At 38.0% G+C, this 57,518-nt stretch carries 63 protein-coding genes (1 of these 63 running past the window's edge); 50 read left to right on the top strand and 13 right to left on the bottom strand.

The window, feature by feature from the left end:
- On the bottom strand, positions 1-68 hold the 5' portion of the coding sequence (mraY, locus tag G6W41_RS04450) for a phospho-N-acetylmuramoyl-pentapeptide-transferase (protein ID WP_002941305.1). 997 nt of this gene lie to the left of the window's left edge; 68 of the gene's 1,065 nt are visible here — the first part of the coding sequence; its start codon is at positions 66-68; the stop codon falls past the left edge of the window.
- A 79-nt stretch (positions 69-147) separates the two neighbouring features.
- Here mraY and gpmI point away from each other — a divergent pair, with 79 nt between their 5' ends.
- From gpmI to G6W41_RS04415, 7 genes are all read left to right on the top strand, one after another.
- The gene (gene gpmI, locus G6W41_RS04445) at positions 148-1,611 is read left to right on the top strand and encodes a 2,3-bisphosphoglycerate-independent phosphoglycerate mutase (protein ID WP_194170746.1); all 1,464 of its coding nucleotides are present in this window, start codon (positions 148-150) and stop codon (positions 1,609-1,611) included.
- A 36-nt stretch (positions 1,612-1,647) separates the two neighbouring features.
- Positions 1,648-2,391: a 3-oxoacyl-ACP reductase FabG gene (fabG, locus tag G6W41_RS04440; RefSeq protein WP_194170745.1), complete on the top strand. Its 744-nt coding sequence runs from the start codon at positions 1,648-1,650 to the stop codon at positions 2,389-2,391.
- A gap of 86 nt (positions 2,392-2,477) precedes the next feature.
- Complete coding sequence (gene acpP, locus G6W41_RS04435) at positions 2,478-2,711, top strand: acyl carrier protein (RefSeq protein WP_002941395.1); 234 nt, start codon at positions 2,478-2,480, stop codon at positions 2,709-2,711.
- 34 nt (positions 2,712-2,745) lie between these two features.
- Complete coding sequence (locus tag G6W41_RS04430) at positions 2,746-3,957, top strand: beta-ketoacyl-ACP synthase II (protein ID WP_194170744.1); 1,212 nt, start codon at positions 2,746-2,748, stop codon at positions 3,955-3,957.
- Between the two features lies 1 nt (position 3,958).
- Positions 3,959-4,894 carry an acetyl-CoA carboxylase carboxyl transferase subunit alpha gene (gene accA, locus G6W41_RS04425; RefSeq protein WP_194170743.1) on the top strand — a complete coding sequence of 312 codons (936 nt, stop codon included), beginning with the start codon at positions 3,959-3,961 and terminating at the stop codon, positions 4,892-4,894.
- 203 nt (positions 4,895-5,097) lie between these two features.
- Entirely contained in the window at positions 5,098-5,952 is an 855-nt protein-coding gene (locus G6W41_RS10120) for a CbrC family protein (RefSeq protein ID WP_194170742.1), read from the top strand.
- A gap of 11 nt (positions 5,953-5,963) precedes the next feature.
- Positions 5,964-6,806, top strand: coding sequence for a YwqG family protein (locus G6W41_RS04415; protein ID WP_194170741.1), 843 nt, complete (start codon positions 5,964-5,966; stop codon positions 6,804-6,806).
- A 679-nt stretch (positions 6,807-7,485) separates the two neighbouring features.
- Here G6W41_RS04415 and G6W41_RS04410 read toward each other — a convergent pair.
- From G6W41_RS04410 to G6W41_RS10115, 4 genes are all read right to left on the bottom strand, one after another.
- Entirely contained in the window at positions 7,486-7,902 is a 417-nt protein-coding gene (locus G6W41_RS04410) for a cyclophilin-like fold protein (RefSeq protein WP_194170740.1), read from the bottom strand.
- Positions 7,903-7,919: 17 nt separating this feature from the next.
- Positions 7,920-9,068 carry an iron-containing alcohol dehydrogenase gene (locus G6W41_RS04405; RefSeq protein ID WP_194170739.1) on the bottom strand — a complete coding sequence of 383 codons (1,149 nt, stop codon included), beginning with the start codon at positions 9,066-9,068 and terminating at the stop codon, positions 7,920-7,922.
- Between the two features lie 45 nt (positions 9,069-9,113).
- Positions 9,114-10,001 carry an alpha/beta hydrolase gene (locus G6W41_RS04400; RefSeq protein ID WP_430733015.1) on the bottom strand — a complete coding sequence of 296 codons (888 nt, stop codon included), beginning with the start codon at positions 9,999-10,001 and terminating at the stop codon, positions 9,114-9,116.
- A 72-nt stretch (positions 10,002-10,073) separates the two neighbouring features.
- Positions 10,074-10,244, bottom strand: coding sequence for a hypothetical protein (locus G6W41_RS10115; RefSeq protein ID WP_242039900.1), 171 nt, complete (start codon positions 10,242-10,244; stop codon positions 10,074-10,076).
- Between the two features lie 114 nt (positions 10,245-10,358).
- On the opposite strand from G6W41_RS10115, the gene G6W41_RS04395 reads away from it, so the two are divergent.
- The 31 genes from G6W41_RS04395 (at position 10,359) to G6W41_RS04245 (ending at position 39,088) form a co-directional block, all read left to right on the top strand.
- Positions 10,359-11,267 (top strand): AraC family transcriptional regulator, encoded by a 909-nt coding sequence (locus tag G6W41_RS04395; RefSeq protein ID WP_194170738.1) that lies wholly within the window; start codon positions 10,359-10,361, stop codon positions 11,265-11,267.
- A gap of 102 nt (positions 11,268-11,369) precedes the next feature.
- Positions 11,370-11,984 (top strand): riboflavin synthase, encoded by a 615-nt coding sequence (locus G6W41_RS04390; RefSeq protein ID WP_194170737.1) that lies wholly within the window; start codon positions 11,370-11,372, stop codon positions 11,982-11,984.
- A 10-nt stretch (positions 11,985-11,994) separates the two neighbouring features.
- Positions 11,995-12,714: a polyphenol oxidase family protein gene (locus tag G6W41_RS04385; protein ID WP_194170736.1), complete on the top strand. Its 720-nt coding sequence runs from the start codon at positions 11,995-11,997 to the stop codon at positions 12,712-12,714.
- The gene (locus G6W41_RS04380) at positions 12,704-12,913 is read left to right on the top strand and encodes an acetyltransferase (protein ID WP_194170735.1); all 210 of its coding nucleotides are present in this window, start codon (positions 12,704-12,706) and stop codon (positions 12,911-12,913) included. The genes G6W41_RS04385 and G6W41_RS04380 overlap by 11 nt, the downstream gene beginning before the upstream one ends.
- 10 nt (positions 12,914-12,923) lie before the next feature.
- The gene (gene iadA, locus G6W41_RS04375; RefSeq protein WP_194170734.1) at positions 12,924-14,063 is read left to right on the top strand and encodes a beta-aspartyl-peptidase; all 1,140 of its coding nucleotides are present in this window, start codon (positions 12,924-12,926) and stop codon (positions 14,061-14,063) included.
- Positions 14,064-14,253: 190 nt separating this feature from the next.
- The gene (gene rpsB / locus G6W41_RS04370) at positions 14,254-15,042 is read left to right on the top strand and encodes a 30S ribosomal protein S2 (protein WP_002941277.1); all 789 of its coding nucleotides are present in this window, start codon (positions 14,254-14,256) and stop codon (positions 15,040-15,042) included.
- Positions 15,042-16,106, top strand: a complete 1,065-nt coding sequence (gene tsf / locus G6W41_RS04365) for a translation elongation factor Ts (protein WP_194170733.1) — start codon at positions 15,042-15,044, stop codon at positions 16,104-16,106. Before rpsB ends, tsf begins: the two co-directional genes overlap by 1 nt.
- Entirely contained in the window at positions 16,106-16,750 is a 645-nt protein-coding gene (locus G6W41_RS04360) for an ABC transporter ATP-binding protein (protein WP_002941236.1), read from the top strand. The genes tsf and G6W41_RS04360 overlap by 1 nt, the downstream gene beginning before the upstream one ends.
- A gap of 90 nt (positions 16,751-16,840) precedes the next feature.
- A complete protein-coding gene (gene fliR / locus G6W41_RS04355) occupies positions 16,841-17,602 on the top strand; it encodes a flagellar biosynthetic protein FliR (protein WP_107964795.1) in 762 nt (253 codons plus the stop codon).
- Positions 17,603-17,658: 56 nt separating this feature from the next.
- The gene (locus G6W41_RS04350; protein ID WP_194170732.1) at positions 17,659-19,215 is read left to right on the top strand and encodes a Highly acidic protein; all 1,557 of its coding nucleotides are present in this window, start codon (positions 17,659-17,661) and stop codon (positions 19,213-19,215) included.
- Positions 19,216-19,827 (top strand): guanylate kinase, encoded by a 612-nt coding sequence (gene gmk, locus G6W41_RS04345; RefSeq protein ID WP_009294763.1) that lies wholly within the window; start codon positions 19,216-19,218, stop codon positions 19,825-19,827.
- Positions 19,828-19,878: 51 nt separating this feature from the next.
- Positions 19,879-20,100 (top strand): twin-arginine translocase TatA/TatE family subunit, encoded by a 222-nt coding sequence (tatA, locus tag G6W41_RS04340; RefSeq protein WP_002941241.1) that lies wholly within the window; start codon positions 19,879-19,881, stop codon positions 20,098-20,100.
- A gap of 9 nt (positions 20,101-20,109) precedes the next feature.
- Positions 20,110-21,693 carry an arginine--tRNA ligase gene (gene argS, locus G6W41_RS04335; RefSeq protein ID WP_194170731.1) on the top strand — a complete coding sequence of 528 codons (1,584 nt, stop codon included), beginning with the start codon at positions 20,110-20,112 and terminating at the stop codon, positions 21,691-21,693.
- A 5-nt stretch (positions 21,694-21,698) separates the two neighbouring features.
- The gene (locus G6W41_RS04330; RefSeq protein ID WP_194170730.1) at positions 21,699-22,775 is read left to right on the top strand and encodes an iron-containing alcohol dehydrogenase family protein; all 1,077 of its coding nucleotides are present in this window, start codon (positions 21,699-21,701) and stop codon (positions 22,773-22,775) included.
- The gene (locus tag G6W41_RS04325; protein WP_021088026.1) at positions 22,775-23,410 is read left to right on the top strand and encodes a class I SAM-dependent DNA methyltransferase; all 636 of its coding nucleotides are present in this window, start codon (positions 22,775-22,777) and stop codon (positions 23,408-23,410) included. The genes G6W41_RS04330 and G6W41_RS04325 overlap by 1 nt, the downstream gene beginning before the upstream one ends.
- Before the next feature lie 74 nt (positions 23,411-23,484).
- Positions 23,485-24,666 (top strand): DegT/DnrJ/EryC1/StrS family aminotransferase, encoded by a 1,182-nt coding sequence (locus tag G6W41_RS04320; RefSeq protein WP_021088010.1) that lies wholly within the window; start codon positions 23,485-23,487, stop codon positions 24,664-24,666.
- The gene (locus G6W41_RS04315) at positions 24,666-26,234 is read left to right on the top strand and encodes a cytidylyltransferase domain-containing protein (RefSeq protein ID WP_194170729.1); all 1,569 of its coding nucleotides are present in this window, start codon (positions 24,666-24,668) and stop codon (positions 26,232-26,234) included. The genes G6W41_RS04320 and G6W41_RS04315 overlap by 1 nt, the downstream gene beginning before the upstream one ends.
- Entirely contained in the window at positions 26,231-26,905 is a 675-nt protein-coding gene (locus G6W41_RS04310; protein WP_194170728.1) for a cytidylyltransferase domain-containing protein, read from the top strand. Before G6W41_RS04315 ends, G6W41_RS04310 begins: the two co-directional genes overlap by 4 nt.
- A 1-nt stretch (position 26,906) precedes the next feature.
- Positions 26,907-27,965, top strand: coding sequence for an N-acetylneuraminate synthase family protein (locus G6W41_RS04305; RefSeq protein ID WP_194170727.1), 1,059 nt, complete (start codon positions 26,907-26,909; stop codon positions 27,963-27,965).
- Between the two features lies 1 nt (position 27,966).
- Positions 27,967-28,932 carry a radical SAM/SPASM domain-containing protein gene (locus G6W41_RS04300; protein ID WP_021087998.1) on the top strand — a complete coding sequence of 322 codons (966 nt, stop codon included), beginning with the start codon at positions 27,967-27,969 and terminating at the stop codon, positions 28,930-28,932.
- Positions 28,929-29,474, top strand: coding sequence for an acyltransferase (locus G6W41_RS04295; RefSeq protein ID WP_194170726.1), 546 nt, complete (start codon positions 28,929-28,931; stop codon positions 29,472-29,474). The genes G6W41_RS04300 and G6W41_RS04295 overlap by 4 nt, the downstream gene beginning before the upstream one ends.
- Complete coding sequence (locus G6W41_RS04290) at positions 29,464-31,236, top strand: LIC12162 family transferase (protein WP_194170725.1); 1,773 nt, start codon at positions 29,464-29,466, stop codon at positions 31,234-31,236. The genes G6W41_RS04295 and G6W41_RS04290 overlap by 11 nt, the downstream gene beginning before the upstream one ends.
- Positions 31,218-32,729, top strand: coding sequence for a lipopolysaccharide biosynthesis protein (locus G6W41_RS04285; protein ID WP_194170724.1), 1,512 nt, complete (start codon positions 31,218-31,220; stop codon positions 32,727-32,729). The genes G6W41_RS04290 and G6W41_RS04285 overlap by 19 nt, the downstream gene beginning before the upstream one ends.
- A gap of 5 nt (positions 32,730-32,734) precedes the next feature.
- The gene (locus tag G6W41_RS04280; RefSeq protein ID WP_194170723.1) at positions 32,735-33,367 is read left to right on the top strand and encodes a class I SAM-dependent methyltransferase; all 633 of its coding nucleotides are present in this window, start codon (positions 32,735-32,737) and stop codon (positions 33,365-33,367) included.
- Entirely contained in the window at positions 33,357-34,088 is a 732-nt protein-coding gene (locus G6W41_RS04275) for a LicD family protein (protein WP_194170722.1), read from the top strand. Before G6W41_RS04280 ends, G6W41_RS04275 begins: the two co-directional genes overlap by 11 nt.
- A 19-nt stretch (positions 34,089-34,107) precedes the next feature.
- Positions 34,108-34,884, top strand: a complete 777-nt coding sequence (gene rfbF / locus G6W41_RS04270; RefSeq protein WP_194170721.1) for a glucose-1-phosphate cytidylyltransferase — start codon at positions 34,108-34,110, stop codon at positions 34,882-34,884.
- A gap of 3 nt (positions 34,885-34,887) precedes the next feature.
- The gene (rfbG, locus tag G6W41_RS04265) at positions 34,888-35,979 is read left to right on the top strand and encodes a CDP-glucose 4,6-dehydratase (protein ID WP_194170720.1); all 1,092 of its coding nucleotides are present in this window, start codon (positions 34,888-34,890) and stop codon (positions 35,977-35,979) included.
- Positions 35,967-36,374, top strand: a complete 408-nt coding sequence (locus G6W41_RS04260; RefSeq protein ID WP_196779809.1) for a WxcM-like domain-containing protein — start codon at positions 35,967-35,969, stop codon at positions 36,372-36,374. Before rfbG ends, G6W41_RS04260 begins: the two co-directional genes overlap by 13 nt.
- Before the next feature lie 9 nt (positions 36,375-36,383).
- Positions 36,384-37,100 (top strand): hypothetical protein, encoded by a 717-nt coding sequence (locus G6W41_RS04255; protein ID WP_194170719.1) that lies wholly within the window; start codon positions 36,384-36,386, stop codon positions 37,098-37,100.
- A complete protein-coding gene (locus G6W41_RS04250; protein WP_194170718.1) occupies positions 37,087-38,199 on the top strand; it encodes a DegT/DnrJ/EryC1/StrS family aminotransferase in 1,113 nt (370 codons plus the stop codon). The genes G6W41_RS04255 and G6W41_RS04250 overlap by 14 nt, the downstream gene beginning before the upstream one ends.
- Positions 38,189-39,088, top strand: coding sequence for a glycosyltransferase family 2 protein (locus G6W41_RS04245; protein WP_194170717.1), 900 nt, complete (start codon positions 38,189-38,191; stop codon positions 39,086-39,088). Before G6W41_RS04250 ends, G6W41_RS04245 begins: the two co-directional genes overlap by 11 nt.
- A 48-nt stretch (positions 39,089-39,136) precedes the next feature.
- Here the strand turns inward: G6W41_RS04245 and G6W41_RS04240 are convergent, their stop codons facing one another.
- The gene (locus G6W41_RS04240; protein WP_242039899.1) at positions 39,137-39,673 is read right to left on the bottom strand and encodes a hypothetical protein; all 537 of its coding nucleotides are present in this window, start codon (positions 39,671-39,673) and stop codon (positions 39,137-39,139) included.
- A 103-nt stretch (positions 39,674-39,776) separates the two neighbouring features.
- On the opposite strand from G6W41_RS04240, the gene G6W41_RS04235 reads away from it, so the two are divergent.
- A complete protein-coding gene (locus G6W41_RS04235) occupies positions 39,777-40,760 on the top strand; it encodes a YeiH family protein (protein WP_194170716.1) in 984 nt (327 codons plus the stop codon).
- On the opposite strand, the gene nadD is transcribed toward G6W41_RS04235, so the two are convergent.
- Entirely contained in the window at positions 40,744-41,625 is an 882-nt protein-coding gene (nadD, locus tag G6W41_RS04230; RefSeq protein WP_194170715.1) for a nicotinate (nicotinamide) nucleotide adenylyltransferase, read from the bottom strand. The two genes, G6W41_RS04235 and nadD, sit on opposite strands and share 17 nt — an antisense overlap.
- A 79-nt stretch (positions 41,626-41,704) precedes the next feature.
- On the opposite strand from nadD, the gene gap reads away from it, so the two are divergent.
- The 8 genes from gap (at position 41,705) to G6W41_RS04190 (ending at position 50,175) form a co-directional block, all read left to right on the top strand.
- The gene (gap, locus tag G6W41_RS04225) at positions 41,705-42,703 is read left to right on the top strand and encodes a type I glyceraldehyde-3-phosphate dehydrogenase (RefSeq protein ID WP_021083664.1); all 999 of its coding nucleotides are present in this window, start codon (positions 41,705-41,707) and stop codon (positions 42,701-42,703) included.
- Between the two features lie 16 nt (positions 42,704-42,719).
- Positions 42,720-43,919: a phosphoglycerate kinase gene (locus tag G6W41_RS04220; RefSeq protein ID WP_194170714.1), complete on the top strand. Its 1,200-nt coding sequence runs from the start codon at positions 42,720-42,722 to the stop codon at positions 43,917-43,919.
- A 3-nt stretch (positions 43,920-43,922) separates the two neighbouring features.
- The gene (locus G6W41_RS04215; RefSeq protein WP_194170713.1) at positions 43,923-44,603 is read left to right on the top strand and encodes a triose-phosphate isomerase; all 681 of its coding nucleotides are present in this window, start codon (positions 43,923-43,925) and stop codon (positions 44,601-44,603) included.
- A 167-nt stretch (positions 44,604-44,770) separates the two neighbouring features.
- The gene (gene fabI / locus G6W41_RS04210) at positions 44,771-45,589 is read left to right on the top strand and encodes an enoyl-ACP reductase FabI (RefSeq protein ID WP_009294739.1); all 819 of its coding nucleotides are present in this window, start codon (positions 44,771-44,773) and stop codon (positions 45,587-45,589) included.
- A 78-nt stretch (positions 45,590-45,667) separates the two neighbouring features.
- Complete coding sequence (locus tag G6W41_RS04205; protein WP_194170712.1) at positions 45,668-46,336, top strand: DUF2625 family protein; 669 nt, start codon at positions 45,668-45,670, stop codon at positions 46,334-46,336.
- A 621-nt stretch (positions 46,337-46,957) separates the two neighbouring features.
- On the top strand, positions 46,958-47,980 hold the full coding sequence (locus G6W41_RS04200) for an NADH:flavin oxidoreductase/NADH oxidase (protein WP_194170711.1): 1,023 nt from the start codon (positions 46,958-46,960) through the stop codon (positions 47,978-47,980).
- Positions 47,981-48,110: 130 nt separating this feature from the next.
- A complete protein-coding gene (locus tag G6W41_RS04195; RefSeq protein WP_194170710.1) occupies positions 48,111-49,457 on the top strand; it encodes an FAD-dependent oxidoreductase in 1,347 nt (448 codons plus the stop codon).
- 40 nt (positions 49,458-49,497) lie between these two features.
- Entirely contained in the window at positions 49,498-50,175 is a 678-nt protein-coding gene (locus G6W41_RS04190; protein WP_194170709.1) for a DUF4272 domain-containing protein, read from the top strand.
- A gap of 34 nt (positions 50,176-50,209) precedes the next feature.
- Here the strand turns inward: G6W41_RS04190 and G6W41_RS04185 are convergent, their stop codons facing one another.
- The 6 genes from G6W41_RS04185 to G6W41_RS04160 form a co-directional block, all read right to left on the bottom strand.
- Positions 50,210-51,028: an energy transducer TonB gene (locus G6W41_RS04185; RefSeq protein WP_242039898.1), complete on the bottom strand. Its 819-nt coding sequence runs from the start codon at positions 51,026-51,028 to the stop codon at positions 50,210-50,212.
- Positions 51,003-51,386: a TonB system transport protein ExbD gene (gene exbD / locus G6W41_RS04180; RefSeq protein ID WP_002939576.1), complete on the bottom strand. Its 384-nt coding sequence runs from the start codon at positions 51,384-51,386 to the stop codon at positions 51,003-51,005. Before exbD ends, G6W41_RS04185 begins: the two co-directional genes overlap by 26 nt.
- Positions 51,373-51,801 (bottom strand): TonB-system energizer ExbB, encoded by a 429-nt coding sequence (exbB, locus tag G6W41_RS04175; RefSeq protein ID WP_194170708.1) that lies wholly within the window; start codon positions 51,799-51,801, stop codon positions 51,373-51,375. Before exbB ends, exbD begins: the two co-directional genes overlap by 14 nt.
- A 218-nt stretch (positions 51,802-52,019) precedes the next feature.
- Positions 52,020-52,676 carry a cysteine hydrolase family protein gene (locus tag G6W41_RS04170; protein WP_194170707.1) on the bottom strand — a complete coding sequence of 219 codons (657 nt, stop codon included), beginning with the start codon at positions 52,674-52,676 and terminating at the stop codon, positions 52,020-52,022.
- Positions 52,676-53,662: a sensor histidine kinase gene (locus tag G6W41_RS04165; protein ID WP_149715905.1), complete on the bottom strand. Its 987-nt coding sequence runs from the start codon at positions 53,660-53,662 to the stop codon at positions 52,676-52,678. The genes G6W41_RS04170 and G6W41_RS04165 overlap by 1 nt, the downstream gene beginning before the upstream one ends.
- Positions 53,659-54,492, bottom strand: a complete 834-nt coding sequence (locus G6W41_RS04160; protein WP_194170706.1) for a DUF234 domain-containing protein — start codon at positions 54,490-54,492, stop codon at positions 53,659-53,661. Before G6W41_RS04160 ends, G6W41_RS04165 begins: the two co-directional genes overlap by 4 nt.
- A gap of 110 nt (positions 54,493-54,602) precedes the next feature.
- Between G6W41_RS04160 and G6W41_RS04155 the strand changes: the two genes are divergently transcribed.
- Genes G6W41_RS04155 through thiE form a run of 3 tightly spaced genes read left to right on the top strand, consistent with a single transcriptional unit; the run spans position 54,603 to position 57,283 of the window.
- Positions 54,603-55,931, top strand: coding sequence for an aminotransferase class V-fold PLP-dependent enzyme (locus G6W41_RS04155; RefSeq protein ID WP_194170705.1), 1,329 nt, complete (start codon positions 54,603-54,605; stop codon positions 55,929-55,931).
- The gene (gene thiD, locus G6W41_RS04150) at positions 55,924-56,676 is read left to right on the top strand and encodes a bifunctional hydroxymethylpyrimidine kinase/phosphomethylpyrimidine kinase (protein ID WP_430733014.1); all 753 of its coding nucleotides are present in this window, start codon (positions 55,924-55,926) and stop codon (positions 56,674-56,676) included. The genes G6W41_RS04155 and thiD overlap by 8 nt, the downstream gene beginning before the upstream one ends.
- Positions 56,669-57,283: a thiamine phosphate synthase gene (gene thiE, locus G6W41_RS04145; protein ID WP_194170704.1), complete on the top strand. Its 615-nt coding sequence runs from the start codon at positions 56,669-56,671 to the stop codon at positions 57,281-57,283. The genes thiD and thiE overlap by 8 nt, the downstream gene beginning before the upstream one ends.
- Positions 57,284-57,518: the final 235 nt, after the last annotated feature.

Genomic DNA, 57,518 nt, shown 5'->3' with positions numbered 1-57,518 from the left:
ATGCCAGCGCGAACGGTGATATACTGAAAGATATTAAAATTTAAAATTTCATAGATATAGTAAAACATAGGGGCCTTTATTTTAAAAAAAAGCAATTTTAGTATAATGGCCTTAAAAATTATCTAAATTTAAGGATAAAATTTAAAAATGGCTCAAAAAACTATACTTATAATAACTGATGGCATTGGTTCAAACAAAAATGGCAAATTTAACGCATTTGAGGCGGCCAAAAAGCCAAACTACGATAAATTTTTTAAAGAAATTCCAAACTCACTCATAAAAACTTCTGGAAACGCTGTGGGACTACCTGAGGGGCAGATGGGAAATAGCGAAGTAGGGCACATGTGCATAGGAAGCGGACGAGTTTTGTATCAAAATTTAGTCAAAATTTCACGAGGCTTTAATGACGGCTCGATATCAGAAAATGAAGCGTTAAAAGCTCTTTTTAAAAAGTGCAAAAAGATCCACGTCATAGGGCTTTATAGCGACGGCGGCGTGCACTCTCACATGGAGCATTTTGATGGCATGTGCGAGCTTGCTAGCAAAAGTGGCTGCGAAGTTTTTGCCCACGCTATAACTGACGGACGCGACGTTAGCCCAAACAGCGGTCTAAATTTCATAAAAAGCTTAGAGGCTAAATTTAAGGTGGCGACCGTTTGTGGGAGATTTTACGCTATGGATAGAGATAAACGCTGGGAGCGCGTAAAAGAGGCCTATGATAGCTTGGTAGAGGGGGCAAATTTAAGCGATCTAGCACCAAGCGAGTATCTACAAAAAAGCTACGATGAGGGCGTGACTGACGAGTTTGTAAAGCCAGCAAGCTTTAATGGCTTTAAGGGCATAGGCAAAGATGACGGCGTGATCGTAATAAATTTTAGAAATGATAGAGCAAGAGAGATTTGCGAGGCTTTGGGCGAAGAGAAATTTAGCGAGTTTGAGCGACCTTTTGCTATCAAAAATTTAATCACCATGACCGAATACGACGCAAATTTTAAATTTGAAGTGCTCTTTAAAAATGAAAAGATAAAAAACACTCTAAGCGAGGTCATAGCAGCCGCTGGTCTAAGGCAGCTTCACACGGCTGAGACTGAAAAATACGCCCACGTAACATTTTTCTTTAATGGTGGCGTCGAGGAGCTAGCCAGCAACGAAACAAGGGTGCTAATCCCTAGTCCAAAGGTCAAAACATACGACGAAAAGCCAGAGATGAGCGCTGCTGAGGTTTGCAAAGCCGTGCTAAAGGGCATGGATGATGAGCAAGACTTTATCGTAGTAAATTTTGCAAATGGCGATATGGTGGGACACACTGGCAACTACGAGGCCGCTATAAAGGCGGTTGAGGCGGTGGATGCGGCTCTTGGAGAAATTTACGCCAAGGCAAAAGAGAAAAACTACGCGATGATCATCACGAGCGATCACGGAAACTGCGAAGAGATGCGTGATAGCAGCGGCGAGCTACTGACAAACCACACAACTTATGACGTCTTTTGCTTTGTGATGGCTGATGGGATTAAAGAGCTAAAAAAAGGCGGCCTAAACAACATCGCGCCTAGCGTTTTAAAGCTCATGGGGCTTGAAATTCCAGCTGAAATGGACGAGGCGTTATTTTAAATTTGATAATATAAGCAAAATTTATAAGGAGAATTTATGAAATTTAGTGGAAAAAACGTGCTAATAACAGGTGCAAGCAGAGGTATCGGCGCACAAATCGCAAAGACGCTTGCAAATATGGGTTTAAAAGTGTGGATAAACTACCGCTCAAAGCCTGAAATAGCAGACGCTTTGCAAGCTGAAATCGAGCAAAATGGCGGCAAGGCAGCAGTGATAAAATTTGACGCAACAGACGAAGATGAGTTTATAAAAGGTATAAATTTGATAGTTGATAGCGACGGCGAGCTAAGCTACCTCGTAAATAACGCTGGCATCACAAATGACAAGCTAGCGCTTCGCATGAAAACTAGCGAATTTACAGATGTGATAAATGCAAATTTAACTTCAGCTTTTATAGGATGCAGAGAGGCTTTAAAAGTGATGAGTAAAAAGCGCTTTGGAGCGGTCGTAAATGTCGCATCTATCGTTGGTGAGATGGGAAATGCTGGACAGGTGAATTATTCAGCCAGCAAAGGCGGACTAATCGCCATGAGTAAGAGCTTTGCAAAAGAGGGCGCAAGTAGAAATATCCGCTTTAACAGCGTAACTCCGGGCTTTATCGAGACTGATATGACGCATGGGCTAAGCGATGAGGTGAAAAAAACTTATAACGATAATATCCCCCTTAAACGCTTTGGCAGCGCTAGTGAGGTGGCCGATGCTGTGGCATTTTTACTAAGTGATCACGCGAGCTACGTGACTGGCGAGACGCTAAAAATAAACGGCGGACTTTATATGTAATGAAATTTCAACAAGTTTTGAAATTTAAAATAAATAAAAGCGTAAATATTATAAGATAACAGACATTTTTTATAAGGAGACCTTAAATGGCAGTATTTGAAGACGTAAGAGACGTAGTTGTAGAGCAACTAAGCGTAGATCCACAAGCGGTAAAACTAGAGTCTAAAATCATCGAAGATTTAGGCGCTGATTCACTTGACGTTGTAGAGCTAGTTATGGCTTTAGAAGAGAAATTTGAAGTAGAAATTCCTGATAGCGAAGCAGAGAAATTAGTAAGCATTCAAGACGTTGTAAATTATATAGAAAAACTAGGCAAATAATTTAAATTTGCATAGTTTGATTTAAGGAGATGTATTGAAACGAGTCGTTGTAACTGGTATTGGCATGATAAACGCACTTGGTCTTGATAAAGAGAGCTCTTTTAAGGCTATTTGCGAGGGTAAAACAGGTGTGAAAGAGATCACGAGCTTTGATGTAAGCGAATTCCCTGTTAAAATTGCTGCCGAGATAACTGATTTTGATCCAAATAGCATTTTAGACGGCAAAGAGGTGAAAAAAGTAGATCGTTTCATACAGCTTGGCATAAAAGCATCTAACGAAGCTATGGCTGATGCAAATTTTAAGGAGTTTGACGCTCATAAATTTGGCGTTAGTTCAGCAGCTGGTATAGGCGGTTTGCCAAATATTGAGAAAAACTCAATCACATATTTTGAAAAAGGCGTAAAGAGAATTTCGCCATTTTTCATCCCATCTGCACTTGTAAATATGCTAGGTGGCATAGTTTCAATAAACCACGGACTAAAAGGTCCAAATTTATCAAGCGTAACAGCTTGTGCAGCAAGCACTCATGCTATATCACAAGCTGCAAAATGCATAATGATCGGTCAAGCAACAAATATGCTAGTTATCGGTGCCGAATCAACTATCTGTGGCGTTGGCATAGGTGGCTTTGCAGCGATGAAAGCGCTATCAACAAGAAATGATGAACCAAGTAAGGCATCAAGACCATTTGATGCAAACCGCGATGGCTTTGTAATGGGCGAAGGCGCTGGCGCACTTGTGCTTGAAGAGTATGAGTCGGCTGTTGCAAGAGGTGCTAAAATTTACGCTGAAGTAGTTGGCTTTGGTGAGAGCGGAGATGCACACCACATCACATCACCAACACTTGAAGGTCCATTAAGCGCGATGAAGCAAGCGCTTGATATGGCAAAAGGCGTAAAGATAGACTATGTCAATGCACATGGTACTTCAACACCAGTAAATGATAAAAATGAGACAGCTGCGTTAAAGGCTGTTTTTGGTGGTAAGTGCCCACCAGTTAGTTCAACTAAAGGTCAGACTGGACACTGCTTGGGCGGTGCTGGTGCGATCGAAGCTGTCATATCTATAATGGCAATGAGAGATGGCATCATTCCTCCAACGATAAACTACGAAACGCCAGATCCAGAGTGCGATCTAGACTACGTTCCAAATAAAGCTAGAAAAGCTGATATAAAAGCTGTTATGAGCAACTCATTTGGCTTTGGCGGAACAAACGGCGTCGTGATATTTAAAAAGTTGGATTAAGATGTCAAATTATTTAGATTTTGAAAAGAGCATAAAGCAAATTGATGAAGATATAGCAAATGCTAAGATCAGAGGCGATGAACATGCTGTTGAAATTTTAAATAAGAACCTATCTAAAGAGATATCAAAAGTATATAAAAATTTAAACGAATATCAACGTTTGCAACTTGCTCGTCACCCAGATAGACCATACGCTATTGATTATATAAATTCATTTTTAGTTGATGGCTATGAGATTCATGGCGACAGGGCATTTCGCGACGACCCAGCAATAGTTTGCTACATCGGTTATATCGGAGGCAAAAAGGCTGTCGTTATAGGTGAGCAAAAAGGTCGTGGCACTAAAAATAAACTAAAAAGAAATTTTGGTATGCCTCATCCGGAGGGTTACCGAAAGGCTTTACGCGTAGCAAAATTGGCTGAAAAATTTAACCTACCTATCTTATTTTTGATAGACACTCCAGGTGCGTATCCTGGCGTTGGTGCTGAAGAGCGAGGTCAAAGTGAGGCCATAGCTAGAAATTTATTTGAATTTGCAAATTTAAAAACACCAATAATAGCTGTCGTTATCGGTGAAGGCGGAAGCGGTGGTGCTTTAGCTATAGGTGTGGCTGATAGACTTGCTATGATGAAAAACTCTGTCTTTTCAGTCATCTCGCCAGAGGGTTGTGCAGCGATACTTTGGAACGACCCAGCTAAACAAGAGCAAGCTACAAAATCTATGAAGATAACGGCTGATGACTTAAAAAATTTATCGCTTATAGATGATGTGATAAACGAGCCGATAAATGGAGCTCATAGAGATAAAGACGGTGCTGCAAAAGCACTTGCAAACTACTTCATCTCAGAGCTAGCCAAGCTTGAGAAGCTTGATATAAACGAGCTTGTCGCAAAAAGAATAGACAAAATCCTCTCTATCGGGGCTTACGAAGAGTAAAATTTATAGTCACAAGTGAGTTGAAATTTATGTAAATTCGCTTGTGATTCTCTCTTACATTAAATTTAATATACCTTTTTTTAAATTTTAAAAATTAAACAATTTTATATTTTTATCCCACTCTTTTAAATTTTAATAACTCATCTATGCGACTTTTAAGTCTTTAAAGCTAAAATTCTTAGCAAATTTCATAAAGGCTATTTGTGGATAAATTTCAAGGAAAATATATAAAGCTTTCAAAAGATTACTACAAAAATAACGGCAATGCGGCAAGCGTGGAGGCTTTGTATCAGTTCAAAGAAGAGCTTGAGGCAAGCGAGGATATGCAGGCAAAGAAAGTTTTAGTAGATATTTATCAAATTTTGTCTATGCAAAAGAGTGCTTACGAGCTACTTTTAAAGATACACGATAAAAATGACAAAAAGCAGCTAAAAACACTTGGTTATCTTGTGCAGTTTGTAGATGAGGGCGACAAATGGGCGGTGCCAAGGCCAAAGAGCAAAGAGCAAATTTTAGCTCAAAAGGCAAAGGCTGCCACCTTGCCAAAATTTCGCTATCACCCCGAGCCATTAAAAACTGGCGCATTTAAAGATGATATGTGTGTCATCTGCGAGTGTTGCGGTAAAAACACAGAAATTTATTACAACAATGGCGTCTATAGCGAGCAAGATGTCACTTATCTTTGCCCAGCCTGCATCGCAAATGGCGAAGCTGCTAACAAATTTGACGCTACCTTTGTGCAGGGCGCCGACAAGCTTGCCATGGATGACGCCAAAAAAGATGAGGAACTCTTTGAAAGAACACCAGGCTATGAGAGCTGGCAGGGTGAGCACTGGGTGGCGTGCTGTGATGATTATTGCGCATTTTTGGGCGATGTGGGCACGAAGGAGCTTGAGGAGTTTGGCATCGCAGACGAGGTCTTTGCGGACTACGCAAAAAGGGACGATTACGACGCGAAAATGGCTCGCGAGCTGCTTGTAGCTGGCGGCGATTTTGCTGGATATTTGTTTCGCTGCTTGCACTGCAAAAAGTATCACATCTACATTGATGCTTGCTAGAAAGGAAAAATATGGATCTAAATGAAATTTCTAAAGGCTGCAAAGAGCGCGGTTTGGATGGGCTTTTTGAGTTTTTAAAGCCAATGGCCAAAAATGCTATAAAAATAGATACGCAGGCTAAAGATGACGGCGATATCGTTGTTGGAGCATCTAAATTTGGCGGGCAGCCAGATCTACCAGCTAGTGTGCCTTGGCCCTCAAATGAAAACGGCGCGCTTAGCTTTGTGGCGCAGATAAATTTTGCTGAAGTCAGCAAATTTGACACCGACGGGTTACTACCAAAAAGTGGCATGCTCTATCTTTTTTATGATATAAATTTGCGTGTTTGGGGTTACGACCCTGCTGATAAAAAGGGCTTTGCTGTGATTTTTAGTGAGGCAGCTCAAGACCAGCTTGCTCGCCAAAACATGGAGGGCGGAAATTTCACATTTGGCGCACGCTCTCTTAGCTTTAAAAACGAGCTAAATTTGCCAAGTTTGCAAAGCTCGCTCGTGCCATTTGGTAAATTTAGCGAGGAGGAGTGGGAGGCCTATCACGAGATCATCGAGCCAAGCTGGCAGGCCAAAGAAAACAAGCTACTTGGTCACTCTGACAACATTCAAGATGGCATGGAGCTAGAGTGCGAGCTCGTTGCAAATGGCCTTGACTGCGGCGATGGCAGCGCTTATCACCACCCAAATATCGCGGAGTTTGAGAAAAATGCCGCCCAGTGGCAGCTGCTTTTGCAGATAGATAGCGACTGGGATAGCGACATGGACTGGGACGGAGAGGGCAGAGTTTATCTGTGGATAAAGAGGGATGACCTAGCGTCGCGCGACTTTAGCAAGACGTGGCTAGTTTTGCAGACAAGCTAGGGGCGAAATTTAGCCAAAAGCTTTTGACATGCGTCTGGTAGTAAAATTATTATTGCTGTTTTTTAGCACGCTATCTAAATTTTGCGACTAGAGCGTGTAAATTTAAAGGCAAATGGCAGTTTAAATTTATGCTAGCTAGATCAAATTTAAATTTTTTGCAATTTGCCGCCAGCCAAATTTACCTTGCAAGTGACTTTTGCTACCAAGCTAGTGGCTCATCACTAAAATTTCCAGCGCCCTTATGTTCTTTAAATTTTTGCTTGCTAATCATCTCGCTCTTTAAGTGAATTTTTGCAATCTTTTATTAGTTATACTCGCAATTTTTTGGTGCAACCACTAAAAAGCTAGTCCTGTTGCACAAAGTGCTTAATTTTACTGCAAAAGTTCTTTCTATCGTCATTGGCAAATAAAATATATCAAAATCAAAGGCAAATTTTTGATCAAATTTTGTATTTTTTTTTTTTCATTTAAATGCTTTATCCACGTTATTTTTTGCTGTCAGTTGCGCCAGTGTAAAATTTTGCGTGATGTGTGTGTCGCGCCAAAAAGTAGCGTGATCTTAGGCAGACGTCTGCAAAAATTTATCACCCACCTTGTCGAGGGTGGCAGTTGTCTTTTAACTAAAATTTAAGCGTTTTAATTTTATTGATCAAGATTTTCAAGCATCCTAAAATTTATATTATTTTACTAGCTCGATCTTGATCTGCCCGTCTTTTGCGACCGAACTCACGTCGCCCTCGATCACCCCCAAGCGCACGATGCCTTCATAATAGGGCTGGTAGCCATAGTAGATGACAAAGTTGTTCCACGGAGCAAAGTACGAGATCTCGCCCTTTTTGCCGTCGCTGCCGCTCGGAGCGCCTCTTGTATCAAGCGGTTTTGGTAGCTTAGCGACCTTTTCGTGTCCGCCGTAGTCCTCTAAATTTAGCGTTAGCGGCAGCTGTGTGGCAAAGCTTCTTGCTGCTGCCGTATCATCTAAGATAGCCGTCGCTTCGCCATTAGAGCTCTTTAGGACTATCTTTAAATTTTGCATTTTCTCTCCTGCTGCCAAATTTAACCCAGCAAAAAGCATAAAGACGGCTAAAATTTTTCTCATTTTTACTCACTTTAAATTTATTTTGCCAGTTCAAGGATTTGAGCGATATTTTTCTTTGGATAGAGCTCTTGCATCGCCCACGCCTTTGCGTTTTCAAAAGCAACACCCGCGACCTCGTCAATAAGCGCCTCGCTATCTATCTTTAGCTGCGATAGACTTGTTGGAGTGCCTATTTTGTCAAACCACACTTTTAGCGCCTCTATGCCCTCATCTGCGGTTTTAAGCCCAAACATTTCTCTCGCAAAACGCTCAAATACGCCTAAATTTCTATCCTTATACCACTTCATCCACGCAGGCATAACCACGCTTAGTCCAGCTCCGTGCGCACAGTCCGTTACCGCACTCATCGCATGCTCGATCATGTGGTTTGGATACTCGATGCCTGAAGTACCGACCATAGTTATGCCATTTAGCGCCATCGTCGCAGCCCAGGCAAACTCAGCTCTAGCGTCGTAGTCATCAGGGTTTGCAAGTAAAATTTCAGTCGTTCGGATGATAGTTTTGATGTTTGCTTCTACCTGCATTCTGGCGATTAGCGGATAGTTTGTAGCCGTGAAATAGCCCTCGATGCTGTGCGCGATAACGTCGCTTGCGCTATAAACTAGATAGTCGCGGCTGACGGTGGCTTGTAGCTGCGGGTTTACGACAGATACTTTTGGGAAAAGGCACGGCGCGCCCAGATGAAGCTTTAGTTTAGCCGCCTCGTTGGTCACGACGCCGTTTTGATTCATCTCAGAGCCAGTTGCTGCTAGCGTGATGATGTCAAATACCATAAGCGACTCGGCCGGATTTTTACCTACGAAAAAGTCCCACACGTCGCCATCGTATTTAGCTCCGGCAGCGACTGCCTTTGCAGAGTCTAGCACCGAGCCACCGCCAACAGCTAGCACGCTATCAGCGCCAAATTCACGGGCTATTTTGATCGCTTCATTTACTTTGCTTAGCACCGGGTTTGATTTCACGCCGCCAAGCTCAGTAAATTCGATGCCATTTGCCTTTAGACTATCGGTAGCTACGCCAAGCAGTCCGCTCTTTTTCACGCGCTCGCTGCCGTATAGCACAAGGGCTTTTTTAGCACCAAATTCTCTCATATACTCGCCGATATGAGCCTCTTTTCCTTTGCCAAATTCTATTCTTACTGGGTTATAAAATGTAAAATTTTCCATTGTTTTCCTTTTTAAATTTCCCCTGCAAGGTGCAGGGGCAGCGGTTTATTTCAAATTTGCTTTGAAAAATTCCTCAAATTTATCGTATGGTATCTTGTTATTTTTATTGTCATATAGGTCTGTGTGCACGGCGCCAGGGACGATAACTAGCTCTTTATTTTTGTTGCCAAGAGATTTAAAGGCATCCTCGCTAAAGTATCTTGAGTGCGCTTTCTCGCCAGCCACGATAAGAGTTGGAGTCCTCATCTCGCTTGCGTAGGCAAGGATTGGCATATTTATAAACGAGATAGGATTTGTAACTATCCAGCCGCTCTCACCGCTGTTTGAATTTACAGAGCGTTTGTGATAGCCGCGTGGCGTGCGGTAATAGTCCGCATACTGAGCGACAAACTGCGGCGTGCTCGCGTCTATCTTTTTTGGATCAACGTTTATCGCACCAGTATATGCTGGTTTGCCATCTTGGAGATCGAGCCAGCGTTGCTCGGCTAGCTTCTTTTTGGTTTCATATCTCTCATCGGTGCCCACGCTATCGTTGTAGCCTTTTGCCATCACTCGCGTCATATCATACATCGTGCTGGTTGCAACCGCCTTTATGCGAGGATCAGCAAGAGCTGCGTTTAAAGCAAAACCGCCAAAGCCGCAAATTCCTAAAATGCCGATTTTATCTCGGTCTATATTACTCTGGGTGCCTAGAAAATCCACCGCCGCGCTAAAATCATCAGTGTTTATCTCTGGGCTTGCTAAATTTCTTGGCTCGCCGCCGCTCTCTCCAGTGTAGCTTGGATCAAAGGCAAGCGTGATAAAGCCGCGCTCGGCTAAAGTTTGGGCGTAAAGGCCGCTTGATTGCTCTTTGACAGCGCCAAAAGGTCCGCTAACTGCGATCGCAGCTGCTTTGCCATGCAAATTTTTAGGCGTATAAAGATCGCCTACTATCTCAACACCGTAGCGATTTTTAAATTTAACTTTCTTGTGATCTACCTTATCGCTTTTAGCGGAAACTTTGTCTCACTCGCTTACCATAGATACCGCTTCTAGCGGTGATTTTGCTACGTTTGTGTTAGCCATTGCATTTCCTCCTAAAATAAAACTTGACGCTACAAGTGCCAACATATATTTTTGATATTTTGGCGAGCTTTGGTTTTTGCTTGTCTCAAATATAGTTTTGTTGTGATGCATTATATCTGTATCATAAATTTTACGTTAGAAAGATCCTCTAAATTCCATGCCTAATCCTGCAAAATTTCTAAAAAATTGTATAATCTTGCAAAATTTGACTTGGGGAGCGCGAAAATGGCTGATATAAATTTGCTAAAAGAGCAGACAAAAGAGTTTTTATTAGATAGATACGGCATAGTTGGATCTACGCAAAGCGACATTGGCTCGCTTGACTTTTATATCAGCGATAAAACGCATGATTTTATCAGCACGGTTTATGAGCCGTCTTTGTGCATAATACTGCAAGGAGCAAAGGCGATAGGCTTTGGTGATGAGATGTATGGATATGACGAGCGAACCTACGCGCTAGCTTCTACTCATGTGCCGTTAAATGTAAGCCTAACAGACGCTTCAAAAGAGAAGCCCTACATCTCGCTTTGCATTAAATTTAGCCTAGATGAGGTCTATGAAGTGCTAAAGGGCGTGGATGTAAAAGAGCAGAGCTTGCAAAAAAGCGAAAAAGGCATATTTTTTGGTGAGCTAACGGATGAGATATTAGAGCCTGTTTTGAGGTTTGTTTGGCTGCTAGAAAAGCCAAAAGATAAGATCAAATTTCTCTCAGACCTTGCTAAAAAAGAGATACTTTACATGCTCGCAACAAACGATAAAAGTGGCTATTTTTTAAGTAAATTTGCGATGCAAGACAGCGTTTCAAATAAAATTTCACGAGCCGTAGCAAAGATAAAAAACGAGTTTTCGCAAAAATTAAGCATGAAAGATGTCGCTAGAGAGTGCGATATGAGCGAGTCTTCGCTATATCATAACTTTAAAATCGTAACTTCGCTAAGCCCAGTAGCCTTTCAAAAAAAGATCCGCCTTGAAGAGGCTAAAAATCTGCTCGTAAATAAAAATATCGGCGTTGCGCAGGCGGCATTTGACGTGGGATACGAGAGCGCGTCGCAGTTTAGCCGCGAATACGCAAGGATGTTTGGCATGCCGCCTAAAATTCACAGCGAAATTTTACGCTCTGGCGTGGCGTCATAAATTTGTGTAGTGCGGCTTAAATTTCACAAAACTAGCAAATCTATCCATGCGCCAAATTTAGGCAAAATTTAGTAAAATCCTTAAAAAATTTAAAGGCAAAATATGTTTAATGGCTTAATCAGGGAGCTTGCCGAGGTCATTAGCTACTCGCAAAATGTTTTACGACTAAAGGCTAAATTTCGCCCAAATTTAGGCGATAGCATCGCAGTAAACGGCGCTTGCTTAAGTGTCATAAAACTATATGATGATGGCTTTAGCGTGGAGCTAAGCGCAGAGAGCAGGGCAAATGTCGCGGTTGAAAATTTAAGTGGCTTGGTGCATATCGAGCCAGCGATGAAGCTTGGAGAGCGCGTAGATGGGCATTTGATGCAAGGACACATCGACTTTATCGGCGTGATCTCGGCTATAAAAAAGCATGAAAATGGCGTTGATTTTTACATAGACCTGCCGCGAGAGGCGATGGCTCTTATGGCAAACAAGGGCTCGGTGGGCGTTGAGGGCGTGAGCCTTACGATAAATGAAATTTTGCCAAAGGGCATAAGGCTAACCATCATACCGATCACGTTTAGAGATAGTCTTTTTGGCACTTTCAAGGTCGGCAGACGCGTAAATATCGAGAGCGACCTGCTGGCTCGCTACGTGGCTAGGATGCTTGAAGCTAAGCAAAATGACGGCCTTAGCTGGGACGATGTCGAGAGAATTTCAAGCCTCTACTAAGCGAGCGAAGATGCGTGAAAATTTAGATATCGTTTTTGATAAAAATGGCATCATGGCTGGTTTTACAAACAGGCTTGGCGGCGTGAGTGAAGCTAAATTTAGCTCGCTAAATTTAGGCGATCACGTGGGCGATGAGCCAAGAGACGTCATAAAAAATAGAGAAATTTTGGCTAGAAATTTAGGCGTTAGGCAGCTTAAATTTATGAAGCAGATCCACTCGGACAAGGTTTTTGTCCTTGAAGATGAAAAAGACGAGCTGCCAGAGTGCGACGCTGTGATCACAAATTTAAGTGATGTAGGCATATGCGTCTTGGTGGCTGACTGCTCGCCAGTCGTGATGATAGATGAGAGGCAGGGCGCTATCTGCGTGGCTCATACAGGAAGAGCCGGCGTGATGCTAAAAATTTGTACAAAAGCAGTTAAGCTTATGGGCGAGAAATTTGGCTCAAGAGCGGGCGACATCAGCGTCTTTGTCGGAGCAAATATAAAAGGCGGCTGCTACGAGGTGGGCGAGCTTGACCTTGGAGAATTTAACGCATATAAGATAGGTAGAAATTTTGATATGAACGCAGCCTTGAGAGATGAATTTAGCGCACTTGGGGTTAAAAATTTAAACTTTAGCGAAGTCTGCACGCACTGCGACGATAGATATTTTTCATACCGAAGAGATGGCGTGTGCGGTAGATTTTGCGGATTTGCAGTGAAATTTAAGGATAAAAATGGGATATGAGAGCTTTAAAAATCCACTAGCGGCAAAAATAGCTCAAAACGCTAGAAATTTGGGCTTTGAGCAGCTTATGAATGAAGAGTTTGTACAGATACTACTTAGCTCAAAAAAGATGGAGCTAAGTGCCGCGGATAGGGAAAATATCGAGCAAATTTTTATAAAACTGATGGAGATAGAAGAGAAAGTTCAACTTAGCAAATAAAGGAGAAAATATGCTTTTGCTTAAAAATGCTAATCTATACACGCCAAAATTTCTTGGCAAGTGCGATGTTTTGGTAGGTGGCGGTAAAATTTTAGCCATCGGCGAGGGGATAAGCTTTAGCGTAGAAGGGCTAGAAATTTACGACCTAAAGGGCAAGGTTTTAGCTCCAGGTCTGATCGATCAGCACGTGCATATCACGGGTGGTGGCGGCGAGGCTGGATATCACTCAAGAACGCCTGAGATCACGCTTAGCCAGATCGTAAAATACGGCACAACGACGCTTGTTGGCGTTTTGGGGACAGATGGTGTGACTAGAAGCCTGGAAAATCTCTACTCCAAAGCAAAAGCGCTCGAGTTTGAGGGCATCTCGACCTTCATCCACACCGGCTCATACGCAAGCCCCTGTGTGACATTTACCGGTGACATCGCAAAAGACCTCATACTAATCGACAAAGTTATCGGCGTAAAGATCGCGCTGACCGATAACCGCGGCAGCTACGTCTCAAAAGAGGAGCTCATCAAAATTCTAAGCAAGATACGCATAGGTGGCATGGTCTCTAAAAAAGGCGGCGTGCTTCACATGCACATGGGAGGGCTGAGTGAGAAATTTGACAACGTCTTTAAGGTGATAAAAGACTACGAATTCCCAGTTCATTACTTCTCGCCGACGCACTGCGCTAGGACGAAAGACTTGTTTAACGAGGCTTTGAAATTTCAAAAAATGGGCGGAAACGTCGATATCACAAGCGGCGGAAGTAAATTTGCTCCGCTTCATGAGGTGGTGGCTTACGGCCTTGAAAATGGTCTAAATTTAGAGCGCCTAACGATGAGCTCAGACGGAAACGGCAGCGTGCCTAAATTTAACGAAAATGGCGAGCTTATCGGATATGGCTGCGCGTCATGTGCGTCAAATTTAGAGGTATTGCAAGCTTTGGTAAGAAATAAAATTTTAAAGATAGAAGACACTTTGGCTTTGATGAGCAAAAACGTGGCGAGATATCTAAATTTAAACCAAAAAGGCGAGATAAAAGTCGGCAACGACGCTGATCTTTGCGTCTTTGACGAGGAGCTAAATTTATATGACGTGATCGCAAAAGGCGAGTTTTGCGTTAAGGATGAAAAGGCCGTAAAAAAAGGCTTTTTCGAGTAAATTTATGGAAATTTGAGCTTTATTTGTAGCTAAAGAAATCTTTAAATTTAGCTTCAATAAAGCCAAGTTTCAATATAATCCAAGCTTTATTTCACACACGACAATCCTAAATTTGGTTGTGCGAAAGCATTAATGGTCGTGGAGGATAAAACTAAATTCAAGGCAAAATGCCTAAAACAAGGAGAAACTCATGGTAACTATGAGAGATTTATTAGAGTGTGGCGTACATTTTGGTCACCAAACACGCCGCTGGAACCCAAAGATGAAAAAATTTATCTTTGGTGAGAGAAAAGGTATCTATATTATAGATCTACAAAAGACTATCCGCTACTTCCGCTACACTTACAACATCGTTCGTGACGCAGCTGCTGAAGGTAAGTCAGTACTATTTGTCGGTACTAAAAAACAAGCTATCGACGCTATAAAAGAGTACGCTGAAAAATGTGGAATGCCTTATGTAAATCACCGCTGGTTAGGTGGTATGATGACAAACTTCGGTACTATCCGCCAGTCTATCCGCAAACTAGAAGTTATCGAGACTATGGAAGAAGATGGCTCGATAAATTTACTAACTAAAAAAGAGGCTTTGATGCTTCGCCGCAAAAAAGAGAAGCTTATCGCAACTCTTGGTGGTATCCGCAATATGAAAAGCCTACCTGATATGATATTTGTTGTTGATACAGTTAAAGAAAAGATCGCCGTTCAAGAGGCAAACCGCCTAAAAATCCCAGTTGTAGCACCGATCGATACAAACTGTGATCCTGACGTTGTTGATTATCCTATCCCAGGAAACGACGACGCGATCCGCTCTGTTCAGCTTTTCTGCCAAGAGATGGCTGAGGCGATCAATGAAGGTAAATCACTTCTTGAGCAAGATGGTGGCGAGCAAGCTGCTGGCGAAGAAGTAAGCCAAGATGAGAAAGACGCAGTTGTAGCTGAGGCTATGAGCGAAGAAGACTTTGGCGAGGACGAAGAGTAATGGAAATAACTGCACAAATGGTAAAAGAGCTCCGCGAATCAACCGGAGCTGGCATGATGGACTGTAAAAAGGCACTTGGCGAAGCAAATGGCGACATGGAAAAAGCTGTTGACATCCTTCGTGAAAAAGGCCTAGGCCAAGCTGCTAAAAAGGCTGACCGCCTTGCAAGCGAGGGCCTAGTAAGTGTTGAAGTTTGCTCAAAATGCAAAAAAGCAACTATCAGCGAGATCAACTCTGAGACCGACTTCGTTGCTAGAAACCCACAGTTTCAAGCGCTTGCAAAAGATACAACAGCTCACATCCAATCAAGTGGCATAAAAACAGTTGAAGAGCTAAATACAAGCACTTTAAATGGTGTTAAATTTGAAGAATACTTCAAAACTCAGATCGCAACTATCGGCGAAAACCTTGTAGTTCGCCGCTTTGAGACTATTAGCGCTGATGATAAGGGCGTGGTAAATGGCTACGTTCACTCAAATGGCCGCGTTGGCGTACTTATTGGTGCAGCTTGCGAAAGTGCTGAAGTCGCAAACAAGGCAGCTGAATTTATAAGAAATTTATGTATGCACGCAGCTGCTATGAAGCCAAGCGTTATAAGCTACAAAGACCTTGATAAAGATTTTGTTGAGAAAGAATTTATCGCACTTCGCGCTGAACTTGAAAAAGATAATGAAGAGCTAAAACGCCTAGGCAAACCACTTCACCACATCCCTGAGTATGCTAGCCGCTGCCAGATAGGTGAGGCTGAGCTTGCAAAAGCTACAAAAGCGATTGAAGAAGAGCTAAAAGCTGAGGGCAAACCTGAGAAAATTTGGGACAAGATTATCCCTGGTAAGATCGAGAGATTTTACGCTGATAACACAGTGCTTGACCAACGCCTCACACTTTTAGGTCAGTTTTATGTAATGGACGATAAAAAGACTATCGAACAAGTTATCGAAGAGAAGAGCAAAGAGCTTGGTGGCAAGATCGAGATCGTAAAATACGTTCGTTTCGAGCTTGGCGAAGGCTTAGAGAAAAAAGTAGATGACTTTGCTGCAGAAGTTGCTGCTCAAATAGGCTAATGGAAATTTTAAGAGCGTCTAATCTAGGCTTTGCGTATGATTATACGCTCTTTAATAATATAAATTTAACTCTCAATCAAAAACAAAGTATTGCGATAACCGGTGTTAGCGGTTGTGGCAAATCAACTCTTTTACACATACTTTCAACACTTTTAAAGCCAAATTTTGGCGAGGTCATCTACCAAGATAGATCGATCTATGAGCTTTCTCAAAACGAGCTTTTGGCCATTAGAAGGCTTCATTTTGGTATCATTTTTCAGTCGCACTATCTTTTTAAAGGTTTTAGTGCTTATGAAAATATCGAGCTTGCAAGCATCTTATCTGGCGAAAATATAGAAAAAAATGATCTTGAAGCGCTTAAAATTTCAAGTGTGATAAATCAAAAAGTTGGCGAGCTAAGTGGCGGTCAACAGCAGCGTGTGAGTATCGCTAGAGTGCTTACCAAAAAGCCAAAGATCATCTTTGCAGACGAGCCAACAGGCAACCTTGATAAGCAAACAGCAAATGAAGTGATGCAAGTTTTATTTGACTATATAAATGAAAATAACGCTGCACTTGTGCTAGTTACTCACGACAACGACCTAGCCGCAAAATGTGACAATTCATACAAGCTTGAGAACAAAGAGCTTGTGCAAATTTCTTAAAATTTAGCTTCAAATTTCTAAAAACTACCGCTTAAATTTAAAAAACAAAGTAAAATTTTGTAAAATTAGCAAAAAATTTAAAAGAGCAAAATGGAACTAGTAGAATTTTTTGGAGCTGATAAGACAATAGTTTTTATGCTTTTGTTTGCACGTCTAAGCGGTCTCATCGTTTTTTTTCCATTTTATTCGCACAATCAAATTCCTCTTAGCGTAAAAACGCTTTTAGTTTTTGTCCTTTGCGTCGTGCTATTTCCCATCTCAAAAGCTCATGCAAACTCTATAAATTTCTTAATCGGCGAGATCTTAGGCGAGGTCATGCTGGGACTAAGTGCCGGACTTATGCTAACCATCATCTTTGCCACGCTTCAAATGGCAGGCGAGCAAATCTCGATGGTCATGGGCTTTTCGATGGCGTCGGTGCTTGATCCGCAAACTGGCACAAACTCTCCAGTCATCGCAAACCTTATAAATTTCATCGCGCTACTTACATTTTTGGCATTTGATGGTCACCATTTGCTCCTTCAGTTTTACGCTAGCTCGCTTGCTGTTGTGCCGCTTGGCGATTTTTATCCACGCCCTGGCATCATGAGCTATGCGATAAATTTATTTACAAATTTGTTTATGTTTGGCTTTATCATGTCATTTCCCATCATCGCCCTCTCTTTGCTTTCAGACTCTATCTTTGGCATGCTCATGAAGACGATGCCGCAGTTTAACCTACTAGTCATCGGCTACCCTATCAAGGTGACGATCGGATTTTCTGTTTTGATAGCCATTTTAGCAGGCATTATGAAGATCATGAGCGACCTACTTTTAAAAGTGATAAATGATCTGCCGGCTCTGTTTTTTTAAGAAAATAGCAATGAAATTTATCATAGAATAGGCTTTTACTATTACAAGGAGGGATGATGAAAGTTGCTCTAATAAATAAAAATCCAGCAGTTTCACGTCTGATAACTTTAAGTCTGAATAAAATCGGCACCGAATATAGCGAATTTGAGGATCTAAATGGATTTGACGATGCTCAGTTTGACTTTATCATAATCGACAGTGACGTGGATGGTAGCGAGCTAGCTACAGATAAAAAGGTGATGTATCTAGCAAGTCGTGGCGAGAGCAAACCAGAATTTGCTACTTTGATGCTTGAAAAACCATTTTTACCAACTGAATTTATAAGTGTTTTTGAGCAAAATATCCCAAAAGATGAGCCAGCTACCGAGCAAAATGCTAGTGAGCAGGGCGAAAGCGACTTTGGTGATTTTAGTGACGAGGCTATAAATTTTGACGAGATGTCAGGGTTTAAGCTGCCTGATATAGATACAAATTTAGAAAATTTTGCAGATCTTGATAAAGAGCTTTTAGAAAGTGGCATAGATAGCCCAAGTGAGGAGATTAACGAGAGTGACTTGCAAGAGGAAAATGAAGCTAGCGATGTGGAGTCTTTAGAAGAGCTTGAGGACCTGCAAGAGCTTGCTAGCGAAGACCTTGCTGATGAGAGCGTGGATGAAGAGACTAGCGAAGCGATAAGTGATGCAAATGAGAGCGAAGAGAGCAAAGATGGCGATCTAGCAGAGCTTAGCGCACTTGTCGATGAGATAGAAAATATGCCAGAAGAGTCTGAAGCAGATGAAGAGCTAAATAAAAATTTAGATGATATTATTAGCCAAAATGACGTTGCAGGCTTGGTTGATGAAGAGAACGCGGGTAGCGAGCTTGATGAGATAGATCAGAGTAAATTTGAGCTTAGTGAGATCGATTCGCTTGATGAAGAGCTAAATAGTGAAGAGGCTGACGAAGAAAATAAAAATTTAGACGATACTGAGCTAGATGTTCAAAATTTAGAGCAAGAAGAGCTAAATATAGACGAGCTAGCTAAATTTGATGATGAGGATAGCCTTGAAAATGAGATAAATTTAGAAGATGAGCATAAAAATGATGAGAATTTAGATGAGATCTCTGAGGCTGATGAAGAGCAAATTCAAGTAGATGATGAAAAAGCAGAAGAGGATATAGAAGAAGAGGCTCTGGATGAAATTTCAAGTGAAGAGCTAGAAAATTTAGAGTCTAGTGATAGCAAAAACGCTTCTAGTGAGATGCCAGTAGAAGAGCTAGAATATGTTAGCGAGCCAGAAGCTAAAGAAGATCTAGGCCTTGCGGATGAAACTTTCGAAGAAGAAAATGCTCAAGAAGAAAACGCGCAAGAAGAGAGCAAAGACGCGACATCAAGTGAGTTAAATTTTGACGCGGCATCGATAGATGATATAGATGAAAACACGATGTTAGCAGCATTTGGACTAAAAGATATGCCTCAAACAAGCTCAAAAAATGATGCAAAAGAAGACTACAAAGAAGAGCTAACTAAAAAGATCACAAAACACGTCCACGAGTCGCTAAATGAGAGCTCGCTAAGAGATGTGCTAAAAGATATGAATATTAAGATAAATATAAGTTTCGAGGAAAAGTAGTTGCAAGGACAAATTTTAGTAGTTTCGGGACCTAGTGGAAGCGGCAAAAGCACGCTTTTAGGCCGTCTTTTAAAGGAAGAGAAAGACCTATATTTTTCTATATCAAGCACAACAAGAGCCAAAAGAGAAGGCGAAGTTGATGGGGTGGATTATTATTTTATAAAAGAAGATGAATTTAAAAGCGGCATAGAAAAAGGCGAGTTTTTAGAGTGGGCGCAGGTGCATAAAAACTACTATGGTACGAGCTTAAAGCCAGTTTTAGCAGCACTTGAAGCTGGTAAGATAGTGATATTTGACATCGATGTGCAGGGCTTTCACATCGCACTTGAGAAATTTAAAAGCTACATCACTTCAGTTTTTATAACAACTGCGAATAAAAAAGAGCTAAAAAGGCGCTTGAAAAACCGCGGAACAGATAGCGACGAGACGATAGAAAATCGCCTAATGAACGCAGTTGGTGAGATGGAGCACATTTTAGAGTATGATTATTTTTTAGTAAATGATGATATAGAAAAGAGTTATAAAGGGCTAAAATCAATCCTTCGAGCGATGAGGTTAAAAAGTGCTAAGATTAACTTAAGAAATGTCATCGACGAGTGGATAGATTGTTAGAAATTCAGGAATTTATGATAATATTTTGAGAAAATTTGATAAGGAGAAAAGATGGGTTCTTTTAGTATTGGCCACTGGTTGATCGTTTTAGCGATCATTGTATTACTTTTTGGAGCAAAGAAGATCCCAGAGCTTGCGAAAGGACTAGGTAAGGGCATAAAGACTTTTAAGGCTGAGATGGAGGACACAACCCCTGAAAAGAGCGAGAAAGTCGAGCATAAAGAAGAGAGTGCTACTAGTCAAAAGATAGAAGAAACAACTAAAAACGCGTAGGTTTTAGAGTTGAAAGATAAAGTAAAAGCAGAAATTTCAAAGGTTTTAGAGCGAGAATTTGTGCTTGAAAAGCCAAAGGATAAAAATTTAGCCCACTATGCGACGCCACTTTTTAGCCTCGCAAAAGAGCTAAGAAAGTCGCCGGCTATAATAGCTAGCGAGTTTGCTGATAAATTTAGTGATAGCAAGATAGTGGAAGCTAGCGCGGTAAATGGCTACTTAAATTTCAAGCTTAAGAGCGAATTTTTAGATGAAATTTCAAAGCAAATTTTGCTAGATAGTGAAAATTTTGCAAAAGAAGATGTGAAAAAAGACAGCTATTTAATAGAATACATCAGCGCAAATCCGACTGGGCCGCTTCACATCGGACACGTTAGAGGCGCAGTTTATGGCGATACTTTAGCAAGACTTGGCAAAAGACTTGGCTACGCTATCTCAACAGAATACTACATAAACGATGCGGGCAATCAAATAGATCTGCTTGGCACTTCGATATCACTTGCAGCTAAAGAGCAGCTTTTTAACGAAAGCGTCGTTTATCCAGAGAAATACTACCGCGGGGATTATATTTTAGATATTGCTAAGCTTGCAAATGAGAAATTTGGCAAGGAAATTTTTTATGATGAGAGCAGAAATCTTGAGCTTGCCGAGTTTGGCAAGGATATCGTGCTTGAGATCATCAAAAAAGACTTGGCTGATGTTGGCATTTTTATAGAGAGCTGGGCCAGCGAAAAAGCACTTTACGACCGCCTGGAGCCAACTATAGAGAAGCTAAAACGCTCAAATCAAATGTATGAAAAAGAGGGCGCTACCTATATCGCTTCTACCACGCTTGGCGACGATAACGATAGGGTTGTGGTTAGAAATGACGGCAGACCGACATATTTAGCTGGCGATATCATCTACCATAACGCTAAATTTGAAAGAAATTTTGATCACTATATAAACATTTGGGGTGCAGATCACCACGGATATATCGCAAGGCTAAAGGCTGCGATAAATTTTCTTGGATACGACGAAAATAGGCTTGAAGTGATACTTATGCAGATGGTTAGCCTGCTAAAAGATGGTAAGCCATACAAGATGAGCAAGCGCGCTGGCAATGCTGTGCTGATGAGTGATATCGCGAGCGAGATCGGTGCTGAGGCGCTTAGATTTATCTTTATAAGCAAAGCAAACACGAGTAGTTTGGAATTTGACGTGGATGAGCTTAAAAAAGAGGATAGCTCAAACCCTATTTTTTATATAAACTACGCTCACGCTAGGATAAATCAAATTTTTGCAAAGGCTGGAAAAAGCGTTAGTGACGTGATAAATGCGGACTTTGAGTGCCTAGATGAAAATGCTAAAAATTTACTTTTTGAAGCGCTTATATTGCCTGAAATTTTAGAGGATGCTTTTGCTTCAAGGCAGCTTCAAAAAATACCAGACTATCTAAAGTCGCTGGCTGCTAGCTTTCACAAATTTTATAATGAAAACCGCGTGGTTGGAAACGAAAACGAAGATAGTTTGTTGAAAGTCTTTGCGGTCGTTGCTGTCTCGATAAAAACAGCGTTTAATATAATGGGAATCACAGCTAAAGATAGGATGTAACCAGCATGAATAATTCAAAAAATGTTTTAAGATATATATTTGGCAAAGGATCTATTTCTAATCTGAAGTCAATTTTGGACACTAGAACCGAAGGTGATAATTATGTTGTGTATTTTATTGATGAATATTTTAAAGGTAATCAAATTTTAGAAAATTTGCCTATAACAAATAAAGATGAAATTTTCTTTGTTCAGACAAAGGATGAGCCTAAAACTAAAGGTATTAATCTTTTAAGAGATAATTTGCTTGTAAAAAATAAAATAAATCCAAAAGCGATTGTATCATTGGGTGGTGGTTGCACTCTTGATACTGGAAAAGCAATAGCAAATTTATTAAAAAATCCAGGAAATGCCGAAGACTACCAGGGATGGGATTTAGTAAAAAATCAAGCTGTTTATAAGATAGGTATACCAACAATTTCTGGCACTGGGGCTGAAGCTAGTAGAACTTGTGTTATGACAAATCCTGAAAATGGTTTAAAGCTTGGAATGAATAGTGATTTTACCATATATGATCAACTTATTTTAGATCCTGATTTAACAAAAAGTGTACCAAGAGATCAGTATTTTTATACCGGAATGGATACTTATTTACACTGTATTGAATCACTAAATGGTAGTTATCGTAATGCAATAGGCGATGCCTTTTCTCATCAAGCCATAAATTTATGTAGAGAAATATTTTTAAGTAAAGATATGATGAGTGATGAAAATAGGGAAAAATTAATGGCTGCTTCATACCTTGGTGGATGTGCGATAGCAAACAGTTATGTCGGATTAGTTCATCCATTTTCTGCTGGTCTTAGCGTTGTTTTTGATACGCATCATTGTATTGGAAACTGTATCGCAATGACTGCAATGGATGAATTTTATCCAAATGAATTGGAAGAATTTTGGATGATGGCAAAAAAACAAAATGTTAGTATCCCTAGAGGAATTGCCAGTAGTGTTTCTGAAGATATATACAAAAAGCTTTATGCATCAACTATAATTCATGAAAAGCCATTAAATAATGCCTTAGGGGATCGATTTAAAAATATTTTGACTTTTGAAAAAGTAAAAGAAATATTTAGGAAAATGTAATGGCAAAGTATCATAAGTATGTTTTTGATGTAGAAAAGCGCACTTTTATAGGTGATTTTGAAAATATGTATGCACATGAGTCTATTGAGAAATTTGATTCATGGCATCAAGATGATAGTAGGCAATTACAGCGTAAGATATGTTTAGAAATTTTAAATCAGTATAATTTTAATACTATAGTAGATATTGGCTGTGGTAAAGGGGCTCTAACACATATTTTAAAGAAAAAAAACAATACTTGCTTGGGCATAGATATATCTCAAACTGCCATAGATGTTGCAAAAGAAAGGTTTAACGATATTGATTTTGTTGTGTGTGACATAAATAATATAGGAGCTTTTTCTGATTTGATATTAACAAGAGGCATTTGCAAGGGGGGGGGTAAATTAGACTTGGTGTTTTCAAGCGAGGCTTTTTCTTATTTTTCAAATTATAAAAAATTGCTAAAAGAGATATCTGAAGTCAGTGATTATTTTATGATAAGCCTATATTTGCCAAATGATCCAATAGGATTTGTCAAAAGTGAATCCGAATTGTTGGATAGTATAAGATATTATTTTGAAATTGTAGAACATGTTAGCCTTAGTGTGCAAAAGTCTGTAATTGTTTTTGCTAAATCAAAACAATATTTTTGATTTTGCTTTAATGATATTTACTTCTATAAATATTTTTATATAGAGTATGCGATATAGAAAGTTGAGACAATATTATGGAATTTAAAATAAATTTTAGTGGAACTGGTCACAAGTATACCAAAGAAGAGTTGAATGTTGTTTTGGAAACTATGCAAGATGCAGATCCACTAACTCAAGGAATATATAGGGATAAATTCGAGAAAGCATTTTGTGAGTATAATGGAAATGATTTTGCATTTAGTGTTTGTAATGCTACCGCTGCTCTTGAATTGGCTGCTCAGCTTTGTTTGTTTAAAGAAAATGATGAAATTATTGCTCCGTCTCATACCTTTACTTCCAGTGTTTATCCTTTTGTCAAAAAGGGAGCAAAAGTTGTTTGGTGTGATATAGACCTAGATACTAGAGTTGTAAATTTAAAAAATATAAAAAAATGTGTTACTAAAAATACTAAAGTAATCGTTGTCGTTCATCTCTATGGTTTTATGATCCCAGATATTGAAGAAATTGCCAAGTTTGCAAAAGAAAATAATATTTTATTAATTGAAGATGTTGCCCAAGCAATGGGGACCGAAACACATGGTAAAAAAGCCGGAACTTTTGGTGACTTTAGTATTTTTTCATTTCATTCACATAAAAATATTACAACACTTGGAGAAGGCGGGATTATAGCAGTTAAGGATAAAAAATATGCCGATATAATTCCAATGTTGAGGCATAACGGACATTGTGCTTTTGAAGGTGAAAGAAAAGAATACTGGAAACCAGCAATGGGTAATGTTGATATCCCAAATTTAAATGGTATAGATTTGATGCCAAATAACTATTGTTTAGGTGAAGTAGAATGTGCATTGGGAACAAAACTGCTTGATAGGCTTGATCAGATGAATGAGTTTAAGAGAAAAAGAGCTGTAGATTTTATAGATAGTTTAAAGGAATTTAGAAGTATTGTTTTTCATAGAGTAGACAATGAGAGCCATAATTATCATCTGCTGGTTGCATATATTAAAGACAATAAGAGAGATCAAATGATGGAGCGATTGGTATATGAAAAGGGCATAAAATGCGTTGTTCAATACTGTCCACTAAACCGTTATCCTTTATATAGAAAGCTAGGATTTGGCAATGCAAATTGTCCAAATTCTGATACTTTTTTTGATAACATGATCTCTTTTCCGTTTCATCATTGGATGAGTGATGATGATTTTTCTTATATGATAAAATCAACAAAAGAAGTAGCAGTAGAATTAGGACTTTAATGGATAATTTACTTTTAGTAATTCCTGCAATTAAAAAAAATGCTGTTATTCCAGATCAATTAGTTAGAAAGCTAAATGGAGTGACTCTTTTTCAAAGAGCTATAAATACAGCACTGGATATCACAAATAAGATTTTAGTAGTTACCGACTCTGAAGAAATTTCTTTAATATGTGATAGAAATGGTATTAATTTTTATAAAGACAAAGACCTGCGCTTAAATTCTGAGAATATTTTAGAAATAATATATTCCATTGTAAAGTCATATAAAGAAGATAATATTTTTCTTTATAGATCGAACACTCCACTTGTCGATAGTGAAATTTTAAAAGATGCTTATGCTACTTTTAAAAGAGACAGTTTAAAAATTTTAATGTCAGTTAAATCTAACAATAAAAATATCTTTTTTATGGAGAATGATACACTAAAACCTATCGAAAGAGATGTTTCTTATGGGGAGTTAAAGGCGTTTTATATATTTTCAAAAAAAAACCTCGCGCTAAAAGATTTTAAGCCGTATATTCTAGATAGTGAAAAATGTATAGAGATCGAAAGCTATCAAGATTGGTGGGTATGTGAGAAAATTTTAAGAAGAAAACGTATAGTGTTTAATGTTATAGGGGATTCTCGTATTGGAATGGGGCATATTTATAGGTCGTTAACTATAGCAAAAGAAATAAACGACCATGAGATAATTTTTGTTTGTGATGAAAAATATAACTTTGCTGTCAATAATATTGCTTCTAAATACCATAAAGTTTTTTCGTCAAGTAATGTGCTAAAAACAATTCTTGATTTAAAACCAGATCTTGTTATAAATGATTGCCTTAATAATGATGAAATGTATATTCATAGTCTTAAGAATGCCAATGTAAAAATTGTAAGTTTTGAAGATATAAGCGAAAGTTCACGATATGTTGATTTGGTGTTTAATGAATTATTTGAAATTCCACAAAAAGATGGAAAAAACTATTTTTGGGGGCATAAATATACACTATTAAGAGATGAATTTGATGATGCAAAGCGAAATGATAATTTTAAAAATGTAAATAGTATTTTATTGTCTTTTGGTGGTAGTGATCCAAATAATTTAACACTAAAGGCATTAAAGTCTATATTGAAAATATGTATGCAATATGAATTAAAAATAAATATAGTTTGTGGAAGTGCATATGCTTACGAAGAAGAGTTGAAAGATTTTATTGCAAATTGTAAATATAAAAATATTTTTTTATTTATTAATAGTGTTGCTATGTCAAAAATAATGGAAGAGTGTCAGATCGCTATTTCATCAAATGGTAGAACTGCGTATGAACTAGCAGATATGCATATTCCAACTATTGTTATATCTCATCATGAGAGAGAGGCTACTCATACATTTACATCCCTTCAAAACGGTTTTATCAATCTTGGTATTTTTGATAAAAAAACAGCCATAAAACTAGAAGAAAAATTTAAAAAATTGGTTGAAGATATAGATTATAGGGAGCTTTTGTTTAATAATATCAAAAAATATGATTTCAGATCCAACAAGAATAAAGTTATTTCTAAAATCTTGGAGCTGCTATGAAAACAACTGGTGTTATTCAAGCTAGAATAGGATCTAAAAGATTACCATGTAAAATGATGTTAAATTTAAATGGACACCCAGTAATAGAGTGGGTTGTAAAGAGAGTTCAAAGATCGTCTTTAGATGAGATTATCGTTGCTATACCTGATACTAAGGAAAATGATATTTTAGAAAAATATCTAAAAGGCTTAGATGTAAAAATTTTTAGGGGTGATGAAAGTAATGTTTTAAAAAGATTTTATGATGCTCTTAAAGGCACCCTATCTACACATTTTGTTAGAATCTGTGCAGATAATCCACTGATAGATCCAGCAGAGATAGATAATCTAATCAAATTTTATAAAAATAACGATTGCGACTACGCTTACAATCATATACCAAGAGGTAATTTATACCCAGATGGTCTTGGTGCAGAAATAATATCTTCGGAGCTTTTTTCTGATATTTTTCATAAAGTTACATTAGCTGAGCATAAAGAACATGCATTATCGTATATCTGGGACAATCAAGAAAAGTATATAATAAAAACATTTGATCCTAATGATGAAATTTTAAAAAGACCAGATCTAAAATTTGATATAGATACGCTTGACGACTATTATAAGTTAGCAATGAAAGATTTTGATATCAATGTTAATTCTTTAGACCTAGTTAAAATTTTTGGAGAATAAAATGAAACTTATAGATTTTATGAATAGCATAAATCCCTATGAACCAAAGCTATATAAGCCTTTTATAATAGCTGAAGCTGGTGTTAATCATGAAGGAAGTATGCAAATTGCAAAAAGGTTGATTGAGGAGGCGTGCGAAGGCGGTGCTGTTGCGATTAAATTTCAAACATATAAAGCAAATACGATAGCTTCCAAAAATTCTCCTGCTTATTGGGATACTAGAAAGGAGCCTATGACTAGCCAATATGAACTTTTTTGTAAACATGATAAATTTTGGAAAAAAGAGATGGAAGAGCTTAAAAGCCATTGTGATAAAGTTGGTATAGAATTTCTTAGTACCCCATTTGATATTGAGAGCGCTAAATTTTTAAATGATCTGATGGATGTTTTTAAAATTTCATCTAGCGACATAACAAATAAGCCTTTTATAGAATTTATATGCAACTTTAAAAAACCAATAATACTATCAACTGGCGCTAGTTTTTTATACGAAATACAAGAGTCGGTTAGCTGGATAGAAAGAGCAGGCAATACTTTGGCTCTGCTTCATTGTGTGCTCAATTACCCAACTCCTGATGAAAATGCAAATTTGGGTATGATACTTGGGCTAAAAAGAGCATTTCCTGACAAAATTATAGGCTATAGTGATCATACATTGCCAAAAGATATGCAAATTTGTAAAAACGCAATTTTGCTTGGGGCTACTATTATTGAAAAGCATTTTACTCATGATAAGACTTTGACTGGAAATGATCATTATCACGCAATGGATAAAAATGATTTAACTAAATTTAAAAAAGATATAGAAGAAACTTTTAAAATTTTGGGAAAATTTGAAGTTAGTGCGCTTGATGATGAAAAACTAGCTAGAGATAATGCTAGAAGAAGCTTGGTAGCATCAAAAGATATTAAAAAAGGTGATATTATAAAAAGAGATGATCTCACCTTTAAAAGACCAGCAATGGGGGTAAGTCCCAAATTTATAGATGATATTGTAGGCAGAAGAGCATTTTGTAATATAAGTGAAGACGATATTTTAAAATGGAATATGGTGGAGTAGAATGCAAGATAATATTTCAAGATACACAGAAAAAGACTTAAATAATATTTTAAGTAATGAACTAGGTGAAAAATATATTAGTTACAGGAAGGAATGGAATAGTATTAGTTATAATAACTTTCCAGATTTTCCATTACATATAGATTTTGAAATGCAAGATAGTTGTAACCAGTCTTGTATAATGTGTCCAAGAAATACCAAAAAACATCCAAATATAAATTATAAAGTAAATACAAATTCCAAATTAAGTTTTGATTTATTTAAGAAAGCTATTGATGAAGGAAAAAACAATGGTTTAAGGTCTATAAATCTTGGTGCTTTTGCTGAGCCACTATTAAATAAAGACGTTTTTAAAATGATTAAATATGCAACTGATAATGGTATTGTAGATACAAGGATTATTACAAATGGGTTAATGCTAGGAAAATATATAGATGATATTTTTGATAGTGGGCTAGTTAATCTTTTTGTATCGCTAGATGCATTTTATGAAAATACATACAATGACATTAGAGGCAAAGGCATGTCTTTAGTTAAAAGTTCATTAGAAAAATTTTTAGCGGAAAGATCTCTTAGAAAAAGTATACTCCCAATAACTAGAGTTTCTTTTGTAGATATGAAAAAGAATAGAGATGAAAAGAAGAAATTTATAGAATTTTGGAGAGATAAAGTAGACTTTATAGATATACAGGTTTTTGATAATTACAATATAGATATCAATGGCGAATTTGATTTTTCTATGCACAAGAAATGGAATTGTTTTTCCCCGTTTGCTAGAGTGGCTATTTTGTCGAATGGTGATATATTGCCTTGCTGTAATTTTTTTGGTAGAAACATACCAATAGGCAACATAAAGATTATTTCTATAAAAGATGCATTCAATAGTAAAAAAATGAATAATATTAGACAAGGTATATTGGATGATAGTCTAAGAAATTGTTCTATTTGCCAAAGGATTGGTGAGTGATAAAAATTTTTAAAAAAATACTTATATTTTTATATTGTAACTTTATATTGGAGATAATTGCATTATCTCCAACAATTATTGGAGATAAATTAAGATGGATATATGTTGAAATTTTTGCTAGAAAGTTAGGTAAAAATTTTAGAGCGCATACTGGAACATTTTTTTATTATCCTAAAAATTTGAGTATAGGCGATAATGTTAGTATAAACGGAAATTGTATAATTCAATCTCTATCGAATTTGAAGATAGGAAATGATGTGATGATAGCTTCAAATTGCAATATAATGACATCAAATCATGGCTTTAAAGATAGATATATACCCATGAATCTACAAAAAAATGAAACAAATGAACTTATTATTAATGATGATGTGTGGATAGGATTTGGAAGCGTCATAAACTCTGGTGCTAGAAAGGTGGAGATAGCAAAAGGAGTTATAATAGCATCAAATTCTGTAGTTACGAAAAGTATAGATATTGAGTATAGTATATGGGGGGGGGTTCCCGCTCATTTTATCAAGATGAGATTTGATGATGAGTGATAAGAGTGTTTTTTTGTGTACAACTGCTTTAGAGGATACATGGGATGCTAGTGCAGATAATCTATTGTTTTTAGGAGAACATTGCAGACTTTTTGATAAAAAAAAATACTACGAGAAATTAAATTATCAGATTTTTAAATATATTTGGAGCGATAAGGGAGAGATTGATCGTGCTTTAAAATATTGCATTGATATTTTTGAAGAGATTGTTGAAAAACTTGCTGAGTTGCTCAATGATTATCATGGTGTAAATTATTCAATAAAATATTGGCAAGGTCTATTATTGCCATGGCTACAATATTATATATTAACGATTTATGATAGATATATGCATATTAAAATGGTATATATGGAACATAAAGATTTATATACAAATATTTTGAGCGAAGATGATTTTAATTTTACTGCGACTACAAATGATTTTTTTGAGCATGCACATAGTGATGATTATTTTAATCTTCAGCTTTATTCGCAAGTTGTTAAATTTTTAAAGTTAAAGAGTAATGTAATAAGTATAAATCATCCAAGAATACAAACAAAAATAGAAATTGGTAATAAAAAACCACTAATTAAAAAGGCATTAGGAGTAGTTTCTAGTGTTTTGAATAGACTAAATTTTAACAAAAAAGTAGTAATAGTAAGTCCATATTTTAAATTTCATGCTATTAGGCATTGTCTAAAATTGTTTATTTATTCTAAATTTAGGATAGTTTTTGACAATATGAACTATCCTATTTCTATGGATGTGCAACCAAATTTAAGCATTAGAAAAGAGCTTTTTCGCAATGTTAATTTTACAGACGAGTTTAAGAATTTTTTATTTTATTCTTTTAAACAAAATTTTCCCATTATATATTTAGAGGCTTATAAAGATTTTGACAAAAAGATAGATGGGTTAAAGCTACAACCCTCTAAAGTAGTATATAGCGCGAATGCATTGTATCATAACGAATTTTTTAGATTTTTTTGTGCTAAATATAGAAAAGATATTGTAGTGGCATATGGACAGCATGGAGGTGATTTTGGTATAGATAAAATAGATATTCAAGAAGAAATAGAAAGTAAATTTTGTGATATTTACTATACATATGGTTGGAAAAAACAGGGAGCATCTTGCGGTATTTTACCGCAGCAGCCGCTGCCAAGACGGGTTCACAATAATAAGATAGTTTTAGTAATGACTTGCATGCCGAGATATTTACATTGCATTGCATATATAGAAGATGGTGCTAAAATGTTGCAATATATTGAAAATACAAAAGTTTTTTTGAATAAATTAAAATATGGCAGTTTATTGAATATTAGAACCTATCATGGAGATTATGGGTGGAATGTTAAAAATAGACTTTTAGAGTGTGGAAAAAAGTTATTTTTTGATACAAAAACAAATTATTATAAACAAATATCTTCATCAAGACTCAATGTGTTTGACCATATGCACACAGGCTATCTTGAATCATTATCTTTAAATAAACCAACACTTATTTTTATTGCCAAAGGAGTGTACTCATTTAGGGAAGAAGTAAAACCATATATCAGTGATCTTATAGATGCCAAAATTTTATTCATAGGTGCCGAAGAATGCGCTGACTTTATAAATAAGAATTATGAAAAAATAGAGGTATGGTGGAATACCAAAGAAGTTCAAAATGCTAAAAATTTGTTTTTGCATAAATATTTTAGAACATCATCAAACTGGGTAGAAGAGTGGATTAAAGAATTTGATATGCTTTTGGAGAGAGGATGCGCGAACAAAGCTTAAAAAAAAGATATCTAGCTAAGCTTTTTTCAAATATAATTAGTGCATTTGTTAATATGGCAATAGTTTTTATTGTTCCAAAAGCTTTGGGGCCAATGTCGTATGGGCTTTTCATGTATTTACAAAATTTCTTTAATCAAATGATGGGATTTTTGGATATTGGCACGTCAAGTGCCTTTTTTGTAAAGCTTAGTGCAAATAATTCTAGAAAATCATTGTTTGTATTTTATTCTATTTACATATTATGTATATTTATTTTTTCTATCCTTTTTATTTATGCGCTAAATTTATTAGAACTAAATGAGCATTTTATGCCAAATGTGCCTCAAAACTTTATATTGATAGGTTTTTTATACTCTTTTCTTTTGTGGTTAAGTCAAGTTTTTATCAAAATTTCAGATGCATATGCTATTACTGTTGGTGTTGAATTTGTTAAGATAGTTCATAAAATTTCAATGCTTTTATTGCTTATTTTTTTTGTATATAAACTTTCTTTCGATTTAAAATTATTTTATTTATATAATTTTATTTTTTATATTTCATTTATTTTTATTCTCATTTTATTTTTTTATAAAATAAGAATTTTTAGAGATATATATGGCTTAAATTTAAAAGAGTTAAAAGATCTTTTTAAAGAATTTTATTCTTTTTGTCACCCACTGTTTTTTTATACTATTGTTACTACTTGTGCAGCAGTCTTTGATATTTGGCTTTTGCAAAAAGTATCAGGGAGTATTCAAAGTGGGTTTTATGGTCTTGTATATGGTCTTGTTTCTGTTGCACTTATATTTACTAGTTCAATGACTCAGATTATTATAAGAGAGTTTTCTAAAGAATATGCAGTAAAAAATTATGAGAGATTGAGATTTTTAATTGTAAGGTATGTGCCTATGCTTTACTCTATAGCTACTTTCTTTAGCGTTTTTGTATCTTTTCATTCCGATGCAATACTTGCTATTTTTATAAATGATGACTTTAAAGGTGCTTGGCTGGCATTGTCTTTGATGGCTTTTTACCCGCTTCACCAAACTTATAGTCAGATAATAGGAGGTTATTGTCATGCCACTTTGCAAACAAAATTAAATAGAAATATAGCTTTGTTTTTTATGCCTATTGGATCTGTAATTAGCGTAATAGTGATATATTTTTTAAATTTAGGTGCAACAGGTTTAGTAGTTAAGATGGTATTACTACAAGCGATAAGTGCAAATGTAATGTTTTTTTTTGCCACCAAAGACTTAAACATAAAAATATTATTTTTTATTAAACATCAAATTTATTCACTTTTGTTTTTTGTTTTGTTTGGTATTTTATCAGGATATATAGCTATTTTCGATAATATCGTTATAAATTTCATTGCTTGTGGCATTTTTTATATTTGTTTATGTATAATAGGAACAATCACTTTTCCACAGGTTTTTGCTATGAAGCCAGAAGATGTGAAAATGCTTTTAAAGAAGATAGTGGGATTTGTTTATATAAAATTAAAAGGATAAAAAGTATGGATAAGAGTTATTGGGATGAATTTTATAAGCAACATACTGGAGATAGTGTTATAAAACAACAAAGTACTTTTGCTAGTTTTTGTCAAGAAGAATTTTTCAAAGATAAAAAGTTGAATATTATTGAATTAGGTTCTGGAAATTGTAGAGATTCTATTTTTTTCGCTGCTAAAAAGCATAATGTTATAGCAATTGATCAAAGCGATATTGTAATAGAAAGCAAGGAGGACGATTCTTTAAAAGATAATTTAACTATTAAAGTAGCTAATTTTGTAACCGATGATTATTCTAAATATGGTGATATAGATGTATTTTATTCTAGATTTACGATGCATGCCATCACAAAGACAGAAGAAGAAAAAATAGTAAAAAAAGTATATGATAATCTTAGGCAAAATGGGTTATTTTGTATAGAGGTAAGAACAACAAAGGATCCATTATACGGTGTTGGATGTAACATGGGAGACGATACATTCTTTACTGATCATAATAGACGGTTTATTAATTCGGATGTTTTTTTGAAACATACTTTGAAACTTGGCTTTAAGCTAAGATATTTTACAGAAAAAAATAACTTATCCATTTATAAGAATGATAATCCTGTTTTGATGAGGATAATACTTGAAAAATGATTATTCATATGGTGAAGATGAAATTTTATTTAAAAAAGTAAATCAGCTTCTACGTAGTATTAAGTGTGAGTATTGGGTTTGTCATGGTACTTTATTGGGCATAATAAGAGATAATATGATTTTACCATGGGATCATGATATAGATTTCGCTGTTTGGAAAAAAAAAGTAAAAACGGAAGACATAGAAAAACTTTTTAAAGATAGTGGTTTTAAACAAGAAATTATTCTAGGTGAGATGGATTGTTTGCATTTTACAAACGGTTCTAAAAAAGTAGATATTAGTTTTTATGATGTAAAAGATAATGTTGCTTCAGTTAGATGGGTCGTTCCCAAAAAAACAAATCTAAAAAATAAATTCTTAAATTTTATCGCAATGATTATGCATTCACTTGATAATAATATTGTTATTGACCTTGAGATTAAAAACATAAAAGATTTACTAAAATTTTTATTAATAAAAGTAACAAAGTTAATAAAGCCATTCATCAAAAAAAATACTAGAAAAAAAATCTATGAAAATGCTATAAAAAGCTTTTACTATACTGGATATAGCTATGATATAAATTTAATGAAATTTAAAAACATTGTTTTTTTAGATGAAGTTGTTCCTGTTCCAATAGATTCTGAAAAATGTTTAGAAATGACGTATGGTAAAGATTGGAGAGTCCCAAAAAAAAATTATGTTTGGTACAATGAGGCGAATAATTTAATAAACATGTAATTAGAAAAGGATTTTATTTATGAAAGTTTTGTTACTTGCTGGTGGGTTTGGGACTAGGCTAAGCGAAGAAACAGACGCTAGACCAAAACCCATGGTTGAAATTGGTGGTAAGCCTATCCTTTGGCATATTATGAAAATTTATAGCCACTACGGGTTTAATGATTTTGTAATTTTATTGGGCTATAAGGGCTACTATATAAAAGAATTTTTTGCAAATTATTTTTTACATAGAAGTGATATAACTATTGACATAGCTAGTGGTAAAATGGAGATATTAAATAACACTAGCGAACCATGGAGAGTTACTCTACTAGACACAGGTTTAAATAGTATGACTGGGGCTAGAATCAAAAAAGCTAAAAAAATCGTAGGAGATAATGCTTTTATGCTAACATATGGAGATGGTGTAGCTAATATAAAAATAGACGACCTTTTAAAATTTCACTCATCTCATAAAAAAATAGTAACAATGACTTCAGCGCAGCCAGATGGAAGATTTGGCGCTTTAGAAATTTCAGATCAAGATCAAGTGCTACAATTTAAAGAAAAGCCAAAAGGTGATGGCAGTTGGATAAATGCAGGTTTTTTTGTTTGTGAGCCTGAGGTGTTTGATTATATAGATGACGATGAAAGTACTGTTTTTGAGCAAGAGCCACTCATGAGACTTGCTCGAGATGGAGAGATTTTTACTTACAAACATCATGGTTTTTGGATGCCAATGGATACGCTAAGAGATAAAAATAAACTAAATGAAATGTGGCGAGAAAATAAAGCTGAATGGAAAATTTGGGAATAAAAAATGTTCAAAAATGTTTTTGAAAATAAAAAAGTTTTAATTACTGGACATACTGGCTTTAAGGGTAGTTGGCTTGGCACATGGCTCTTAAAATTAGGGGCAGAAGTTATTGGAATTTCAAAGGATATCCCAACAAATCCATCTATGTTTGATTTATTAAATTTAAAAGATAAGATTAAAAAAGATTATAGAGTTGATATTCGCGACTTAGAAATTATGGAAGAAATTTTTTTCAATGAAAAACCAGATTTTGTCTTTCATTTGGCAGCTCAACCAATAGTCTCTGTTTCATATAAAGATCCAATAGAAACCATAACTTCAAATGTTATGGGCACTACAAATATTTTAGAGATATTGAGAAAAGCAGAGCATGAATGCACGGCTATAATTATAACAAGCGATAAAGCTTATGACAATATCGAACAAGTTTGGGGATATAGAGAAAATGATGCACTTGGCGGAAAAGACATTTATAGTGGGTCTAAGGGTGCAGCAGAGCTTATTATTAAATCCTATTGTAACTCATTTTTTAAAGAGATTAAAAATATAAGGATAGGTGTAGCAAGAGCAGGAAATGTAATTGGTGGCGGGGATTGGGCTAAAGATAGAATCGTAGTGGATAGTATGATGGCATGGAGTAAAAACAAGGCTGTAAATATCAGATCTCCAAAATCTACAAGACCATGGCAACATGTTCTTGAGCCACTTAGTGGTTATTTAAATTTGGCTATGGCACTATCTTTAGACGATAGTTTAAATCACGAATGTTTTAACTTTGGTCCAAGAGCTGAACAAAATCACAGTGTGGCAGAATTATTGATGGATCTTAGTAAAATTTGGAGTTTAAAAAATATATATAATGTTGTAGATGAAATAATTTTTGACGAAGCTAAATTACTAAAGCTAAATTGCGACAAGGCGTTGCACTATCTTAAATGGCATGCAAGCTTAGAGTATAAAGAAACAATTGAGTTTACCTCACAGTGGTATTATGACTTTTATAAAAAAAACTCAGATATGTTTAAAAAGACAACAGAACAAATAATAGAATATGAAAATATTGCAAAAAATAGAGCGTTATCATGGACGGAGTGATTTTAACACCATTAAAACAAATTTATAATCCAAAGGGTGACATTTTTCATGCGATGAAACAAAGTGATTATGGTTTTTGTGGTTTTGGAGAGGCGTATTTTTCAACTATAAACGAAAAAGAGATAAAAGGCTGGAAGAAACACAATCAAATGGTGCTTAATATTGTAGTCTGTTTGGGAGAGATTAAATTTGTAATTTATGATGATATAAAAAAAGAATTCTTTAGTGTAAATTTATCTCATGAAAATTATCAAAGACTGACTATAAAAAACGGGTTATGGATGGCTTTTTGTGGTCTCGGAAAGAATAATATGCTTTTAAATATTGCAAGCATAGAGCATAATCCTAACGAGTCTATTAGCATGGACATTAATAACATTAAATATAATTTTTAAAGGCTTTAAGTGAAAAAAATATATCAAAAGGAGTGGTTTGGTATAAAATTTAATGAATTTACTAAGCTTGATTCTAAAAAAATTGCAGATGATGAGTTTTATAAAAAATTTTATGAACTATTTTATAAAAAATTTAATTCATATAATGACCTTTCAAAAGATTATATTGAACGTAAAACAAATGTTGCAAGAGATATTATAATCTTTTCAAAAGATTATAGGGATATCCTATCTATAGGCTGCGGTAATGGTTTTGTTGAAAATTTTATAATTAAAAATAGCGATAAAAATATATTAGCAATAGAGCCTTCTAATAATTTTAAGTGGTTGACAAATGGGGGGGGGTGTAAAACCGTGATAGGCTTTTTCCCGGAATGTGTCAAAGATGAGAAAAAATATGAATTTGGTTATTGTAGCACCATAGACTATGTTTTTAATAATGAAGAGTATACTAATTTTTTAAAAAGTGTTTATGAATATGGATTTAAAGAATTTTATTTAGCTGAGGTTATTATGCCAGCAGAAGGATTTGTTGCAAGTATAAAAGAGATTGTAAAAACTGTTTTATCACTACTTGGATTATATAATAAGGGTCAGTTTTGGGGATACTTAAGAAATATTGATGAGCATATCATACTTCTTAAAAAGGTTGGTTTTGAAAATATAACTTATGGCACTCATAAACATGGAGCATATTGGATTAGGATTAAAAATGAGAAAGATTAGACTTTCAAAATCTTCAATTGGTGATATAGAAAAACAAGCCGTTTTGAAGGTACTTGATGAAGAGTATCTTGGTATGGGTAAAAATGTTATGCAATTTGAAATTGCTATTAAAGAGTATTTAGCTACCGATATGGAAGTAGTATGTGTAAACACTGGAACCTCTGCTCTTCATTTGGCTCTTGCAGCGCTTGATTTTAACGAAAATGATGAAATTTTAGTTCCAACTATTACTTATGTTGCGTCTTTTCAGGCTATTTCTGCTTTGGGGTTAAAACCTATTCCTTGTGATGTAGATCCTGACACGATTTTTATCGATAAAGATGATATAAAAAGAAGAATTACTAAAAAAACTAGAGCCATTATGCCAGTACATTATGCCAGCTCATCTAAGGGCATGGAAAGTATTTATGAAATTGCAAATGAGTTTGGGCTAAGGGTTATCGAAGATGCTGCTCAAGGATTTGGCTGTCTTAGGAATGGTAAGAAAGTTGGCATCAGTGGCGATATAATTTGTTTTAGTTTTGATGGAGTAAAAAATATTACTTGTGGTGAAGGTGGAGCCATTTTATCTAGTGATTTAAAATTTATACAAAAAGTTAGAGATATGAGGCTTCTTGGAGTTGAAAAAGATAGTGAAAAAAGATACTCAGGTCAAAGAAGCTGGGATTTTGATGTGAAGCTTCAAGGTTTCAGATATCACATGAGCAATATTATGGCTGCAATTGGAATAGCTCAGCTTTCTAGGATAGATGGCTTCATAGCTAAAAGAAAAGAGCTAGCCAGACTATATGTGGATTTGCTTAAAGATGTAGATGAAGTTGATTATTTAAAATTTGATTTTGATGATGTTGCTCCATATATCTTTGTCATAAAGGTAAAAAATAGAGATGGATTGCGAAATTTTTTACTAGAGAATGGCATAGAAACAGGTATTCACTATAAGCCAAATCATCTTCTAACAAAATTTAATACCAGTTATTCACTGCCAAGAAGCGAAAAAATATATAATGAAATTTTAACGCTTCCGTGTCATTTTGACTTGGAAATGGGCGATATAAAATTTATTGTAAATAAGATAAGGACATTTTATGCAAGATAAACCACTAGTATCGGTGATTATGAATTGTTTTAATAGTGATGAATTCTTAAGAGAAAGTATCGAGAGTGTAATAAACCAAACATATAAAAATTGGGAATTAATTTTTTGGGATAATCAATCAACTGACAATAGTGCAAACATTGCAAAATCGTATAATGATAGTAGAATAAAGTATTTTTATGCCCCAACATTTGCTCCACTTTATGGCGCTAGAAATTATGCCGTTAAAGAAGCTAAGGGTGACTTCATTGCATTTTTAGATTGTGATGATTTGTGGAAAAATGATAAGTTAGAAAAACAAATTTCATTAATGCATAATAGTGATTTTGGGCTTTGCTACACTAACTTTTATATTATGGGCCCAAATAAGAATAAAAAATTATTTGTTAAAACTCAGCCATCAGGATATATTTTTAAACACCAAATAGCTAATTATTCTATCGGAATTTTAACAGTTATGATTTCCAAGAAAGCATATGATAATATTGAAGATAAGTTTGATTCAAGCCTAAATTTTCCAGGAGATTATGATCTTTTTATTAGGCTTTTAAAAAACGAAAAGGCATGCTATATAGATGAGCCACTTGCATATTATAGGGCTTCTAATGCAAATAGTATCTCCAATACAAAACGCCTTGATAACATCAAAGAGGTGAAAGTTGTATTAAAAAAATTAAAGAATATGTATAGTGAGAAGGATATATTAAAAAGGCTAGATGAAGCAAAGGCCATAATGGATATAAAAGAAATTTTATTTTCTTTGAAGGATATTAATACAAGAGAAATTCTAAGAATTTTAAGAGATATGTCTTTTAAAGATGCTTTTTCTTTAACCGTTTTAAATAAAATTATCTCAAAAATTTTACGAACTTTGAGATGGTACTCTTAGATTTATTTGTAATATAAACGACGCACTAAATAAGTCATTTTTATACTTTTATGGATTACGTTCTGAGTTTTCATGCTTAGTATCCAGCCCAACCCTATTTTGCAAGAAGTAAAGACTGCCAGGGGACTGCTCGTCTATCTTTTTCTTTACGTAAAATTTAAGCACAAAAAGTATCACAAGAAGCAGTGAGCAGCTTGCGTAGTCGATCACGCGTTTTAGAGCGTATTCAAGGGCATTATAAGGCTTGATATCGTTTAAAAAATTTAAATTTTCGCCATTTTCTGGGATGTAGCACTTTTGCAAGTAAATTTCTAAAAAGCTCTCCACATTTAGAAATTTGATCTTTTTATACTTCGTTTTAAACTGCAAAAGTGTGAGAAATCTCACCAGTTTGCTATCAACAGGCTTTTGGGTATTTAGCACTATTAGCCTTTGATCGCCCGATTTTATGAGATTTTCTAGCGCACTTCGCAAAGCTTTAGCGTCACTATTTTCAGGGGATAAAAAATTCACCTGGCCAAATTTCTTCCTAAGCTTCTCTAGCTCTAGTTTGGTGAAAGTATATTTTTCGCCAAGGATGATCATAGGCCTATCCCTTTATCTTTATTTTAAATTTGCATTATAAAATTCGTCTAATTATACCCAAACGTGCTAATTGCATTTTTAAAAAAAGAGTTAAGGTTAAAATATGTATCACAAATTTCTCGCTGTCTTGGTTTTAGCGCTCATATGCGGCGTTTCTTTTGCGCTCTCAAACACACTTTTGGCTAAATTTCACACTAGCCCGCTCATCATCTCTATTATTTTAGGCGCCATTTTTGCAAATCTTTTTACCAAACAGACTCAAATTTTAAAAAATAGCGGCGTCGTAGCGATCGCTGGGAAGCAAATTTTAAGGCTTGGCATCATACTTTTTGGCTTTAATATAAGCCTTAACCAGATCGCAAGTGTCGGCACTCTAGGCGTGATATACGCAGCTTTTATGGTCTTTGCGACCTTTTGCTTTGCTCTTTTTGTCGCTAAAGCTTTGGGACTTAGCAAAGATAGTGCCGTGCTCATTGGCTCAGGGTCAAGTATCTGCGGCGCAGCTGCTGTTATGGCTACGCAAAATGAGATAAAAGCAGACGAAAACAAGCTTGCTATCGCCATTTGCACGGTGGTGCTCTTTGGGAGTATTGGCATGTTTATATATCCATTTATCGCTAAATTTCTAGCTCTCACGCCGCAGCAAACTGGCTTTTTTATCGGCGGCTCACTTCACGAAGTAGCCCACGTAGTGGCAGCTTCAGCGGCATTTGATAGCGCAGCAAGCAGCACCGCCCTCATCATAAAAATGCTTCGCGTCATCATGCTCGTGCCATTTTTGTTTTTGCTAAATTTCTTAAATTTAAGTCAAAATAGCGGCAGCTCAAAACTAAAGAGCATACCTTGGTTTGCGCTATTTTTCCTAGTGGCGATCTGCGTTAGGTCTTTGCCATTTTTCCCTGAAAATTTGGTGCAAATTTTAAAGCTAGCCGCTAGCATCTGCCTTTGCGTGGCGATGTGTGCTTTGGGGTTTGGGATAGATAGGAGTATATTTAAAGCGACGGGCAAAAAGCCATTTTTGTTAGCATTTTTTATATTTTTATGGCTTACTTGCTCATCGCTTATTTTTGTTAAGACTCTTTGCTAGTTTTTAGCTTTTGCAAAAACTCTTCGATGTTGTATTTTGCTCTGTAGGCTGGGCTCAAAAGATGTATCAAAATGTCGCCAAGGTCCATCACGATCCAATCAGGCGAGCTCTCCGTGCCTATAAATTTCTCTCCAAGAGGCTTTAGCTCCTCTTTTAGATCCTCAGCCAGCGAGTAAGCGTGCCTCTCACCAAGCGTAGTAGCGATAACTACGGCCTTTACGAAATAATCATCCCCGCTCATATCAAACACTTGTATCTCTTCAGCCTTTTTTGCGTCTAAAACCTTAACTATACTTTCGGTGCGCTCTTGCATCGATCTCTCTTGCATCTTTAATCCTTGGTAAAAATTTATAATCTCATCTTTTATCTCACTAGGTAGCTCATCAAGCCCCTTTTGGTGTCTGATCTGCGATGAGCTAACATCCACATGCACGTCCATTTTTTGTAAATTTTGTGGAATTTCTATATGATTGCGTTTGGCGATCACAAACTGCACTAAATTTTTAAGCTCCCCGTAACCATGCCACTTATCAAGCGTGGCTAGGTGGTCCGCGCCTATTATGAGATAAAATTTCTCTATCTTGAATTTCTCATACAAATACTTAACCGTCTCTATGGTAGGCACTGGGCGAGCTAAATTTATCTCATAGTCTGATATCTCGACCTTCTCTAGGCCGCCCCAAATTTCTCTTATCCACTTTAGGCGAAGCTCTGGCGGAGCTGAAAATTCGCTCTTAAAGGGACTTATAAAAGTTGGCATGATGATGAGCTTGTCGATATCAAGGCTGCTTAGTGCCATTTTCACAATACTATCGTGTCCTAAATGAACCGGATCAAAGCTCCCGCCAAAAAGTGCTAACTTCATCTATTAAAGTGCCTTGTTTATATTTGTTTTAAAATTCTTTTTTGTAGAATTAGGCGTAATTATATCAAAAGGAGCTAAGATGTCAGTTAAAGTAGCAATAAACGGCTTTGGGCGTATCGGTAGGTGTGCTGCTCGTATTATTTTAGAGCGTGATGATGTTGAGCTTGTCGCTATTAACGACACCGCAACAAGGGATATGACGAGGTATTTGCTTAAATATGACAGCGTACACGGCGAATTTAAGCAAGACGTTAAGGTGATAAGCGACGATTTTATAGAAGTAAATGGCAAAAAGATAAGAGTTTTTTCTACAAGAGATCTAAACGAGCTTAGCTACGCAGACTACGGCGTAGACGTGGTTTTAGAGTGCACTGGCAAGTTTTTAACCACTGAAAAATGTGAGCCTTATCTTGCTCGCGGCGTTAAAAAAGTCGTCATGAGCGCTCCGGCAAAAGACGACACAGCGACCTTTGTAGTTGGCGTAAATGACGATAAGTACGCAGGCGAAGCGATCGTCTCAAACGCAAGTTGCACTACAAACGGCCTAGCTCCAGTTGCAAAGGTGCTAAACGATAAATTTGGCATTGTAAAGGGGCTAATGACCACTATCCACGCATACACAAATGGTCAGAGCCTAGTTGATGTAAAAGCTAAAGACTTCCGCCGCTCGCGCGCTGCAGCGCTAAATATCGGACCTACGACCACCGGAGCTGCAAAAGCGATCGCTAAAGTGCTCCCAGAGCTAAGCGGCAAGCTGCACGGTCAAGCAGTCCGCGTGCCAGTAGCAAACGTCTCTATGGTTGATCTAACGGCAGTTTTAAAAAGACCAGCTAGTAAAGATGAGATAAACGAGGCATTTAGAGCGGCTGCGGAGTCGAATTTAAAGGGAATTTTATTCGTCGATGACGACTATAGAGTTAGCAGCGACTTTTGTACAAGCACCTTTAGCAGCATCGTAGCGAGCGACACTACGCAGGTTATCGCTGATGATATGGTGAAGGTTTTTGCGTGGTATGACAACGAGTGGGGCTACTCAACAAGGCTTGTTGATCTTGCTAAGATCGTGGCTACAAAGTAAATTTAAAGGGTGAAAAATGAGTGAAATTTTATCGATCAACGACCTTGAGCTTAATGGTGCAAAAGTCTTTATAAGGTGCGATTTTAACGTGCCTATGGACGAGTTTTTAAACATCACTGATGACCGCAGGATCCGCTCGGCGATCCCAACTATCCGCTACTGCTTGGATAATGGCTGCAGCGTGGTTTTGGCTAGTCACTTAGGGCGTCCAAAAAACGGCTATGAAGAGAAATTTTCACTTCAAGGCGTGGCTAAGAGGCTATCAAGGCTTCTTGATAGAGAGGTGATATTTGCTGAAGATGTGATCGGAAATGACGCTAAAACAAAGGCTGCGGCTCTAAAGCCAGGCGAAATTTTAATGATAGAAAATTTACGCTTTGAAAAGGGCGAGACTAAAAACGATGAGGCTTTGGCAAAAGAGCTTTCAGAATTTGGCGAATTTTACATAAATGACGCATTTGGCGTTTGCCACAGGGCTCACGCATCGGTCGAGGCGATCACTAAATTTTACGATGAGAAGCACAAAGCAGCGGGATTTTTGTTGCAAAAAGAGATAAATTTCGCTCAAAATTTGATAAAACATCCATCACGTCCATTTGTTGCAGTCGTGGGCGGCTCAAAGGTAAGTGGCAAGCTTCAAGCCTTGCATAACCTTCTGCCACGCGTCGATAAGCTCATAATTGGCGGTGGCATGGCATTTACATTTTTAAAATCACTTGGCGAAAACATCGGAAATTCGCTCCTTGAAGAAGAGCTCATCGAAGATGCGAGGCAAATTTTACAAAAAGGCAAAGAGCTAGGAGTAAAAATTTACCTACCAGTAGATGTCGTCGCTGCTCAGACATTTTCAGCTGAAAGTGCCGTAAAATATGTCCCTGCACAAGAGATCCCAAATGGTTGGATGGGGCTTGACATCGGACCAGCGTCGATTAGGCTATTTAAAGAGGTCATCGCCGATGCGCAAACCATCTGGTGGAACGGACCTATGGGCGTTTTTGAGATGGATAAATTTAGCAAAGGCAGTATCAAAATGAGCCACGCTATCATCGACACTCACGCGACAACCGTCGTTGGCGGTGGCGATACGGCTGACGTGGTCGAGCGCGCAGGCGACGCTGATGAGATGACATTTATCTCAACTGGCGGCGGTGCGAGCTTGGAGCTAATAGAAGGCAAAGAGCTGCCTGGCATAAAGCCGCTTAGAAAAGAGGAGTAGGTCTTGAAATTTCTAGCGAATTTAAAGTGCAACCACACAAGAGAGAGCTTTAGAGAGTACGCGAAAATTTTAGACGAAAATTTAAGCGCAAACGACGACGTGAGCGTATTTGCTCCAGCTAGTGCCTTTGATGAAAAAAGGCATATTTTTAGGCTTGGAGCGCAGAATTTCTACCCATGCGAGAGTGGGGCATTTACCGGCGAGATCGGCAAGGCGATGCTTGATGAATTTGACATCAAAGATGTGCTTATCGGCCATTCTGAGAGACGTGAAATTTTAAACGAAAGCGAGGAGTTTTTGCGAGCGAAATTTGACTTTGCCGCAAAAAATGGCTGGAATGTCATCTACTGCATCGGCGAAAATTTAAGCACAAACGAAAGCGGAGCTACCAAAGAATTTCTAAGCCGTCAGCTTGAAAATATAGACCTAGATTATAAAAATTTAGTCATCGCCTACGAGCCGATCTGGGCGATAGGAACCGGCAGGAGCGCTAGCATAGAGCAGATAGATGAGGTGCTAAGTTTTTTAAAGACAAAGGCAAATGTGCCACTACTTTACGGTGGAAGCGTCAATGCGGCAAACATCGCTGATATCGCAGGTATCAAAAGCTGCGATGGGGTTTTAGTAGGCACAGCCAGCTGGGATGCGAATAATTTTCTAAATTTGATACGCGTTGTCTCGTGAGCGCTTTTTAATGAGTTCGAAATTTTAAGTCTGCGACAGGCTATTTGCCTAGTCTTGACCTAAAATTTCTACACAACATTAAAATTCATCTCACGATACTGCCACTATTAAATTTGGTTTAAAATTTAAATATCGCTTAAAAGTCAAACAAAATAAAAGGAGAAATGATGATACTAAAAGGTAAAAAAGGTCTGATCGTAGGCGTTGCTAATGCCAAATCAATAGCTTACGGCATCGCAAAAGCTTGTCACGATCAAGGTGCGCAGATGGCATTTACTTACCTAAACGACGCTCTTAAAAAGCGCGTAGAGCCGATCGCTGAGGAGTTTGGTAGCAAATTTGTCTACGAGCTTGACGTAAATAACCAAGCTCACCTAGACGGGCTTGCAAATCAAATCAAAAAAGACCTTGGCGAGATCGATTTTGTCGTGCATGCTGTGGCTTACGCACCAAAAGAAGCGCTTGAGGGCGAGTTTGTAAATACAACAAAAGAGGCATTTGACATAGCGATGGGCACTAGCGTTTATTCACTACTAAGCCTTACTCGTGCGGTCTTACCAGTGCTAAAAGAGGGCGGCTCGGTGCTAACTCTTACATACCTTGGCGGACCAAAATTTGTGCCACACTACAACGTCATGGGCGTTGCGAAAGCAGCACTTGAAAGCTCGGTTCGCTACCTAGCGCACGACCTTGGCGCTAAAAATATCCGCGTAAATGCGATCAGCGCAGGCCCTATCAAGACGCTTGCTGCAAGCGGAATAGGCGATTTTAGGATGATTTTGCGCTACAACGAAGTAAATAGCCCGCTAAAACGCAACGTCACCACTGAAGACGTCGGCAACAGCGCTATGTATCTGCTTAGCGACCTAGCTAGCGGCGTAACAGGCGAGGTTCATTACGTAGATTGTGGCTACAACATCATGGGCATGGGCGACGTGGCTACCGACGCCGAGGGCAACACGATCTTAGCTTGGGACGCAAAATAATCTACCGATATAAATTTGGCGGGACGACTCGCCAAATTCTTCTTTTAAATTTCACCAAATTTATCGCAAGGACAGAAAATGAGAGCTTTAGATGAGTTTATAGATACAAATGAGTCAGGCTGGGCGCTGATCGAAGAGTGGCTAAAAGAGGCCAAAAACGACTATGAAATTTTGCCTCGCGATGAGAGCAGGGCGCAAAGTGAGCTTTTAGGGCTTCAGGTCACCACTCGTTCACCGATGGGCGCGCTTGTTTATGGGTGCGGCGGCATAGTGATAGATGGCGGTTGGTTGCGCCTGCTTGGCTCAGGATGTGAGCGGATGAAGCGCGGAATTTACAGCTTTAACCTTGGCAAAAGCTTTAGCGAAGTAGGACAGATGCCTGGCTATTTGCTAGTGGCGGATGATGTTTTGGGCGGATTTTTCGCGGTAAATGGCGGCGCCTTTGGTGGCAAGGCTGGCAACGTCTTTTACTACGCACCAGATAGCGGCAAATGGGAAGATACGCAGCTTGGCTACTCGCAGTTTTTATACTGGGCGCTAAGTGGGGATATATCCAAATTTTACGAGCTTTACCGCTGGGATGGTTGGCGAGATGATGTAAGAAATTTTAGCCTTGATAAGGTGATGTTTGCGCTACCACCACTTCTTTGGCAAGACGCCGACATAAGGCTAAGACTAAAAGATATGAAAAAAGACGGCGTTAATATCGATGAGTATTTTGCTTCTTTGTTTAAGGGGGAGAAATAGGATTGATTTTGTAAATTTCTGCTTTTGCAAATTTTAAAATCTTACTCACTCGCCTTAGCAACTTACTAAATTTAGGGCTCATAGGTATTCGCCACTAAATTTAGAGCCGTGATATGCCAGCTCTAATTTTAAAATTTATCAGAGTATCTTAACCGCATGTGGCACTATAGTGCTATCGCATGCCCTTTGAACGTGCGAGGGGATTGTGGGATATAAAGGGAGATAAGGGGACGGCTTCGTAATTCAAGTCCCCTTGTCTTCCTTTTGAAGAAAAGCTTTTAAATTTAAAGTCCATTTTTCAAAAAAAGAAAACACACTATTTTACAAATTTTAAAACTTTCATTCACCCCTAAGGATTGACTACTAAAATTTGGCTTCGCTTATCGCTTAGCTCAAATTTTAGAGCCGAAATTACTCGTTCATAAAATTTTAAAATTTACTCAACACTTACCTAATTTGACAAAGTAAATTCGTAAATTTAAAACCTTGCTTGCTCGTTTGAGCAGGTTTTTAAATTTAAAATTTACTAAACACTTTTGTAGTCGCAAGAGATAAATTCCTGCAAATCCAAGAATTTAAACAAATATCCTAAAATAACCAAAAAAATTTAAAGGAAATTTCATGCAAAATAAGCTTTTTACACCACTTAAGATAGGCAATTTCGAGATCAAAAACCGCATTATCATGGCTCCGATGTGCATGTACGAGGTCAAAAAAGAGGATGGCCGTCCAAGGTGCTTTCACAAGCTTCACTACGCTACAAGGGCGATCGGCGGTGTCGGCATGATCATCGTTGAGGCGACGGCTGTGGAGGCGCGCGGCAGGATCACCAAAAAAGACCTTGGGCTTTGGAGTGACGAGCAGATCGAGGCTCACGCGGAGCTGGTAAAAGGCTGCAGCAAATACGGCGCCAAAATGGCCATCCAGCTAGCTCACGCTGGCAGAAAGGGCACTTGTGAGGGCATCATCGCGCCAAGTGCTATCAAATTTAGTGAAGACTACGCCACGCCAAAAGAGATGAGCGCAGAGGATATCGCAAACGTTAAGCAAAGCTTTGTGGATGCGGCCATTAGGGCAAAGAGCGCAGGATACGAGGCTGCGGAGATACACGCAGCGCATGGATATTTGATAAATCAATTTTTATGTGCTGGCACGAACAAGCGAGGTGACGCATACGGCGGCACATTTGAAAACCGCATAAGGCTGCTGCTTGAAATTTTAAGAGAGATCAAGGCTGGCGCTAACATCGCAGTTGGCGTGAGGATAAGTGCAAGTAGCTGGCTTAATGGTGACTGGGACGTAGAGGAGAGCGTGAAGCTCGCACGTGAGTTAGAGAAAAATGGAGCTGACTTCATCCACGTCTCAGCTGGCGGAGTCTATGCAAAAGTTGATAATGCGCCTAAATTTACGCCTCTTTATCAGGCTGGCTACGCAAAAACTGTGAAAAATGCAGTTGATATCCCAGTTATCGCAGTTGGGCTCATCACAAAGGCAAGCGAGTGCGAGGCATTGCTGCTTGGCGATGTTTGCGACGGCGTGGCGCTTGGCAGGGAGCTACTACGCAACCCATATTTTGCTTTTGGCGCCATGAAAGAATTTAGCGAAAATGACAAAATAGAAAACGCCTACAAAAGGGCATATTAAATTTTCATGGCAAGGTGAAAGCCTTGCCAAATTTCACTTTTACACAGCCTATTTTTCACGCCACGCTTTTTGCTGTTTGATTTAAATTTAATATAGTATCATTTGTGCGACTAAACTTTCAGGGGAGAAAATGAGGCAAAAGCACTTTGTAGTGGCAATTGTTGGAGCGGGCATTAGCGGGACGGCACTCTTTTACGAGTTGGCTGCATTTAGCGATATAAAAAAGGTCGCACTTTTAGAAAAATATGACGGCGTAGCGACGCTAAATTCAAGTGGCAAGGGCAACTCGCAGACCATCCACTGCGGCGATATCGAGACAAACTACACGCTAGAAAAGGCAAAAAAGGTCTCGCAAGTGGCAAATATGCCAGTAAAATATGCCCTAAAATACAACTTAGAGGGCAAATATATGTTCGCTCATCAAAAGATGACGCTAGCCATCGGAGATGCCGAAGTAGAGCGCATCAAGGAGCGATATGAGAGCTTTAAAGAGCTATTTCCTTATCTTGAAATTTATGACAAAGAGAAGTTAAAGCAGATCGAGCCAAACGTCGTTTTTGACGCAAATGGCAATGAGCGCCCAGAAAATATCATCGCAATAGGCGCGCAAAATGGGCAATTTACGACGATGGACTTTGGCGGCGTGGCAAATTCGCTCGTTCAAAATGCGCTAAATTTGGGCGGAGATGGCTATGAGATCAGCCTAAGCTCAGAAGTGACTGATATGAAAAAGGTGGGCGATACCTTTCACATCAAGATAAATGACGGCGAAGTGATCACTGCAAACTACGTTGTAGTCGATGCTGGAGCGCACTCGCTATTTCTAGCTCACAAGATGGGTTACGGGCTACATCTTAGCACGCTGCCAGTTGCTGGAAGCTTTTACTTTGCTAACAAGCGCCTGCTAAACGGCAAAGTCTATATGGTGCAAAACGACAAGCTGCCATTTGCCGCACTTCACGGCGACCCAGACATCCTAGCTAATGGCAACACTCGCTTTGGCCCAACTGCCCTTGTCATACCAAAGCTTGAGAGATTTCACGGAAGTTCTAGCTTTTTTGACTTCTTAAAGTGCTTAAAATTTGACAAAAACGTCCTTGAAGTCTTTACAAATTTACTAAAAGATGGAGACATCAGGTCCTATATACTAAGAAATTTCTTGTTTGAAGTGCCATTTATCAACAAAAAAGAATTTGTTAAAGACGCCAGAAAGATCGTGCCAAGCCTAAGCGAAAATGACCTAAGCTACGCTGTAAATTTTGGTGGCGTAAGGCCGCAGGTGATCGACCGCAATAAAAAAAGGCTCGAGCTTGGCGAGGGCAAGATCAGCACAGGCGAGGGCATAAGCTTTAACATGACGCCAAGTCCAGGGGCTACTAGCTGTTTTGAAACGGCGAGGGCTGATATGGAGGAAATTTGCAAATTTTTGGGTAAAAATTTCGACGAAGAGAAATTTAACGCCGAGTTTTTTGGGTAGGAAATGGGAGTATTTGATATTTTTAAAAGGAGGTGCGGATATGCCAAAAACAGCACAACAAAGAAAAGATGAGAACATAAAAATTTTAAAGCAAGAGGGCGTGGCGGTGCTTGAGAGCTTGCCGCTTCGCTATGAAAATAGTGAGGTTACGCCAAGAGACATTGACGAGATAATAAAGCGCGCAGTTTGCTCATTTACAGCGATCATGTGCGCTTGCACGATCCGTGATGAAGGCTCTTTGGGCGAAGAAAATATGGCGTGGGCAAAGAGCTTTTTAGGCGAAGCTTACGACGGACTTAGCGTAAAAGAAAAAGAGGTCGTTGAAGATAGAGCTGATATGGACACAGCTGTGAATATGGGCTGGAAATATGAGTCGCTTTGGATATTGCTTTGGGCGCTTGGCATAGCCGAAGATATCGGTCAGATGGATAAAATTTGCGACTGCGAGTTTGTGATGAATGTCTTTAGAGAGGGCGGGCTAAAAAGCCGCTCAAAGCTTCGCAGCATGGATGAAATTTTAAGTAAGCTCGATCTAGTTTATCGCTACCACTGGGCGTGTGTAAATGCAAGAGTAAATGGCACAAAGGCGGCTGGACTTGACGAAGAGGTTGTTATGGAGAGGCGAGCAGGGCTTGAGTGGCTATGCTGCAAAGGGCAAGAAAATGACGATTTGAGCGCTGAGTTTAACTGCTGGGACTATCCTGATCTAAACACTTGATGTAAGAAATTTTAAGCTCAAATGAGCTTAAAATTTATCTTAACGTAAATGCTATAGGAAAGCGAAGATAGCGAGCTTCTTTTGGCTTTGGAAACTCAGAGCTTGCTTTTTTGACATTTTCTAAAGCACCATTATCAAGCGACTCAAAGCCTGAACTCTTAGTAACCTTTAGCTCCTCTATGCTGCCATCTGTTTTAAGCAAAAATCTAACTTCAACAACGCCTTGATGCTTCATCCTCCTAGCGTTGTTTGGGTAGCTTTTATGCTTTTTCACAGCTGCTATGACCTTGCTAAAGTCCTCATCGCTTTGTGCGTTTGATAAATTTAACTCTTGGGCTACTTTTTGAGCGGGAGCTGCGGCGATAGACTTGTTATTTGCTGGTAAATTTGAATTTACAGCAGGTGCTGGAGTCGCGATAGGAGCTGGCACAGTGATAGCAGGTTGTGGCTCCACCTTTGGCTCGGTTTTAGGCTCAGGGCGAGGCTCAGGCTTTGGTAGTGGCTTTTTCTCCACCTTTTTTGGCTCTGGTTTAGGCCTTTCTATCTTTTTAGGTTCTGGTTTTGGCTCTACCTTTGGCTCAGGCTTGGGTTCTGGTTTTGGTGGCTGGGGCGGTGGCGGAGGAGCTGGGGGTGTTGGCTCTGGTATCATCACTTGTTCGCTTATCTGCGGAGCCGTAGTTTGCGGCACCGGAGTGAATGAATTTAGAGCTATTTTTATAGGTTTTTGCTCGCCTATCTTTATCTCACTAAAATTATGTGAAAGCAAGAAATAAGCCGCTGCTACATGCACTATCGCTGATACCGCTAGGCCACTATAGTTTGAAATTTTACTCAGAGATTGTTTGGATTGCAAAGTTTTCGTGACCTTTTTCTTTTAAGATATCAATTACTTTGACAAAGCTGTCAAATTTAGCGTTTTTGTCGCTTTTTAGTTCGATTAAGGTTTTTATATCCACAGCATTTAGCTTATCTTTTAGCTCATCTTCTGAAATTTCTGCATCATCTATAAAAAATTTATTATCTTTATCGATAACGACACTCACTTTTTTCTCATCCTCTTTATCCTGCTGTGCGCTTTTGGCACTTGGTAGATCGACTGCGATCTTGCCTTGGGCGATGAAGGTCGAGATGCTTAGCACGATGGCTAGCAAAACGAGCATGATATCGATAAATGGGACGATATTTAGCCCATCTTTTTTATTTAGACGCATTTTCGGCCTTGTATCTATTTATCATGACATCGACTTTTCTAACAAAGCCATTGTAGATCATAAGCGTCGGGATCGCCACAAGTAGGCCAAATGCGGTTGCTTTTAGCGCCAAAGATAGGCCGATCATGATACTTTTTGTATCGATGCCGCCAGCCATACCCATGTCATAAAATGTGATCATGATGCCAGCAACTGTGCCAAGAAGTCCGATATATGGGGCATTTGAGTAGATGATGTAAAGTGTGGTTAAATTTTTTGTCAGCGCCTCATCAAGCTCTTCGATGTTTTTGTAGCTACTTATATTAACGCGTGAGTAAAAAATGATACGCTCGATCGTATACCAAAGTACAAAAAAGCTCATAATGCCCAAAATACTGATGATTATATAGTCAATGTTGTGTTTTAAAAGTTCCATAATGCCTCTTAATTTTTAAAATTTGAGCGTAATTATAACTATATTGATAGTTAATGTCAAATATATTGTAAAAATGTAACCTAAAAATATTTTATAAGAAAAGAAATTTAAAAAATTTGATCTAAAAATAGCGCAAATCTGCGTTATTAATTATATTAATACGATAGATAAGCGCTAAATTTTATAATTTGATAATTGTTTTTAATGTAAATGTATGGCTAAATTTCTAGCTCTTTTACCACACGTGCATTCAGCGCCATTTGCATGTGGTGTAAAAATATATTTTGATAAAAATCACCACTATGCCCTGGTGCGTCGTAGGTTTGTACCAAATTTGCAGGCACAATGATCTCTCTTTTTAAATTTTGCTCATTTGCGCTAAGTCTTAGGTGAGAGACAAGCTGATATATGCACATATCGGTGCAGTCGCCCATTACGACAAAGCTATCAAATTTACTTATAAATTTATTAAACTCCTGCGAATAAGCGATGCTAAGTGAGTTTTTATAAAAAATTTTCATCTCGCCAAAAAAGTCTAAATTTCTTAGCTCTTTAACAGCCTCTGCTTCATCTTGCCCCTTTAAAGCATGAGCTGGAAAGCTCGCAAACTCAGCTGAATTTGGCTCATGAGCATCTTGGATGAGGATGAAATTTTTAAGGTCAAATTTCTCTCTTGCGATCTTAAAAGTATCTGCTATAGGGCTTGCTAGCTCACCCACACGCTTGCTAGCTAGTGCGCCTTCAGAGCAAAAGCCATTTATCATATCAACGCTTATAAAAGCCACTTTTTTGCTGCCATTTTTAAAAATTTCACTAAATTTAAGCGCTTTTAGGCCATTTTGCCACGCATTTAGCTCATCTAAAATTTCACTCATCACTTCTCCTTTATGGGTAAATTTATACAAAATGTCTTTGGCTCAAGGGTTATCTCTATGCTACCCTTGTGCGCCTCGATGATCTGCAAGCAAAGGTGCAGCCCTAGGCCATTGCCCTTTAGCTTGCTCGTCTTAAACGGCTCAAAGACGATATTTTCATTTTTTATAGAAACTCCGCTGTCATAGACTATAAATTTATGTTCATTTGGCGTCTTTTCGTAGCTTAGTCTCACCACGCCTTCGTCGTTTTCGTCCTCTTCTATAGCATCGATCGCGTTAAATAAAATGTTTTGAAAGACCATCGCGATGAGGTCAAAGTCGCCACTATAAAGGGCGTCAGGGAAATTTAGCTCAAAAGTTATATCTTTTGAATACTCATAAAATTTAAGCGCCTCTTCGCACTCACTTTTGATATCTAAAAAGTTAAATTCCTTTGGCGTGATGCTAAGCCCTTTTGTAAAAAGAAGTGTGGCTTTGATGATGCGCTCAACCCGCCAGATCCCCTTTTGTATCTGCTCGACGATAGGCAAAATTTTTGGCTCAGCCCTTTTTAAAAGCGTGGAATTTAGAAGCGAGATAGAGCCTATGGGGTTTCTTATTTCGTGAGCTAGGTGCGCTGCTACTTGACCCATCGAAGCTAGGCGCTCGGTGCGTTTTTCCTGCGTTATGTCGGTAGCAGAGATGATCTTTTTATCATCCTTTACTACCTTTTTTACTAGATAAATTTGTGAGCCAAAGTTTAGCTCGCCCTCATCTTTAGGGATAAAATTTAGCGCTTTGCCAAGCTTTTGTGCCTCTGAGTTTTGCAAGAAAATTTCATCATTTTCATCAAGCACCCAAATGGCATTTGGCAAAATTTCTACGATATCTTTTATAAAACCTTGCAGGCCCATATAAGAAGCAGTCAAATTTTTATACTCACGCTCTATCAGATAGGTCTGCTCTATTAGGCTTTTTAGGCCATTTTGTATATCGATATCACTCACAGCAACTCCTCATAATCTTTTATCTCATAAAGCCTAAGCCGCTCATCTTTTAAGCCCAAAAGCTCGTTGCTAAAGCCACTTTTTGAAAAAAGCGCCACGATATCAGGCTTTATGCCTAGTCTTTCGCACTTGTGAAGGACTAAATTTAAGACATTTTTGCAAATTTTTCGCTCTTTATACTTTGCTTCGCCGACTATTATCTTGCCATTTATGCTAAAAAGCATGTCTAACTCTATATTTTTGCTCCAAAATGAGCTTAGTAAAATGCCATCAAGCCCAAGCTTTTTAGCCATTAGTTCGCCGCTTAAAAGCTCAAATCCAAGGCTTGCATACTCGTCAAATTCTCTTCTTATAAGCTCTAAAATTTCTTCACTTTTGCCTGCTTTTAAAAGGCTTAAATTTGGCTCGATAAATCTAAACCAAAACCTTGAAAAATGGCTATTAAAATGAATTTTATCCTCTATCTTATAAGCTCGCTCACTCTTTTTTAAAATTTGACGCTTGTTTTTTACTCGTGGCTTTTCTTGGCTCTTTTCAAGCACTAAAAAATCCTTACTAAAAAGCTTTGCATAGACCCTATTTGTCATGCTTTGGGGCAAAATTTTATTTACGCTAAATTTCTTTCTGTCGCTTCTAGCAAGCTTAATGAGAGCCATTTTGATGGCTTCGTCGCTATCCTCGTCAAAGTAAAACCTAGCCATCAAATTTTTATAATCATCTAAAATTTCAGCCCTGATCGCCTCAAAAACATCGTAGTATGAGCCCTTTAATAAAAAGTCATCAAAAACAAGATGAAATTTTATAACTTCAGCAATACCAAGGTGCTTCATCCGCTCAAATGTCGATTTTATGGCTAAAATTTCGTATCCTTTGTGTGGCGGATTGTAGCATATTTTTAGAAAATTTTAATTATAATCACGCAAAAACTAAAAGGCTAAAGTTGGTAAATTTAGAGCACATTAGAAGAGATATTATTTTAAAAAAAGGGATACATTACTTCGACTACACCGCCTCAGGACTTGCGTATAAGCCTATCGAGGACGAGGTCGCTGATATCTTAAAAACCTACGCCAACACCCACTCGCTAACATCCTCAAATGCCTATAAAACGCAGCATTTGTATGATAGCGCTAGAAGCGAGCTAAAGCGCGCTCTTGGGCTTGATGAGAGCTTTTATCTCATAGCTACAGGATACGGTGCCACTGGTGCGATCAAGAAATTTCAAGAGCTTTTGGGACTTTACGTGCCTCCAGCTACTAAAAGAAGGTTTGATCTAAAGCCAAACAACGACTCACCCCTAGTCATACTTGGCCCTTATGAGCACCACTCAAATGAGGTCAGCTTTAAAGAGGCGCTTTGCGAGGTCGAGCGCATAAGGCTTGCAAAAGACGGCAGCATCGACCTATCTCACTTGGAGCAAATTTTAAAGATAAACCAAGGGCGTGAGATCATCGCTAGCTTTAGCGCAGCCTCAAACGTCACAGGTGTCATAAGCGACTACAAGCAAATTTACACGATGGTGAAGAAATTTGGCGGTATCGTAGCATTTGATGTGGCGAGCCTTAGTGCCTATGCAAATTTAGACTGCGACTACTTTGACGCGCTCTTTATCTCGCCGCACAAGCTTCTTGGCGGAGTTGGCAGTTGTGGGCTACTAGCTATCAAAAAAGTGCTAGCAAATGACGATGTGCCAAGCTTTGCAGGTGGTGGCACGGTAAGCTATGTGAGTAAAAACTACCATATATTTTTAAAGGATCAAGAGGCACTTGAAGAGGCTGGCACACCGCCTATTTTGGGGCTTATACGGGCAAATTTGGCTTACAAGCTAAGAGAAGAGATAGGGCTTGCGACTATCTACGAAAACGAGAGCGAGCTTAGCGAATACTTTTGTCAAAGACTAAGGGAGATCCCAGAGCTAGTTAGCTACTGCCCGGCAAATTTAAAGCGCCTTGCCATTTTTTCATTTAATGTAAAAAACGTAGCTCCATACGAGCTTTCAAAAATTTTAAGCAAAGAGTATGGCATACAAACACGTGCTGGCTGCTCATGCGCAGGCTCATACGGACACGACCTTTTGGGGCTAAAAGAGGATCCAAGCTTCACCCACAAGCCAGGCTGGGTGAGGGCGAGCCTGCACTATACGCATACCTTTGAGGATATTGATTATCTGGTGAGTGCGATCAAGAAAAGCATCGAGAAATACGCACTTTCGTGGCAGGTCAAAGACCCTTTTGACGTAAAAGAGATAAGTGGGTGTGTGGGTGAGTAAAAAAAATGTTTTGATAGTTGCTGGAAGCGACAGTGTCGGCGGTGCAGGCGTTCAGGCGGACATAAAAAGTTGCGAGGCGTTTGGTTGCTTTAGCGCAAGCGTCATCACGGCCGTGACCGCGCAAAATACAAATGGCGTTAGCAGCGTGCTTGCGATGCCAGCAAGTATGGTGAAAGCTCAGTTTGAGATGGTGCTAGCCGAGCTTGACATAGACGCTGTGAAGGTTGGCATGCTCTTTAACGAGGAGATAATAGCCGTTGTAAGCGCGTTTTTAAAGGAGTTAAGAGCTAAAAATGTGCCAGTTGTGATTGATCCTGTTTGTGTGGCAAAATCAGGTGCAAAACTGCTAGAAGATGGGGCGATCAAAGCACTAAAAGAGCTACTAAAGCTAGCAAGCGTCGCCACGCCAAATGTAGATGAGGCTAGGATTTTGGGTATTAATTTTACAAATTTGCCTTGCGATCTGGTGCTAAAGCGAACGAAGGTTGATGAAATTTGCGAGGATACGCTCTATCTAAAAAATGGTGACGTGATGAAATTTAGCGAGGAGCTTTTTGAGCCAAAGGTGATGCACGGGGCTGGTTGTAGCTTCTCAAGCTCGCTAGCGGCCATTTTAGCACAGCAAAGTGATCTAGTAAGCGCCATAAAAATGGCTAAAAAATTTGTGGCAAATGGGATAAAAAATGCTCATAAAAGCAAATTTGGCGCAAGACTTATAGATCATAAAGCAGGGCTTGATGGCTGAAATTTACGCTATAAGTGATGACTTGCTAATGCCTGAAAATTTGGCTTTGGAGTACGCAAGAGAAATTTTGGAGTGCGGGGTTAAATTTTTCCAGTTTAGGTCAAAAAAAGCGGTCAAAAATGAGAAGCTCGCAAGTGAAATTTTAAATTTATGCGAGAAATTTGGCGCGAAATTTATCGTAAATGACAATGTCAAATTTGCTAAAAAGATAGGTGCCAAGGCTGTTCATCTAGGCAAAGACGATGAGGGCATAAAAGAGGCGTTTGAGATTTTAGGCAAAGACGCATACGTGGGCGTTAGCTGCTATAACGATATAAATTTAGCCATAAATGCTGCTAAAAATGGTGCTAGCTACGTTGCTTTTGGCTCTGTTTTTACAAGCCCCACAAAGCCAAATGCCCCAAAATGTGGGCTTGAAGTAGTTAAAGAGGCAAAGCAAATTTTAAACCTACCTGTTTGCGTCATAGGTGGCATAAATGAGACAAATATCGGCTCACTTTCCCACGTAAAACCCGATCTCATCGCCGTCATCTCAGCGATATACAAAGATGGCAACATCAAAGAAAATATCAAAAATTTACAAAGGATAATTGAGATAAATTTCTAGGATAAAGTGGCTTTTTGACTAAATTTGCTTAAAAATTATAAATTTAAATATTTTTATACGACTTTTTACTTAAATTTTAAAATCTTATTCACTCGCCTTAGCAGATTACAAATTTTAGAGCCGAAATTACTCGTTCATGAAATTTTAAAATTTGCTAGAAATTTCTTAAAAATAAATCACATGCAGTGCTTTAGCACTGAAGCATGCACCTTGAACGTTGTCGGGGTTAGGGGAT

The organism is Campylobacter concisus (genome assembly GCF_015230035.1).
Classification (GTDB): domain Bacteria; phylum Campylobacterota; class Campylobacteria; order Campylobacterales; family Campylobacteraceae; genus Campylobacter_A; species Campylobacter_A concisus_BK.
This window is presented reverse-complemented; position numbering and strand designations above follow the sequence as displayed.

Excerpts from the sequence above, each read along its gene's own strand:
- G6W41_RS04250 (WP_194170718.1), top strand. The coding sequence starts at position 37,087 with ATGAGAAAGATTAGACTTTCAAAATCTTCAATTGGTGATATAGAAAAA.
- G6W41_RS04160 (WP_194170706.1), bottom strand. The coding sequence starts at position 54,492 with ATGAAGCACCTTGGTATTGCTGAAGTTATAAAATTTCATCTTGTTTTT.
- G6W41_RS04280 (WP_194170723.1), top strand. The coding sequence starts at position 32,735 with ATGGATAAGAGTTATTGGGATGAATTTTATAAGCAACATACTGGAGAT.
- rpsB (WP_002941277.1), top strand. The coding sequence starts at position 14,254 with ATGGTAACTATGAGAGATTTATTAGAGTGTGGCGTACATTTTGGTCAC.
- G6W41_RS04410 (WP_194170740.1), bottom strand. The coding sequence starts at position 7,902 with ATGAGAAAAATTTTAGCCGTCTTTATGCTTTTTGCTGGGTTAAATTTG.
- G6W41_RS04190 (WP_194170709.1), top strand. The coding sequence starts at position 49,498 with ATGCCAAAAACAGCACAACAAAGAAAAGATGAGAACATAAAAATTTTA.
- exbD (WP_002939576.1), bottom strand. The coding sequence starts at position 51,386 with ATGCGTCTAAATAAAAAAGATGGGCTAAATATCGTCCCATTTATCGAT.
- iadA (WP_194170734.1), top strand. The coding sequence starts at position 12,924 with ATGCTTTTGCTTAAAAATGCTAATCTATACACGCCAAAATTTCTTGGC.
- rfbF (WP_194170721.1), top strand. The coding sequence starts at position 34,108 with ATGAAAGTTTTGTTACTTGCTGGTGGGTTTGGGACTAGGCTAAGCGAA.
- gpmI (WP_194170746.1), top strand. The coding sequence starts at position 148 with ATGGCTCAAAAAACTATACTTATAATAACTGATGGCATTGGTTCAAAC.
- G6W41_RS04170 (WP_194170707.1), bottom strand. The coding sequence starts at position 52,676 with ATGAGTGAAATTTTAGATGAGCTAAATGCGTGGCAAAATGGCCTAAAA.
- G6W41_RS04315 (WP_194170729.1), top strand. The coding sequence starts at position 24,666 with ATGGATAATTTACTTTTAGTAATTCCTGCAATTAAAAAAAATGCTGTT.
- G6W41_RS04260 (WP_196779809.1), top strand. The coding sequence starts at position 35,967 with ATGGACGGAGTGATTTTAACACCATTAAAACAAATTTATAATCCAAAG.
- G6W41_RS04300 (WP_021087998.1), top strand. The coding sequence starts at position 27,967 with ATGCAAGATAATATTTCAAGATACACAGAAAAAGACTTAAATAATATT.
- G6W41_RS04220 (WP_194170714.1), top strand. The coding sequence starts at position 42,720 with ATGAGTGAAATTTTATCGATCAACGACCTTGAGCTTAATGGTGCAAAA.
- G6W41_RS04195 (WP_194170710.1), top strand. The coding sequence starts at position 48,111 with ATGAGGCAAAAGCACTTTGTAGTGGCAATTGTTGGAGCGGGCATTAGC.
- G6W41_RS04285 (WP_194170724.1), top strand. The coding sequence starts at position 31,218 with ATGCGCGAACAAAGCTTAAAAAAAAGATATCTAGCTAAGCTTTTTTCA.
- G6W41_RS04350 (WP_194170732.1), top strand. The coding sequence starts at position 17,659 with ATGAAAGTTGCTCTAATAAATAAAAATCCAGCAGTTTCACGTCTGATA.
- thiE (WP_194170704.1), top strand. The coding sequence starts at position 56,669 with ATGGCTGAAATTTACGCTATAAGTGATGACTTGCTAATGCCTGAAAAT.
- G6W41_RS04200 (WP_194170711.1), top strand. The coding sequence starts at position 46,958 with ATGCAAAATAAGCTTTTTACACCACTTAAGATAGGCAATTTCGAGATC.
- G6W41_RS04395 (WP_194170738.1), top strand. The coding sequence starts at position 10,359 with ATGGCTGATATAAATTTGCTAAAAGAGCAGACAAAAGAGTTTTTATTA.
- G6W41_RS04305 (WP_194170727.1), top strand. The coding sequence starts at position 26,907 with ATGAAACTTATAGATTTTATGAATAGCATAAATCCCTATGAACCAAAG.
- G6W41_RS04405 (WP_194170739.1), bottom strand. The coding sequence starts at position 9,068 with ATGGAAAATTTTACATTTTATAACCCAGTAAGAATAGAATTTGGCAAA.
- G6W41_RS04290 (WP_194170725.1), top strand. The coding sequence starts at position 29,464 with ATGATGAGTGATAAGAGTGTTTTTTTGTGTACAACTGCTTTAGAGGAT.
- acpP (WP_002941395.1), top strand. The coding sequence starts at position 2,478 with ATGGCAGTATTTGAAGACGTAAGAGACGTAGTTGTAGAGCAACTAAGC.
- G6W41_RS04390 (WP_194170737.1), top strand. The coding sequence starts at position 11,370 with ATGTTTAATGGCTTAATCAGGGAGCTTGCCGAGGTCATTAGCTACTCG.
- G6W41_RS04325 (WP_021088026.1), top strand. The coding sequence starts at position 22,775 with ATGGCAAAGTATCATAAGTATGTTTTTGATGTAGAAAAGCGCACTTTT.
- G6W41_RS04320 (WP_021088010.1), top strand. The coding sequence starts at position 23,485 with ATGGAATTTAAAATAAATTTTAGTGGAACTGGTCACAAGTATACCAAA.
- rfbG (WP_194170720.1), top strand. The coding sequence starts at position 34,888 with ATGTTCAAAAATGTTTTTGAAAATAAAAAAGTTTTAATTACTGGACAT.
- gap (WP_021083664.1), top strand. The coding sequence starts at position 41,705 with ATGTCAGTTAAAGTAGCAATAAACGGCTTTGGGCGTATCGGTAGGTGT.
- G6W41_RS04380 (WP_194170735.1), top strand. The coding sequence starts at position 12,704 with ATGGGATATGAGAGCTTTAAAAATCCACTAGCGGCAAAAATAGCTCAA.
- tatA (WP_002941241.1), top strand. The coding sequence starts at position 19,879 with ATGGGTTCTTTTAGTATTGGCCACTGGTTGATCGTTTTAGCGATCATT.
- fliR (WP_107964795.1), top strand. The coding sequence starts at position 16,841 with ATGGAACTAGTAGAATTTTTTGGAGCTGATAAGACAATAGTTTTTATG.
- tsf (WP_194170733.1), top strand. The coding sequence starts at position 15,042 with ATGGAAATAACTGCACAAATGGTAAAAGAGCTCCGCGAATCAACCGGA.
- G6W41_RS04245 (WP_194170717.1), top strand. The coding sequence starts at position 38,189 with ATGCAAGATAAACCACTAGTATCGGTGATTATGAATTGTTTTAATAGT.
- G6W41_RS04330 (WP_194170730.1), top strand. The coding sequence starts at position 21,699 with ATGAATAATTCAAAAAATGTTTTAAGATATATATTTGGCAAAGGATCT.
- fabI (WP_009294739.1), top strand. The coding sequence starts at position 44,771 with ATGATACTAAAAGGTAAAAAAGGTCTGATCGTAGGCGTTGCTAATGCC.
- exbB (WP_194170708.1), bottom strand. The coding sequence starts at position 51,801 with ATGGAACTTTTAAAACACAACATTGACTATATAATCATCAGTATTTTG.
- G6W41_RS04415 (WP_194170741.1), top strand. The coding sequence starts at position 5,964 with ATGGATCTAAATGAAATTTCTAAAGGCTGCAAAGAGCGCGGTTTGGAT.
- G6W41_RS04360 (WP_002941236.1), top strand. The coding sequence starts at position 16,106 with ATGGAAATTTTAAGAGCGTCTAATCTAGGCTTTGCGTATGATTATACG.
- G6W41_RS04310 (WP_194170728.1), top strand. The coding sequence starts at position 26,231 with ATGAAAACAACTGGTGTTATTCAAGCTAGAATAGGATCTAAAAGATTA.
- G6W41_RS04205 (WP_194170712.1), top strand. The coding sequence starts at position 45,668 with ATGAGAGCTTTAGATGAGTTTATAGATACAAATGAGTCAGGCTGGGCG.
- fabG (WP_194170745.1), top strand. The coding sequence starts at position 1,648 with ATGAAATTTAGTGGAAAAAACGTGCTAATAACAGGTGCAAGCAGAGGT.
- nadD (WP_194170715.1), bottom strand. The coding sequence starts at position 41,625 with ATGAAGTTAGCACTTTTTGGCGGGAGCTTTGATCCGGTTCATTTAGGA.
- G6W41_RS04240 (WP_242039899.1), bottom strand. The coding sequence starts at position 39,673 with ATGATCATCCTTGGCGAAAAATATACTTTCACCAAACTAGAGCTAGAG.
- G6W41_RS04235 (WP_194170716.1), top strand. The coding sequence starts at position 39,777 with ATGTATCACAAATTTCTCGCTGTCTTGGTTTTAGCGCTCATATGCGGC.
- G6W41_RS04385 (WP_194170736.1), top strand. The coding sequence starts at position 11,995 with ATGCGTGAAAATTTAGATATCGTTTTTGATAAAAATGGCATCATGGCT.
- G6W41_RS10115 (WP_242039900.1), bottom strand. The coding sequence starts at position 10,244 with ATGCATCACAACAAAACTATATTTGAGACAAGCAAAAACCAAAGCTCG.
- accA (WP_194170743.1), top strand. The coding sequence starts at position 3,959 with ATGTCAAATTATTTAGATTTTGAAAAGAGCATAAAGCAAATTGATGAA.